Origin of the sequence: Actinomadura sp. WAC 06369 (assembly GCF_003947565.1) — a bacterium.
GTDB lineage: Bacteria > Actinomycetota > Actinomycetes > Streptosporangiales > Streptosporangiaceae > Spirillospora > Spirillospora rifamycini.
Genome location: NZ_QHJN01000018.1, coordinates 1 through 57,671, shown reverse-complemented (window position 1 = coordinate 57,671; position 57,671 = coordinate 1). Strand labels below are relative to the sequence as shown.

General features: G+C 70.7%; 46 protein-coding genes and 7 pseudogenes (1 of these 53 running past the window's edge). 35 read left to right on the top strand and 18 right to left on the bottom strand.

Features of this window, described 5'->3' with window-relative positions; all coding sequences use genetic code 11:
• The 11 genes and pseudogenes from DMH08_RS07875 to DMH08_RS07825 all read left to right on the top strand — a co-directional run.
• Window positions 1-757 carry the 3' portion of an ABC transporter substrate-binding protein gene (locus tag DMH08_RS07875; protein WP_125612675.1) on the top strand. 413 nt of this gene lie to the left of the window's left edge, so 757 of the gene's 1,170 nt are visible here — the last part of the coding sequence; its start codon lies off the left edge, out of view; it ends in the stop codon at window positions 755-757.
• Window positions 758-915: 158 nt separating this feature from the next.
• Window positions 916-2,598, top strand: coding sequence for an ABC transporter permease (locus DMH08_RS07870; protein WP_199747677.1), 1,683 nt, complete (start codon window positions 916-918; stop codon window positions 2,596-2,598).
• Window positions 2,591-3,715 carry an ABC transporter ATP-binding protein gene (locus DMH08_RS07865; protein ID WP_026405189.1) on the top strand — a complete coding sequence of 375 codons (1,125 nt, stop codon included), beginning with the start codon at window positions 2,591-2,593 and terminating at the stop codon, window positions 3,713-3,715. The genes DMH08_RS07870 and DMH08_RS07865 overlap by 8 nt, the downstream gene beginning before the upstream one ends.
• A gap of 49 nt (window positions 3,716-3,764) precedes the next feature.
• Complete coding sequence (locus tag DMH08_RS07860; protein WP_199747676.1) at window positions 3,765-4,856, top strand: isocitrate/isopropylmalate dehydrogenase family protein; 1,092 nt, start codon at window positions 3,765-3,767, stop codon at window positions 4,854-4,856.
• 59 nt (window positions 4,857-4,915) lie between these two features.
• Window positions 4,916-5,605, top strand: coding sequence for an aspartate/glutamate racemase family protein (locus tag DMH08_RS07855; RefSeq protein WP_125612673.1), 690 nt, complete (start codon window positions 4,916-4,918; stop codon window positions 5,603-5,605).
• Complete coding sequence (gene otnK / locus DMH08_RS07850; RefSeq protein WP_199747675.1) at window positions 5,602-6,888, top strand: 3-oxo-tetronate kinase; 1,287 nt, start codon at window positions 5,602-5,604, stop codon at window positions 6,886-6,888. The genes DMH08_RS07855 and otnK overlap by 4 nt, the downstream gene beginning before the upstream one ends.
• Window positions 6,885-7,538, top strand: coding sequence for a class II aldolase/adducin family protein (locus tag DMH08_RS07845; RefSeq protein WP_199747674.1), 654 nt, complete (start codon window positions 6,885-6,887; stop codon window positions 7,536-7,538). Before otnK ends, DMH08_RS07845 begins: the two co-directional genes overlap by 4 nt.
• A complete protein-coding gene (locus DMH08_RS07840) occupies window positions 7,535-8,632 on the top strand; it encodes an Ldh family oxidoreductase (protein ID WP_199747673.1) in 1,098 nt (365 codons plus the stop codon). The genes DMH08_RS07845 and DMH08_RS07840 overlap by 4 nt, the downstream gene beginning before the upstream one ends.
• Entirely contained in the window at window positions 8,620-8,949 is a 330-nt protein-coding gene (locus DMH08_RS07835) for a putative quinol monooxygenase (RefSeq protein ID WP_125612671.1), read from the top strand. The genes DMH08_RS07840 and DMH08_RS07835 overlap by 13 nt, the downstream gene beginning before the upstream one ends.
• A gap of 43 nt (window positions 8,950-8,992) precedes the next feature.
• On the top strand, window positions 8,993-11,677 hold the full coding sequence (acnA, locus tag DMH08_RS07830) for an aconitate hydratase AcnA (RefSeq protein WP_125612669.1): 2,685 nt from the start codon (window positions 8,993-8,995) through the stop codon (window positions 11,675-11,677).
• 317 nt (window positions 11,678-11,994) lie between these two features.
• Window positions 11,995-13,132 (top strand): annotated as a pseudogene (locus DMH08_RS07825) (IS256 family transposase); the annotation flags it as partial.
• A 312-nt stretch (window positions 13,133-13,444) separates the two neighbouring features.
• Here the strand turns inward: DMH08_RS07825 and DMH08_RS07820 are convergent.
• On the bottom strand, window positions 13,445-13,942 hold the full coding sequence (locus DMH08_RS07820; protein ID WP_125612668.1) for a carboxymuconolactone decarboxylase family protein: 498 nt from the start codon (window positions 13,940-13,942) through the stop codon (window positions 13,445-13,447).
• A 206-nt stretch (window positions 13,943-14,148) separates the two neighbouring features.
• Here DMH08_RS07820 and DMH08_RS07815 point away from each other — a divergent pair, with 206 nt between their 5' ends.
• Window positions 14,149-17,199 carry a hypothetical protein gene (locus DMH08_RS07815; RefSeq protein WP_125612666.1) on the top strand — a complete coding sequence of 1,017 codons (3,051 nt, stop codon included), beginning with the start codon at window positions 14,149-14,151 and terminating at the stop codon, window positions 17,197-17,199.
• Between the two features lie 326 nt (window positions 17,200-17,525).
• Window positions 17,526-18,418, top strand: a pseudogene (locus DMH08_RS07810) (IS630 family transposase).
• Here DMH08_RS07810 and DMH08_RS07805 read toward each other — a convergent pair.
• On the bottom strand, window positions 18,415-19,062 hold the full coding sequence (locus tag DMH08_RS07805; RefSeq protein WP_199747672.1) for a TetR/AcrR family transcriptional regulator: 648 nt from the start codon (window positions 19,060-19,062) through the stop codon (window positions 18,415-18,417). The pseudogene DMH08_RS07810 and the gene DMH08_RS07805 sit on opposite strands and share 4 nt — an antisense overlap.
• A 284-nt stretch (window positions 19,063-19,346) precedes the next feature.
• Between DMH08_RS07805 and DMH08_RS07800 the strand changes: the two genes are divergently transcribed.
• The 5 genes and pseudogenes from DMH08_RS07800 to DMH08_RS42610 all read left to right on the top strand — a co-directional run.
• Entirely contained in the window at window positions 19,347-20,747 is a 1,401-nt protein-coding gene (locus tag DMH08_RS07800) for a lipase family protein (protein ID WP_267898526.1), read from the top strand.
• A gap of 158 nt (window positions 20,748-20,905) precedes the next feature.
• The gene (locus DMH08_RS07795; protein ID WP_026405178.1) at window positions 20,906-22,513 is read left to right on the top strand and encodes a GMC oxidoreductase; all 1,608 of its coding nucleotides are present in this window, start codon (window positions 20,906-20,908) and stop codon (window positions 22,511-22,513) included.
• A gap of 256 nt (window positions 22,514-22,769) precedes the next feature.
• Window positions 22,770-23,033 carry a hypothetical protein gene (locus DMH08_RS07790; protein ID WP_125612664.1) on the top strand — a complete coding sequence of 88 codons (264 nt, stop codon included), beginning with the start codon at window positions 22,770-22,772 and terminating at the stop codon, window positions 23,031-23,033.
• Window positions 23,034-23,122: 89 nt separating this feature from the next.
• Window positions 23,123-23,353, top strand: a pseudogene (locus tag DMH08_RS42615) (glycoside hydrolase family 3 N-terminal domain-containing protein); the annotation flags it as partial.
• Between the two features lie 229 nt (window positions 23,354-23,582).
• Window positions 23,583-23,750 (top strand): annotated as a pseudogene (locus tag DMH08_RS42610) (glycoside hydrolase family 3 C-terminal domain-containing protein); the annotation flags it as partial.
• A 21-nt stretch (window positions 23,751-23,771) separates the two neighbouring features.
• On the opposite strand, the pseudogene DMH08_RS42320 reads toward DMH08_RS42610, so the two are convergent.
• Window positions 23,772-23,912, bottom strand: a pseudogene (locus DMH08_RS42320) (aldo/keto reductase); the annotation flags it as partial.
• 92 nt (window positions 23,913-24,004) lie between these two features.
• Window positions 24,005-24,964, bottom strand: coding sequence for a formylglycine-generating enzyme family protein (locus DMH08_RS07775; RefSeq protein WP_233617468.1), 960 nt, complete (start codon window positions 24,962-24,964; stop codon window positions 24,005-24,007).
• 112 nt (window positions 24,965-25,076) lie between these two features.
• Here DMH08_RS07775 and DMH08_RS07770 point away from each other — a divergent pair, with 112 nt between their 5' ends.
• The gene (locus tag DMH08_RS07770) at window positions 25,077-25,661 is read left to right on the top strand and encodes a PadR family transcriptional regulator (RefSeq protein ID WP_199747671.1); all 585 of its coding nucleotides are present in this window, start codon (window positions 25,077-25,079) and stop codon (window positions 25,659-25,661) included.
• Between the two features lie 167 nt (window positions 25,662-25,828).
• Here DMH08_RS07770 and DMH08_RS07760 read toward each other — a convergent pair whose 3' ends face one another.
• Window positions 25,829-26,455, bottom strand: coding sequence for a cutinase family protein (locus tag DMH08_RS07760; protein WP_125612658.1), 627 nt, complete (start codon window positions 26,453-26,455; stop codon window positions 25,829-25,831).
• 355 nt (window positions 26,456-26,810) lie between these two features.
• Between DMH08_RS07760 and DMH08_RS07755 the strand changes: the two genes are divergently transcribed.
• The 9 genes from DMH08_RS07755 to DMH08_RS07710 all read left to right on the top strand — a co-directional run bounded on the left by DMH08_RS07755 (window position 26,811) and on the right by DMH08_RS07710 (window position 33,547).
• Window positions 26,811-27,050, top strand: coding sequence for a hypothetical protein (locus tag DMH08_RS07755; protein ID WP_125612656.1), 240 nt, complete (start codon window positions 26,811-26,813; stop codon window positions 27,048-27,050).
• Between the two features lie 495 nt (window positions 27,051-27,545).
• Window positions 27,546-27,842 carry a transposase gene (locus tag DMH08_RS07750; protein WP_125612654.1) on the top strand — a complete coding sequence of 99 codons (297 nt, stop codon included), beginning with the start codon at window positions 27,546-27,548 and terminating at the stop codon, window positions 27,840-27,842.
• The gene (locus DMH08_RS07745) at window positions 27,839-28,339 is read left to right on the top strand and encodes an IS3 family transposase (protein ID WP_125612652.1); all 501 of its coding nucleotides are present in this window, start codon (window positions 27,839-27,841) and stop codon (window positions 28,337-28,339) included. The genes DMH08_RS07750 and DMH08_RS07745 overlap by 4 nt, the downstream gene beginning before the upstream one ends.
• Before the next feature lie 246 nt (window positions 28,340-28,585).
• Window positions 28,586-28,861 (top strand): hypothetical protein, encoded by a 276-nt coding sequence (locus tag DMH08_RS07740; RefSeq protein ID WP_125612650.1) that lies wholly within the window; start codon window positions 28,586-28,588, stop codon window positions 28,859-28,861.
• Between the two features lie 56 nt (window positions 28,862-28,917).
• Window positions 28,918-29,232, top strand: coding sequence for a transposase (locus tag DMH08_RS07735; protein ID WP_125612648.1), 315 nt, complete (start codon window positions 28,918-28,920; stop codon window positions 29,230-29,232).
• Window positions 29,232-29,900, top strand: a complete 669-nt coding sequence (locus tag DMH08_RS07730) for an IS3 family transposase (RefSeq protein WP_158642272.1) — start codon at window positions 29,232-29,234, stop codon at window positions 29,898-29,900. Before DMH08_RS07735 ends, DMH08_RS07730 begins: the two co-directional genes overlap by 1 nt.
• 384 nt (window positions 29,901-30,284) lie before the next feature.
• Entirely contained in the window at window positions 30,285-30,467 is a 183-nt protein-coding gene (locus tag DMH08_RS07720) for a hypothetical protein (protein WP_125612643.1), read from the top strand.
• 306 nt (window positions 30,468-30,773) lie between these two features.
• Complete coding sequence (locus DMH08_RS07715; RefSeq protein ID WP_125612641.1) at window positions 30,774-33,041, top strand: NACHT domain-containing protein; 2,268 nt, start codon at window positions 30,774-30,776, stop codon at window positions 33,039-33,041.
• A 257-nt stretch (window positions 33,042-33,298) separates the two neighbouring features.
• The gene (locus tag DMH08_RS07710) at window positions 33,299-33,547 is read left to right on the top strand and encodes a type I restriction endonuclease (RefSeq protein WP_199747670.1); all 249 of its coding nucleotides are present in this window, start codon (window positions 33,299-33,301) and stop codon (window positions 33,545-33,547) included.
• Here the strand turns inward: DMH08_RS07710 and DMH08_RS42780 are convergent.
• Together DMH08_RS42780 and DMH08_RS07705 are read right to left on the bottom strand one after the other, a co-directional pair.
• Window positions 33,505-33,693, bottom strand: a pseudogene (locus DMH08_RS42780) (DUF6791 domain-containing protein); the annotation flags it as partial. The gene DMH08_RS07710 and the pseudogene DMH08_RS42780 overlap by 43 nt on opposite strands.
• Window positions 33,668-33,997, bottom strand: coding sequence for a multiubiquitin domain-containing protein (locus tag DMH08_RS07705; protein ID WP_158642270.1), 330 nt, complete (start codon window positions 33,995-33,997; stop codon window positions 33,668-33,670). The gene DMH08_RS07705 and the pseudogene DMH08_RS42780, both read right to left, overlap by 26 nt.
• On the opposite strand from DMH08_RS07705, the gene DMH08_RS42775 reads away from it, so the two are divergent.
• The gene (locus tag DMH08_RS42775; protein WP_442778631.1) at window positions 33,888-34,322 is read left to right on the top strand and encodes an ImmA/IrrE family metallo-endopeptidase; all 435 of its coding nucleotides are present in this window, start codon (window positions 33,888-33,890) and stop codon (window positions 34,320-34,322) included. The genes DMH08_RS07705 and DMH08_RS42775 overlap by 110 nt on opposite strands.
• Before the next feature lie 275 nt (window positions 34,323-34,597).
• On the opposite strand, the pseudogene DMH08_RS07695 reads toward DMH08_RS42775, so the two are convergent.
• A pseudogene (locus tag DMH08_RS07695) lies at window positions 34,598-34,753 on the bottom strand (hypothetical protein); the annotation flags it as partial.
• Between DMH08_RS07695 and DMH08_RS07690 the strand changes: the two are divergent.
• Window positions 34,736-35,605, top strand: a complete 870-nt coding sequence (locus tag DMH08_RS07690) for a site-specific integrase (protein WP_125612637.1) — start codon at window positions 34,736-34,738, stop codon at window positions 35,603-35,605. The pseudogene DMH08_RS07695 and the gene DMH08_RS07690 overlap by 18 nt on opposite strands.
• 324 nt (window positions 35,606-35,929) lie before the next feature.
• Here the strand turns inward: DMH08_RS07690 and DMH08_RS07685 are convergent, their stop codons facing one another.
• A complete protein-coding gene (locus DMH08_RS07685) occupies window positions 35,930-36,109 on the bottom strand; it encodes a hypothetical protein (protein ID WP_125612635.1) in 180 nt (59 codons plus the stop codon).
• A gap of 409 nt (window positions 36,110-36,518) precedes the next feature.
• The gene (asnB, locus tag DMH08_RS07680) at window positions 36,519-38,369 is read right to left on the bottom strand and encodes an asparagine synthase (glutamine-hydrolyzing) (RefSeq protein ID WP_125612633.1); all 1,851 of its coding nucleotides are present in this window, start codon (window positions 38,367-38,369) and stop codon (window positions 36,519-36,521) included.
• 753 nt (window positions 38,370-39,122) lie between these two features.
• Here asnB and DMH08_RS07675 point away from each other — a divergent pair.
• Window positions 39,123-41,234 carry an MMPL family transporter gene (locus DMH08_RS07675; RefSeq protein ID WP_199747669.1) on the top strand — a complete coding sequence of 704 codons (2,112 nt, stop codon included), beginning with the start codon at window positions 39,123-39,125 and terminating at the stop codon, window positions 41,232-41,234.
• 149 nt (window positions 41,235-41,383) lie between these two features.
• Here DMH08_RS07675 and DMH08_RS07670 read toward each other — a convergent pair whose 3' ends face one another.
• Window positions 41,384-42,385 (bottom strand): ParB/RepB/Spo0J family partition protein, encoded by a 1,002-nt coding sequence (locus tag DMH08_RS07670; protein ID WP_199747668.1) that lies wholly within the window; start codon window positions 42,383-42,385, stop codon window positions 41,384-41,386.
• Between the two features lie 982 nt (window positions 42,386-43,367).
• On the opposite strand from DMH08_RS07670, the gene DMH08_RS07665 reads away from it, so the two are divergent.
• From DMH08_RS07665 to DMH08_RS07650, 4 genes are read left to right on the top strand one after another with little or no spacing between them, the layout of a single operon-like run.
• A complete protein-coding gene (locus DMH08_RS07665) occupies window positions 43,368-44,372 on the top strand; it encodes an ABC transporter ATP-binding protein (RefSeq protein ID WP_125612629.1) in 1,005 nt (334 codons plus the stop codon).
• A gap of 23 nt (window positions 44,373-44,395) precedes the next feature.
• Window positions 44,396-45,220 (top strand): ABC transporter permease, encoded by an 825-nt coding sequence (locus DMH08_RS07660; protein WP_125612627.1) that lies wholly within the window; start codon window positions 44,396-44,398, stop codon window positions 45,218-45,220.
• On the top strand, window positions 45,220-46,515 hold the full coding sequence (locus tag DMH08_RS07655) for a sensor histidine kinase (protein ID WP_233617465.1): 1,296 nt from the start codon (window positions 45,220-45,222) through the stop codon (window positions 46,513-46,515). The genes DMH08_RS07660 and DMH08_RS07655 overlap by 1 nt, the downstream gene beginning before the upstream one ends.
• A 1-nt stretch (window position 46,516) precedes the next feature.
• Window positions 46,517-47,218: a response regulator gene (locus tag DMH08_RS07650; RefSeq protein ID WP_233617464.1), complete on the top strand. Its 702-nt coding sequence runs from the start codon at window positions 46,517-46,519 to the stop codon at window positions 47,216-47,218.
• Window positions 47,219-47,245: 27 nt separating this feature from the next.
• Here DMH08_RS07650 and DMH08_RS07645 read toward each other — a convergent pair whose 3' ends face one another.
• Genes DMH08_RS07645 through DMH08_RS07615 form a run of 7 tightly spaced genes read right to left on the bottom strand, consistent with a single transcriptional unit; the run spans window position 47,246 to window position 57,588 of the window.
• On the bottom strand, window positions 47,246-48,052 hold the full coding sequence (locus tag DMH08_RS07645; protein WP_125612625.1) for a thioesterase II family protein: 807 nt from the start codon (window positions 48,050-48,052) through the stop codon (window positions 47,246-47,248).
• A gap of 14 nt (window positions 48,053-48,066) precedes the next feature.
• On the bottom strand, window positions 48,067-51,243 hold the full coding sequence (locus DMH08_RS07640; protein WP_199747667.1) for a type I polyketide synthase: 3,177 nt from the start codon (window positions 51,241-51,243) through the stop codon (window positions 48,067-48,069).
• Window positions 51,240-52,361 (bottom strand): HAD-IIIC family phosphatase, encoded by a 1,122-nt coding sequence (locus tag DMH08_RS07635; RefSeq protein ID WP_125612623.1) that lies wholly within the window; start codon window positions 52,359-52,361, stop codon window positions 51,240-51,242. Before DMH08_RS07635 ends, DMH08_RS07640 begins: the two co-directional genes overlap by 4 nt.
• Window positions 52,362-52,388: 27 nt before the next feature.
• On the bottom strand, window positions 52,389-53,561 hold the full coding sequence (locus DMH08_RS07630) for an acyl-CoA dehydrogenase family protein (protein WP_125612621.1): 1,173 nt from the start codon (window positions 53,559-53,561) through the stop codon (window positions 52,389-52,391).
• The gene (locus DMH08_RS07625) at window positions 53,558-53,830 is read right to left on the bottom strand and encodes an acyl carrier protein (RefSeq protein WP_125612619.1); all 273 of its coding nucleotides are present in this window, start codon (window positions 53,828-53,830) and stop codon (window positions 53,558-53,560) included. Before DMH08_RS07625 ends, DMH08_RS07630 begins: the two co-directional genes overlap by 4 nt.
• A gap of 52 nt (window positions 53,831-53,882) precedes the next feature.
• Complete coding sequence (locus DMH08_RS07620) at window positions 53,883-54,737, bottom strand: 3-hydroxyacyl-CoA dehydrogenase family protein (protein ID WP_125612617.1); 855 nt, start codon at window positions 54,735-54,737, stop codon at window positions 53,883-53,885.
• On the bottom strand, window positions 54,730-57,588 hold the full coding sequence (locus DMH08_RS07615) for an SDR family NAD(P)-dependent oxidoreductase (RefSeq protein ID WP_125612615.1): 2,859 nt from the start codon (window positions 57,586-57,588) through the stop codon (window positions 54,730-54,732). Before DMH08_RS07615 ends, DMH08_RS07620 begins: the two co-directional genes overlap by 8 nt.
• Window positions 57,589-57,671: the final 83 nt, after the last annotated feature.

The following is a 57,671-nucleotide window of genomic DNA, read 5'->3' as shown; positions in this document are numbered from 1 at the left end:
GGCGGACTTCGCCGGACGGGACGGCACCCTGCTGGAGTACGAGTCGCCCGAGGTCTCGAAGCTGCCGGAATTCGGCAGGCTGCTGCCGGGCGTCCACGCCATGTCGGTCGATCCGCTGGCGATCGTCTACAACGGCGCGCTGCTCGAGGAGGACCTCACCGGCCTCGGACGGCTGGCCGACCTGGCGGCCAAGGACCCCGACAAGTACCGCGACAGGATCACCGCGCGGGACGTCGAGGGCTCGTTCGGGTTCACCGTGTCGCACGCCTTCACCAAGGCGAGACCCGGCGCGTGGGCGCACCTCGGTGCGCTGCTGCCGATGGCCCGTCCGGAGACGTCGTCCGGCACCCAACTGGAGAAGATCACCTCCGGGGAGTACGTCGCGGGCTTCTTCATCAACGCGGCCCCCGCCTATCCGGTCGTGGAGCGGAGCGGCGGCCTGCTGAAGCTGGCCTTCCCGTCCGAGGGCACCGTCGTCCTCCCCCGCGGGATCGGCATCGCGGCCGGCGCGCCGCACAAGGCGACGGCCAAGCTGTTCGTCGACTTCCTGCTGTCCGACGAGGGCCAGCGGGCGGTCGCCGAAGGCGGGCTGACCGCCTACCGCGACGGCGTCCGGGCCGGCGGCGGACGCCACACGTACCAGGAACTCGTCGGCGAGGTCGGCGCCGGCAACGTGATCGTCACCGAGTACGCCGAGGTGGCCGAAGGAGAGGTCGACGCCTTCCTCGGCCGCTGGAACGGCCTGCTCGCCCGCTGAACCGGCCGTCAGGCCCCTACTCGCCCGCTGCTTCCCGCCCCGCAGCGAAGGGAAACCACCCCATGTCGCTTCTCACCGAGCCGCCCGTCGCGGCCGACCCGCCACCGCCACCGCCACCGCGACGCGGACGCGCCCCCCGGTACCGCCGGATCCTGGGCATGCCGCGGGAACTGTGCCTCCAGTACGCGGTGCTGCTGGCGCTGGCGGTGCTCGTCCTGGCACCGGTCGTGCCGACGCTGTACCAGTCGTTCCTGGACCGGCCGCTGTACGAGGCCGGCGGCGCGCTGAGCCTGGACAACTACGCCCGCCTGTTCACCGACGCCGGGTTCGGACGGGTCGTGCTGAACACGCTCCTCTTCGCCGGTCTCACGAGTGTCCTGGCACTGCTGATCGCCGTCCCCATGGCGATCGTCGTGACGCGGACGGCGCTGCCCGCCGGGCGCTTCTTCGCCGCGCTGATGCAGTGGCCGTTCTTCATCTCCTCGCTGATCCTCGGCTTCGGCTGGATCATCATGTACGGCCCCGCGGGCTTCGTCAGCGTCCAGGTCAGGGAGACGATCGGGACCGTCCCGTGGAACCTGTACTCCATCCCCGGGATGGCGCTGACCGAGGCCGTCGCGCTGGCCCCGATCGTCTACACGTTCTGCGCCGGCACGCTGCGGCAGAACGACGCGTCGCTGGAGGCCGCGGCCCGCGTGTGCGGGGCGGGGCCGCTGCGCATCCTGTGGTCGGTCGTCCTGCCGATGCTGCGGCCGCCGATCGTCTACAGCTCGATCCTCGTCGTCAGCATGTCCATCGAGACGCTCAGCATCCCGCTGCTGTACGGCGAGCCCGTCCACATCGAGGTCTTCTCCACGTTCCTGTACACCAACGGGCTCCAGTCGATCGACCCGGACTACGGCGTGCTCGGCGCGGCCTCCACCCTGATCCTGCTGGTGACCGTCGTGCTGGTCGCCGCCCAGGCCAAGCTGCTGCGCAACGCGCAGCGCTTCGTGTCGGTGCGGGGCAAGGCCACGCGCCCCCGGCCGCTGGACCTCGGCCGGCTGAAGTGGGTCGCCGTCGCCGCCATCACCGTCTACGTGGTGCTGGGCGCGCTCGTCCCCATCGCCGGGCTGGTGTTCCGCAGCTTCACCCACGTGTTCACCCCGCTCCAGTCGCCGCTGAAGACGGTCACCGCGGCCAACTACGAGCGGATCTTCGAGTACCCCGTGTACGTCCAGTCGATCCGCAACAGCCTCATCGTCGCGGCGGTCGGCGCGGTGCTGGTCAGCGCGCTGGCGATGCTGGCGGTCATGGTGGCGCGCAGGTCGTCCTTCCGGTTCGCCCGGGCGGTGGAGTACCTGGCGCTGGCGCCGCAGGCGATGCCGGGCATCATCGTCGGCATCGGGCTGTTCTGGGCGCTGGCCTTCGCCCCGTTCGGCGCCGGCGACCTGATCATGGGGACGCTCTGGGCGATCATCATCGGGTTCGGGATCCGGGCGCTGCCGAGCGGCTTCGGCTCGGTCGCGCCGTCCCTGATGCAGATCGGCCGGGAACTGGACGACGCCGCGCGCGTCTCCGGAGCCGACTGGGTGCGGGCGTTCTCCCGCGTCCTGGCGCGGTTGCTCCGCCCGGCCTTCGCGGGCGCCCTGATCCTCACCTTCGTGACCCTGCTCAAGGAGTACTCGCCGGCGGTGTTCCTGGGCTCCGCGGACGCCAACATCATCGGCACCACGATGCTCGAGCTCTGGGTGCAGGGGAACACGGGCTCGGTCGCCGCTCTCGCCACCCTCCAGATCGCCATCACCGCGGTCTTCGTCGGACTCGCCGGCCTGCTCATGAGAGGACGCAAAGATGCCTGAGGTCAGAGTCGCCGGACTGTCCAAGCGGTTCGCTGGCAACACCGTGCTGCACGACATCGACTTCACCATCGAGGACGGCGAGTTCTTCACCCTCCTCGGCCCCAGCGGCTGCGGAAAGTCGACCACGCTGTCGTGCATCGCGGGCCTGGAACGTCCCACCGAGGGCGGCATCACCGTCGGCGAGAAGGTCTTCGTCGACACCGCCGCCAAGACGTTCGTCCCGCCCGAGGGCCGCGACCTGGGGATGGTGTTCCAGACCTACGCGCTGTGGCCGCACATGACGGTCGCGCAGAACCTCGCGATGCCCCTGAAGATTCGCAAGGTCGACAAAAATGCGCAAGCCACCCTCATCGACGACGCCCTGGAGAAGGTCGGCCTGAAGGACCTGCGGGACCGCTACCCCCACCAGATGTCCGGCGGCCAGCAACAGCGCGTCGCGCTGGCCCGCGCGCTGGTCTACTCCCCCGACGTCCTCCTCCTGGACGAGCCGCTGTCCAACCTCGACGCCCAGCTCCGGGAGCAGGCGCGCGCCTGGCTCAAGCGCTTGCAGGAGGAACTGGGAATCACGACCGTCTACGTCACGCACGACCAGGAAGAGGCGCTGGCGCTCAGCGACCGCATCGCCGTCATGTCCGAAGGGCACCTGGTCCAGGTCGGCCCCCCGCACGAGATCTACCAGGAGCCCGCGACGGTCGGCGTCGCGTCCTTCGTCGGCCGCTGCAACTTCCTCCCCGGGCGGCTGAGCGCCGTCACGGGCGACGGCGCCGAAGTCGTCCTGGACTGCAACGGCCAGACGGTCCGCACCCGGTCCGCCGACCTGCCGGCCGGATCCGCCGTCACCGTCGCCGTCCGCCCCGAGCGCCTGAAGGTGCTGGCGGGCGGCCGCGCGGCCGACGCGGACGCCAACGTCCTGCGGGGCGAGGTCGTCACCGCCTCCTACGTCGGCTCGCGGCACGAGTACGAGGTGCGCATCGGCGACCGGCTCGTCCAGGTCTCCACCGGACGGCCCGGCCTGACCGGCGAGCTCGCGCTCGCCGCCGCCCCGGACGTCTGCCTGCTGTACCCGGCCGACGACGCCGTACCGGCCGACGTCGAGGCCCTGACCACCACTTCCTGACCCCGCCACCGACCACCGCACCCCGCACACACGGAAATCGAGGAACGCTGTGACCAGTAACGTGTCCCCCCGCCCGTACCGGCTGGGCGTCCTGCACGGCGACGGCATCGGCCCCGAGATCGTGCCCGCCGCCGTGCTGGCCGTCGACGCGGCGGTCGCCGCGGCGGGCTCCCCGCCCGTCGGCTGGGAGGAGCTCCCGCTGGGCCGCGCGGCGATCGACGCCCACGGCAGCGCCGTCCCGGACACCACCCTCAAGGCGCTCGACGGGCTGGACGCCTGGCTGCTCGGCCCGCACGACAGCGCCGCCTACCCCGAGCCCCACCGGTCGCGGCTGAACCCCAGCGGGACCATCCGCAAGCATTTCGACCTGTTCGCCAACATCCGCCCGGCCACCGCCTTCGAGGGCGCGGACGCCATCGTGCCCGGGACCGACCTGGTCATCGTGCGGGAGAACACCCAGGGGTTCTACGCCGACCGCAGCACCTACAAGGGGACGGGCGAGTTCATGCCCTCGCCCGACGTGGCGATCGCGATGGGGATCATCACCCGCCCGGCGGTCGAGCGCATCGCCCGGGAGGCGTTCGAGCTGGCGCAACGTCGGCGCCGCCGGGTCACCATCGTGCACAAGGCCAACGTGCTGAGGATGACGACCGGCATGTTCCGGGACGTGTGCCTGGAGGTCGCGGCGGACTACCCGGACGTGACCGTGGACGACTTCCACATCGACGCCATGACGGTGCACCTGGTGCGCCGGGCGGACGAGTTCGACGTCGTCGTCACCGAGAACATGTTCGGCGACATCCTCTCCGACCTCGCGGGGGAGATCGCCGGTTCGCTCGGCAGCGCCCCGTCGATCAACGCCTCCGCCGAGCGCGCCATGGCGCAGGCCGCGCACGGGTCCGCGCCCGACATCGCGGGCCGGGACGTCGCCAACCCCACGGCCATGATCCTGTCCGCCGCGATGCTGCTGGACTGGCTCGCCGCCCGCCGCGGCGACGACGCGCTGAACACGGCCGCGGACCTCATCCGGCGCGGGCTCGCGGACACGGTGCGGTCCGGGACCGCGACCCCCGACATGGGCGGGACGGCGGGCACGCGCCGGTTCGCCGAGGCGGTCGCCGCGGCCGTCGCGCGGCCGTGACCGGCACGAACGCCCCGCAGGGGCCTCGAACCGCCCGAGAGAACGGAGGACCGGCCGTGATGTCCGCGTCCCCGCTGGTCGCGATCATCAACGCCGCGGCGGCGTCCATGGCGCCCGCCGCGCAGGGGCTGCGCGAGGGCTTCCCCGAGGCCCGGCCCTGGCACCTGCTGGACGACCGGCTGGTGTCGGAGGCCGACTCCGCCGGCGGGACGACCCCGGCGCTGCGCCGCCGCATGCTCGCCCTCATCGACCACGCCGTCCGGGGCGGCGCCGACGCCGTGCTGCTGTCGTGCTCGATGTACGGCCCGGTCGCGGGCCTGGCGCGGCGGCTGCACACGCTGCCGGTGCTGGGGTCCGACCAGGCGATGTTCGACGAGATCGTCCACCGCGCCCCCGGCCGCGCCGTGGTCATCGGGTCGCTGCCCTCGGCGGTGGCGGACTCGGTCGCCCGGTTGGAGGCCGCCTTGGGCGCTTCGCCGACGCGGGTGACCGGGGTGCTTGCGGACGGCGCGGCCGCGGCGGCGTCGGCTGGCGACCGCGAGGCGCTCGCCGACGCGCTCGTCCGGGCGGCCCGGCCGCACGTCGGCGAGGGCACGCTGTTCCTGCTCGGCCAGTACTCCCTCACCCCCGCGCACGGCGCGCTGGCGGAGCGGCTGGGCCGCGACGTGCTCAGCCCGCCGCTGATGGCCGCGCGCCTGCTGCGGCGGCGGCTCCTCGACGCCGCCCCCGTCCCGGCGGGGACACGGTGAGCCGGGTACCCGAACGCGCCGAGGCGTCCGGACGTGTGGCGCTGGGCTGCGTCGCCGACGACTACACCGGCGGCACCGACGTGGCGGCCGCGCTGCGCCGGGCGGGTCTGCGGACGGTGCTGTCCTTCGGCCCGCCGGTACCGGGCACCGTGCCGCCGTCGTGCGAGGCGATCGTCGTCGCGTTGAAGACCCGGACCGCGCCCGTCGGCGAGGCGGTCGCCCGCACGCTGGACGCCCGCCGCCGGCTGGCGGAACTCGGCGCCGCGCGGCTCTACTTCAAGTACTGCTCCACGTTCGACTCGACCGACGAGGGCAACATCGGCCCGGTCGCCGACGCGATCCTGGACGACGCCGGCGTCCCGCTGACCGTGGTGTGCCCGGCCGCGCCCGAGCACGGGCGGACCGTCTACCAGGGGCATCTGTTCGTGCGGGACAGGCTCCTGTCCGAGTCGTCGATGAAGGACCATCCCCTCACCCCGATGACCGATCCGGACCTGGTGCGCGTCCTGGGCAGGCAGACGCCGCACCCCGTCGGCCTGCTCCCCCACGCGACCGTCCGCGACGGGGCGGCCGCCGTGCGGGACGCGCTGGACGCGCTGCGCCGGCAGGGCGTCCGTTACGCCGTGGCCGACGCCGTGAGCGACGGCGACCTCGCCGTCCTCGCCGCCGGCAGCGCCCACCTGCCCGTCGTCACCGGCGCCGCCGGGCTCGCGGGCGCGATCGCGGCGGTCTCCCGGGACAAAACGGACACGGACGGGACGGACGACACGGCAGCACTGCCCACCGGTCCGGGGATCGTCCTGGCGGGCAGTTGCTCCCAGACCACGTTGGCGCAGGTGGAGGCCGCGCGGGCGGCCATGCCGTCCTACCGGGTGGACCCGGCGCGGACACCGGACCGGGACGGGCTGATCGCCGGTGCCCGCGCGTGGCTGGACGCCCACGCCGGTGGCGGACCGGTCATGGTCTACTCCTCGGCCGACGCCGCCGAGCGCGCGGACTCCCCGCTGGGTCCGGCCGCGGGAGCGATCCTGGAGGACGTCTTGGCCCGCGCGGCCGAACACGCCGTCGGGCTCGGGTACCGCCGGATCGTCGTGGCGGGAGGCGAGACCTCCGGAGCCGTCCTCGACCGGCTGGGCGTGAGGTCCGTCGTGGTGGCCGAGGAGGAAGACCGGGGAGTTCCCTGGTGCCGGTCGACCGGCGGTCCCGAACTGGCGCTGCTCCTCAAGTCCGGCAACTTCGGGCGGGAAGACCTCCTGGTGCGGGCGATCGGAGGCCACCGGTGATCGGCGTCGCCGAGGCCGCCGCGCAGATCGTCGCGCTCGGCGCCTCCCTCCACGCGCGCCGCCTCACCCACGGCCGTACCGGGAACCTGAGCGTGCGCACGTCCGCCGGCGTCCTGATCACTCCGACGGGGGGATCGCTGGACGCCCTCGCCCCGGACGCGCTCGCCCTCGTCGATCCCGACGACCGGCGGCACGTGAGCGGGCCGCCGCCGTCCAAGGAGGCGTTCCTGCACCTGGCCGTCTACCGGGCGCGGCCGTCCTGCGGAGCCGTGGTGCACCTGCACAGCACGCACGCCGTCGCGCTCTCCTGCCACGCCGGGATCGACCCCGCGGACGCACTGCCGCCGCTGACCGCCTACTACGCGATGCGGGTCGGGCGGCTGCCCGTCCTGCCCTTCCACGCCCCCGGCGACGTCCGGCTGGAACCGGTCGTCGAAGAGGCCGCCCGGGACGTCCACGCGCTGCTGCTGGCCAACCACGGCTCCGTCGCCGCCGCCGCCGACCTGTCGGCCGCGGCCGACGTCGCCGAAGAGATCGAGGAGACCGCCCGCCTGTGGTTCCTTCTGCAGGGCCATCCGACCCGTCCCCTGTCCCCCGCGCAGGCGGCCGGTCTGACCGTCCCGGCGATCAGGACGGGAGGACCGGCGTGACCCCGGCCGACACCTCCCCCGCCCGGTACCCCGCCGAAGCCCTGACCGACGTCGCCGCACAGATCCTCATGGCGCAGGGCGTACCCCTGGACGACGCCCGCCTCGTCGCCGACAGCCTCGTCGTCGCCGACGCCTGGGGACATCCCTCGCACGGGCTCCTGCGCCTCGGCTGGTACGTCGAGCGGCTGAGAACGGGCGTGATGAGACCGGTCACCGAGATCGCGATGCCGGTCGACGCCGGGGCGGTGGCGGTGCTCGACGGCCGCGACGGCGTGGGGCAGGTCGTCACCGCGCGGGCCTGCGATGACGCCGTGCGGCGGGCAGCCGAGCACGGGGTGGGCGTGGTGGCCGTCCGCAACGGCAACCATTTCGGCACCGCCGCCTACTTCACCCGCAGGATGGCCGCGGCCGGCTGCGTCGCGATCCTGACCACCAACGGCAGCCCGGCGATGGCGCCGTGGGGCGGCCGGGAGAAGACGGTCGGCGCCAACCCGTGGTCGATCGCCGCGCCCCGGGCGGGTGCGGACCCGGTCGTCCTCGACATCGCCAACACCGTCGTCGCCCGAGGCAAGATCTACGCCGCGCTCGAACGCGGTGAGGACATCCCCGCCGACTGGGCGATCGACGCCGACGGGAACCCCACCACCGACCCGCGGGCCGCCATCGACGGGATCGTCCAGCCGATGGCCGGGCACAAGGGCTACGCCATCTCCTTCATGATGGACGTCCTGTCCGGGGTGCTGACGGGTTCCTCCTACGCCACCGCGATCGCGGGCCCCTACGTCCCCGACCGGCGCAGCGGATGCGGCCATCTGGTCATCGCGGTGCGCGTCGACGCCCTCCTGCCGGAACGGGAATTCGCCCGCCGCCTGGACGACCTCATCCACCTCACCAAGGCGGTGCCGACGGCCCCCGGCAGCGGAGAGATCCTCTACCCCGGCGAGATCGAGGACCGCAACGCACGCACCTCCGCGCGGACGGGGATTCCTCTCCCGTCCCGCACCCGCTCCGAACTGGTCCGGCTCGCCCGCGAATCCGGCGTCGCACTGCCGGAACCGATCAGCGAGGAGGCGGCGAGACGGTGTTCGTCGTGATCGTGAACATGCGGGTCGAGCCCGGCAAGCTCGACGACTTCCGCGGCGCCCTGACCGAGAACGCCGAGGCCACCCGGCGGGAGCCCGGCTGCCTGCGCTTCGACGTCCTGCAGACAACCGACGACCCGTGCGCGTTCGTCCTGCACGAGATCTACCGGGACGAGCACGCGTTCTTCCACGAGCACCGGTCGGCTTCGCACTACCCGTCCTGGAAGGCCGCGTCCGCCGCCTGCGTCGTGCCCGGCACCCACCAGAACACCTACTGCGTCCCGGCGGAGCTCCTCGCGCCCGGGAAACAGGATCACCAGGGCCGATGACCACGCTCCGCGTGGGCGCCTGCCCGAGAACAGGAGGAAACCGATGGCCCGGCACCTGAGCGGCTCGATCGCGTCCGGCCTGGACGCCTACGGGACGCGCGGCACGCTGCGCCTGGGATCCCGGGAGCTGTCGATCCACCGGATCGGCGAACTCGCCCCCCGCCGCCTACCGTTCAGCCTGCGGATCGTCCTGGAGAACCTGCTGCGGCACCAGGACGGCTCCCGGGCGTCGACCGCGGCGATCGAGGCGCTGGCGAACTGGCAGCCCTCTTCTCCCGCCGGCCCTGTGGTCGAACTGCGGCCGTCCCGGGTATTCCTGCACGACACCAACGGCGTGCCCGTCATCGCCGACCTGGCCGCGATGCGCGACGCGATGGAGCGGCTCGCCGGCGATCCGGCGGACGTCAACCCGCTCGTCCCGGCCGAGCTGGTCGTGGACCACTCGGTCGTCGCCGACGTGTTCGGACGGCCGGACGCGCGCGTCCGCAACGTCGAGCTGGAGTACCGCCGCAACCACGAGCGGTACCGCTTCCTCCGGTGGGGACAGGAGGCACTGCGGCAGTTCACGGTGGTTCCGCCCGGCATGGGGATCATGCACCAGGTGAACATCGAACGCCTCGCGCGGGTCGTGACCGAGCGGGACGGGTGGGCCCTCCCCGACCTCTGCCTGGGCACCGACTCGCACACCACGATGGTGAACGGCCTCGGCGTCCTCGGCTGGGGCGTCGGCGGCATCGAGGCCGAAGCCGCCATGCTCGGCCAGTCGATCGCCATGCTCCTGCCCGACGTCGTCGGCCTGCGCCTGCACGGCCGGCTCCCCGCCGGCGTCACCGCGACCGACCTCGTCCTCACCGTCACCGAGCTGTTGCGGGGCCACGGCGTAGTCGGCCAGTTCGTCGAGTTCCACGGCCCCGGCGTCGCCGACCTGCCGGTCGCCGACCGCGCCACCATCGCGAACATGTGCCCCGAGTTCGGCTCGACGGCCGCGTACTTCCCCATCGACGACGAGACCCTCGGCTACCTTCGCTTCACCGGCCGGGACCCCGAGCACGTCGCCCTCGTGGAGACCTACGCCAAAGCCCAGGGCCTGTGGGCCTCGCCCGACGAGCCACCGGCCTTCTCCGAAGAGCTCGAACTCGACCTGAGCACCGTCCGGCCCTCCCTGGCGGGGCCGCGCCGCCCGCAGGACCGCGTCCCGCTGCACCGGGCCAAAGCCGCCTTCAACGCGACCGTGCCGAAAGAGGCGCCAGTCCCCGTGACCCTCGACGGCGGCACCCACGAGCTGCGGCACGGCACCGTGGCGATCGCCGCGATCACCTCCTGCACCAACACGTCCAACCCGTCGGTCATGGTGACCGCGGCGCTGCTCGCCAAGAAGGCCGTCCAGCGAGGTCTCACCAGCCGCCCCTGGGTCAAGACCACGCTCTCCCCCGGTTCCCGCGTCGTCATGGAGTACTACGACGAGGCCGGCCTCACCCCCTACCTCGCGGACCTGGGCTTCCACCTCACCGGATTCGGCTGCATGACCTGCATCGGCGCCTCCGGCCCGCTCGTCCCCGAAGTCTCCCGGGCCGTCCGCGACGGCGGGCTCACCGCGGCCGCGGTGCTGTCGGGCAACCGCAATTTCGAAGGCCGCATCCAACCCGAGGTCAAGCTCAACTACCTGGCGTCCCCACCGCTCGTCGTCGCCTACGCCATCGCCGGGACGATGGACATCGACCTGACCACCGAACCGCTCGGCACCGACCGGGACGGCAAGCCCGTCCATCTGCGGGACGTCTGGCCGGACGCCGACGAGGTCCGCGCCATCGTCGACGGCGTCCTCGAACCCGGGATGTTCGCCCGCGGCTACGCCACCGTCTTCGACGGCGACGAACGCTGGCAATCCCTGGAAACGCCCTCGACCAAGACCTATCCGTGGCAGGAAGACTCCACCTACCTGCGTCGGCCGCCCTACCTGGACGGCCTGCCGGTCCGCCCCGACCCCGTCGGAGACATCAGCGACGCGCGCGTCCTGGTCAAGCTCGGCGACTCCATCACCACGGACCACATCTCGCCCGCCGGCGCGATCACCCCCGACAGCGTCGCCGGACGCCACCTCGCGAACCGCGGGGTGCCGCCCGAACAGCTCAACACCTACGCGTCCCGCCGGGGCGACCACACCATCATGATGCGAGGAGCGTTCGCCAACCCCAGACTGCGCAACCACCTCGTGCCCCACATCGAAGGCCCCCAGACCCTCGACTTCCTCAACGGCGGCGCCGTCACCCCGATCTTCGACGCCGCCGCCGGATACCGCGCCGCCTCCGTCCCGACCATCGTCGTCGCCGGTCACGGCTACGGCGCCGGTTCCTCACGCGACTGGGCCGCCAAAGGCCCGGCCCTCCTCGGGGTCCGAGCCGTCATCGCCGCCTCCTTCGAACGCATCCACCGCTCGAACCTCGTCGGCATGGGCGTCCTCCCGCTCCAGTTCCTCGAAGGGCAGGACGCGGAGACCCTCGGACTGCACGGCCGCGAGACCTACACGATCCGCGGGCTGGAGCCCTTGAACGACGGGATCGTCCCCCGCACCGTCACCGTCACCGCGGACGACCGAACCTTCGAGGCGACCGTGCGCCTCGACACCCCGCGCGAGGCCGACTACTACCGCCACGGCGGCATCATGCCCTTCGTCCTACGCGAACTGCTGGCCCACCGACCGGCCCCGGACGAGCAGACGGATGCCTGATCCTGCATTGCCGGGGCCCAGGGCCCCGGCAACCCCACCTCCGGCAGCGGGCGGCGCCGACAAGACCGCCGGTTCGTCGCCCTCCCCCAGCAACCACGACACCTCGGTCTTCGGCCCGTCCACCCTCGCTTCAGCGTTCGGCACTCTGGGCCTGCTCATCGCCACCTCCAGCATCCTCGGCATTCCCGGCCTGGCCCAGCAGGCCCAGAACCAGTGCCCGACCGCGATCTTCAGTTCGCCACCGTCCGCTCCCAACCACCACGACCGAGTGAGTGAAAATGGTTGCGTCCACGGAGGTGGTGTACGAGTTTGACCACATGAGCGCGGAGGCCGACGCCGTCTGCGGGGCCGGCTACGGACAGCGCTCGCACGAGCGGGTCAACCGCCGCAACGGATACCGGCCCCGGGACTGGGACACCCGCGCCGGCACCGTCGAGCTGGCGATTCCCAAGCTGCGCTCGGGCTCCTCCTTCCCCGAGTGGCTGCTGGAACGCCGCCGCCGGGCCGAGCAAACCCTGGTCAGCGTGGTGGCCACCTCCTATCTCCTCAGTGTGTCGACGCGGCGGGTGGACAAGCTGGTCGAGCAGGTGGGCATCAAGGGCATCTCCAGAAGCCAGGTGTCGGAGATGTCGAAGGTGCTGGACGCCCAAGTGCAGGCGTTCCGCAACCGGCCGCTGGAGACCGGGCCGTATGCGTTCGTGTGGGTGGACGCCCTGACCCGGAAGGTCCGCGAGGGCGGCCGCATCGTCAACGTGCACGTGCTGGTGGCCACGGCGTGAACGCCGACGGGCACCGCGAGATCCCCGGGATCGAGGTCACCTCGGCCGAAGACGGCGCCGGATGGCTGGCCTTCTTGCGCGGACTCGTCGCGCGGGGCCTGTCGGGCGTCCAACTGGTGATCTCCGATGCGCACCGCGGCTTGGTGGAGGCGATCGGGGCGACGCTGCCGGGCGCGTCCTGGCAGCGGTGCCGGACCCACTACCTGCGCGGCCTGCTGATGAAGGTGTCCCGGTCGGCGCAGCCGTGGGTGGCGACGCCGGTGCGCACCATCTTCGACCAGCCCGCCGCCGAAGAGGTCCACGCCCAGCACGCCCGGGTCGTCGATTCGCCGGCCGCCAAGCACCCCGACGCGGCCGAGCACCTGGAGGAGGCAAGGTCCGGCCTGCTGGCCTTCACCGGCTTCCCCCGCCAGATCTGGCGACAGATCTGGTCCAACAACCCGCAAGAGCGGCTGAACGAGGAGATCAGGCGGCGCACCGACGTGGTCGGGATCTTCCCCGACCACGTCGGGCCGCGATCGTCCGGCTCGTCGGGGCGGTGCTGATGGAACAGACCGACGAATGGGCCGAGGCCCGCCGCTAAATGGGTCTTGGGATTCTGGCCAAAGCCCGCCTGCGCGTCATCGACGACACCACACCCGACCCCAAGATCGACCCGCGAGAACTCACCGCTTAACCTGCAGAAACAGGATCACCCGGAGATCGACTCATACACCACTCCGCTGGACGTGACCGTGCCCGTGCCGGCGGGCGTCGCCTGGCTGCGCGAGCGGCTGTCGGCGGCGCAGGGGGCCGGACTGGCCGGAGCCGCGGCGGCGTCCTCCTGCTGACCCTCGCCTGACGCGGAGGCGTCGCTTGTCGCGGTCTGTGCCGCCGCACGGCTCGCCAATGCGTTCAGGGCCGCGAGCGAGGTGCTCCGGACCCTCACTGCTCCTCGTTGGGGTCGTCGTTCGGGGGAACTTCTTGGGTTCCTTCGGTCCGGGGAGGGCTACTCGGCCCCGCGCCACTGCTCGGCGGGCGACACGCCGGGGAGCGGCTTGCCGATCAGCGCGAGCGGCGTGAAGAACCCGACCTGCCCGATCGCCATCGCCAGCGTCGCGAGGGCCTTGTCGTCGTAGTGCTCGGACGCCTCCGCGTACAGCGCGTCGGGGACCCGCTCGCCGCCCGCGGCGGGCGTGAGGACGGCCTCGGTCAGCGCGAGCGCCGCCCGCTCGGCGCCGGTGAAGTACGGCGCGTCCCGCCAGGACGCCACCGCGGTGATCCGCTCCTCCGGCTCCCCGGCCTTGCGGAGGTTCCCGGAGTGCAGGACGGTCAGGTAGGTGTTGCCGGCGAGCTGGCCGGCGCGCAGTTGCACCAGCCCGACGGTCGTCTGCGGGATCGAGCCGTTCCCGACGGCCTTGAACAGGGCGCCGCCGACGGCTCCGAGCTCGGGGACGAGCTGCTGCGGGTTCGGCAGCCGGGAGGCGGTGGTCGCGGAAGCGCTCATGGTCGGTCTCCTTCACAGTGGCGTTTCGCTCTGACACCGCACTGACGAAGGGAACCGGACGGATGTGACCGGCCCGTCCGAACAACTTTTCCGAGGGCCGCCCCGTTGGCCCGTCCGGCCGCGTGACCGCGCGGTGACCGGGACGAGAGCGACCGGGGAAAGGCTGCTCCGTGTCGAGTCCACACCCTTTCCGAGGAGTGCAGAACATGCCCCCCAGCACGCCTGACTTCGGTCCGCAGATCGACCCCTACTCGCGGTTCGAGGGCCAGCGGGACTGCGACCCGCCGGCGAAGCCGGGAACGGCGGCGTTCCGCGCCCTGGTGCTCGACGCCTACCCGGGCACCCGGGACATGGGCATCAGCAGGGAATGCCGCAGGGGCGGCCCCAGCGAGCACAAGGAGGGGCGCGCCTGGGACTGGGGAGTGGACGTCCGCACCCAAGGGCACATCGCGTCCGAACTCATCGACTGGCTCCTCGCCACGGACCGGCACGGCAACCCCCACGCGCTCGCCCGCCGCTTCGGGATCATGTACGTGATCTGGAACCGCCGCATCTGGGAGGCGTACCGCCACGACGCCGGCTGGACGCCGTACACCGGGGACAACCCGCACACCGATCACGTGCACTTCAGCTTCAACTGGGCAGGCGCCCGCAAGGAGACCACGTGGTGGACCACGTCCCCGTGGACTCCGCGGGTGAGCGTGGGTGTGCCGTCGGTGGTGGACCACGGTTCGGGGATGGTGGTGTTCGGTGTCGATGGGTCGGGCGGGGTGATCCATCGGTGGCAGAACGCGCCGGGCGGTGCGTGGTCGGAGTGGACGTCGCTGGGTCGTCCGGCGGGTGCGGCGGTGGGGCGTCCGTGGGCGCTGGTGGGGCGTTACGGCAAGCTGGTGGTGTTCGTCCGTGGTGATGACGGCGCGTTGTGGCACACGTGGCAGTCAGAAGCCGGGGAGTGGGCTCCGAACTGGGTGTCGCTGGGTGGTCGTCTGGCGAGTGACCCGGCGGTGGTGCTGAGCCCGAACGGTGCCCTGTCGGTGTTCGCCCGGGACCCCGGTGGGCGCGTCACGCATACCTGGCAGCGGGGTCCTGAGCACGGTCACGCGTGGAACGACGCCTGGGTCGACATGGAGGGCGCGGTGGAAGGGCGGCCCACGGTTCTGGTTGGCCGGGACGGCGGCATGGTCCTGTTCGCTCGCGGCGCCGATGGCGGGTTGCATCATCGCTGGCAGACCGGCACGGGCGGCCCCTGGTCGGGCTGGACGCCGTTGCACGGGCGGCTGGCGAGCGACCCGGCGGTGGTGCTGAGCCCGAACGGTGCCCTGTCGGTGTTCGCCCGGGACCCCGGTGGGCGCGTCACGCATACCTGGCAGCGGGGTCCTGAGCACGGTCACGCATGGAGCGACGCCTGGGTCGACATGGAAGGTGCGATGGAAGGACGGCCCACAGTCCTTGTCGGGCGGGACGGCGGCATGGTCCTGTTCGCTCGCGGCGCGGACGGCGGCCTGCACCACCGCTGGCAGACCGGCACCGGCGGCCCCTGGTCGGGCTGGACGCCCCTGCACGGCCACCTGACCAGCGACCCCGCAGTCGTCCTCAACCCCAGCGGCGACCTGTCGGTCTTCGGACGCGCGCCAGACGGACACCTCACCCACACCTGGCAGCGCGGTCCCGAACACGGTCACGCATGGAACGACACCTGGGTCGACATGCAAGGGGACCTCGCCCCCGACCCGGCCGCAACCACAAGGGTCGCATCAGCACGGCCCTGCCATGTCCCGCCCGATCGCGACCTTGAGGTGACCAAGGCCGTCTACATCGTCGGCCGCGACCTCAAGGTCTCCGACAAGGTGATGCTCGCCGGGTTCGAAGCCGGATGGGTCGAGTCCCACATGAACAACCTGCCGTGCGGGGACCTGGACTCCCTCGGAGTCTTCCAGCAGCGCCCCAGCCAGGGCTGGGGGACGCCGCAGCAGATCATGCACGTGCCCTACGCGGCCGAGCAGTTCTTCGTCCGCGCCGTACGCGTCGAGCAGAAGTTCCCCCACCTCTCCGCTGGGCTGACGGCGCAGGAGGTCCAGCGCTCAGCCTTCCCTGCGCGCTACGACCAGGCCGAGCCGAAGGCACGGGAACTGCTCAGGGAGGCCCGCGCTGCGGTCGGCACACCCCCGCGATGGACTCCGCGGGTGAGCGTGGGCGTGCCGTCGGTGGTGGACCACGGTTCGGGGATGGTGGTGTTCGGTGTCGATGGGTCGGGCGGGGTGATCCATCGGTGGCAGAACGCGCCGGGCGGTGCGTGGTCGGAGTGGACGTCGCTGGGTCGTCCGGCGGGTGCGGCGGTGGGCCGTCCGTGGGCGCTGGTGGGGCGTTACGGCAAGCTGGTGGTGTTCGTCCGTGGTGATGACGGCGCGTTGTGGCACACGTGGCAGTCGGAAGCCGGGGAGTGGGCTCCGAACTGGGTTTCCCTGCACGGTCGTCTGGCAAGCGACCCGGGGGTCGTCCTGAGCCCGAACGGTGCCCTGTCGGTGTTCGCCCGCGATCCCGGTGGGCGCGTCACCCACACCTGGCAGCGCGGTCCCGACCACGGTCACGCATGGAACGACACCTGGGTCGACATGGAAGGTGCGGTGCAGGGACGGCCCACAGTCCTGGTCGGGCGGGACGGCGGCATGGTCCTGTTCGCTCGCGGCGCCGATGGCGGCCTGCACCACCGCTGGCAGACCGGCACCGGCGGCCCCTGGTCGGCCTGGTCACCCCTGCACGGGCGGCTGGCGAGCGACCCGGCGGTGGTGCTGAGCCCGAACGGTGCCCTGTCGGTGTTCGCCCGCGATCCCGGTGGGCGCGTCACCCACACCTGGCAGCGCGGTCCCGACCACGGTCACGCATGGAACAACGCCTGGGTCGACATGGAAGGTGCGGTGGAAGGGCGGCCCACAGTCCTGGTCGGGCGGGACGGCGGCATGGTCCTGTTCGCTCGCGGCGCGGACGGCGGGTTGCATCATCGCTGGCAGACCGGCACGGGCGGCCCCTGGTCGGGCTGGACGCCCCTGCACGGCCACCTGACCAGCGACCCCGCAGTCGTCCTCAACCCCAGCGGCGACCTGTCGGTCTTCGGACGCGCGCCAGACGGACACCTCACCCACACCTGGCAGCGCGGTCCGGAGCACGGTCACGCATGGAACGACACCTGGGTCGACATGCAAGGGGATCTCGCGCCCGACGCCGACGGTCGCTCGGCACCGGCCGGCGCGGTGCGGTGATCGGGCCGCCGGTGGCTCAGGCGCGATCGGTGACGCGTTCTCGGTGGGTGGCGTCCGGACGGGCGTGCGCGGACGCCGTTCGGTTCGGGCGAGAAGTCCAGCGGCGAGCACGATGGCGAGGCCGGCCGCGCCGAGCGCGCCGCCGCCCCAGGACGGCGAGGTGTAGCCGAGCCCCGCGTCGATGGCGAGCCCGCTGAGGAAGGGCCCCAGGGCGTTGCCCAGGTTAAACGCGCCGATGTTGGCGGCGGGGGCGGGGCGCCCTCGGCCGCCTCCAGCATGTGAGGTTCCCCCCGTTACACGGACACCTGAGGTGAGGTCACTCGGCGATGTCTGAGGGCAGGTCGGGCCCTTCGAACGTGACGGGGCTCGTGCCGCTGGAGTTGACCGCTGAGGAGCGAGTGGAACCGGAACGGTGGGTGCGTCGGCGGAAGGACGCCCAGAATCTGGCGGTGCGGGCTCAGGTGATCCTGGTCTGTGATGCGGTGGCCGACGACGGGTTTCCCGTCTCGGTCAGAGCGGTGGCCGAGCAGGCCGGTGTCTCGGTGGACACGGCCTCCAAGTGGCGCAGGCGATTTCTGGCCGACCGCCTGGAAGGCCGGGCGGACGAGCCCCGCCCGGGTGGTCCGCGCAGCGTCACCGACGAGCAGGTCGCTGACCTGATCACGCGGACGCTCGAAACCAGACCGGCCGACGCCACACACTGGTCGACCCGCTCCATGGCCGCCAAGACCGGACTGTCCCAGTCGACGGCCTCCCGCGGGTGGCGGGCGTTCGGGCTCCAGCCGCACCGATCCGAGACGTTCAAGCTCTCGACGGACCGTTTCTTCGCCCGGCAAGGTCCATGACGTGGTCGGCCTGTACCTCCACCCGCCCGAACGCGCGCTGGTGCTGTGCGTGGACGAAAAATCGCAGATCCAGGCGTTGAACCGGTCCCAGCCGGTGCCGCCCGGAGTCCCTGAGCGGGTCACCTGCGACTACGTGCGGGCGGGCACCACCGCCTTGTTCGCCGCCCTGGACGTCGCGCCGGCAGGGTGATCGGCTCGCTGCACCGGCGCCACCGCGCGGTGGAGTTCCGCAAGTTCCTGATCAAGCTGGACGAGAGGCCTGGATCACCGCATGGAACGAGGACCCCGAGCCCTTCGTCCGGACGAAGACGGCCGACGAGATCCTCAACGCCGTCGCCTCGTACTGCAGGCGAATTAATGACTCAGAACACTAGTAGGGGAGACCTTCGGATGCGGCGCGGAGCGCCGCGTGCAGGCGGACCGTGAGCTCTGCGGGCGGCGCGTCGGCCCGGTCGGCGAACTCGGCGGCGAAGTCCTCCGCGGCCGCCCGCAGGGCGCCGTTGAGCGTGGCGGCGTGCACCTTCACCCGGAGGTCATCGGGGTCCCTGCCGGTGCGCCGGGCGAGGAGATCGGCGAGGACGGGCAGCGCGTCGTCGTGAGCCTGCAGCCAGACGAGCCGCAGGCTGGGTTCGCTGCGGGTCAGGCGGAGCAGGTCGAGAACGACGGGCTCGGCGATCGGCAGGTCGCCGCGGTCGGCGGCGCTGCCGATGAAATCGAGGAGTGAAGTGCCCTCCGGCCAGTGCTGGAGTGCCTCGATGGCGGTGTCGAGCCCCGCCGCGAGCAAGGGGCGTACACAGCTTTCCTTGCTGGGGAAATAGCGCCAGAGCGTGCGGGCGGAAATGCCCACCGCCTCGGCGATGTGCTCGCCGGTGGTGTGGGCGACGCCGTTGGCGGTGAACAGCCGTACCGCCTCGCGGGCGATCTCAGATCGGAGGGCGGCCTTGCGCCGTTCGGCGTACGACGGTCTGGACCTAGGAGGTGGCCCCGCTGCCACTGTGCCTGGCGCCGGGTCGTGCACCGCTGTCCACCGTCCTCGCCTTCTCGAAAAGCTCAGGATAGCCAATCCGAAAATGACTCATGCAGACATCTTGTCATTCAGTGACATCCAGCCTACTCTGCCGTGAAGTGACTGATCAGTAACAAGGGCGGGCCTCGCGTCACGCGCGACTGCGGTCGTGTTGCGGCCACCGGTTGCGCAGCAGTTCTTCGACGTGTTCAACGTCGGTGTCGAACCTTAGGGCGCCGCACCACAGAGACCGTCTGCTCCACCCAGTCCGCCCTTTGAAGCAGGGAGTGTGCCTCGTGAAGCCGCACCACCCATCCCGGCCGCCGAACGGCCCGTCCGCCAGACCACGCCGGGGAAGGGACGGGCGGCGGTCCGGCGTCCCCCCGCGCTTCCGGCACGGTCTGCTCGCCGCCGCGCTACTGGCGGGCGGCGCCCTCACCGTGCCCACCACGACGGCCGCCGCCGACGGCGGACCCGCCGCGGCGCCGCCGAGCGAGCCCGGTACCGCCTTCTACGTTCCCCCCGCCGAACTTCCGGCCGCCAACGGGGCGCTCGTCCGTACCGAGGAACTGCGGCTCGGCCTCGCCCTTCCCGGCCTCAACGGTCCCCTGCCGGGAGAGGCCATCCGCATCATGTACAAGTCCACCGATTCCGATGGGAAGCCGGTGGCCGTGACCGGCGCCTACATCGAGCCGTCCGCGGAGTGGCCCGGCGCCGGCCCCCGCCCCTTGGTCGCGCTCGCCCCGGGGACCATGGGGCAGGGGGACCAGTGTGCCGCGTCCAAGGCGCTGGAGACGCCCCTGTCGGTCGGCGAAGGGTCGGTATCCGTCGGCTACGAGAACGTGGCGATCTACCGCTTCCTCGCCAAGGGGGCGGCCGTGGTCGTCACCGACTACGTCGGTCTCGGCACGACCGACCGGCTGCACACCTACGTCAACAGGCTGGACGGCGGGCACGCCGTGCTGGACGCCGTCCGCGCCGCGCGCGCTCTGCCCGAAGCCTCGGTGACCGGCGACTCCCCCGTCGGGCTGTACGGGTACAGCGAGGGCGGCGCGGCGACCGGTTCGGCCGCCGAACTCCAGCCCGTCTACGCACCGGACGTGGAGCTCGCCGGGGCATACGTCGGCGCTCCGCCCGCCGACCTGGCCGAGGTCCTGAAAGCCGTCGACGGCAGCACCCTGGCCGCCGCCCTCGGCTGGTCGATCAACGGCTTCCAGCAGTACGAGCCCCGGTTGAAGCCGATCCTGGACGCGTACACCAACGACACGGGCAAGCGGGCGCTGGCGGACCTGTCCACCGGGTGCGTCGGTGAGGGAATCTTCGGCTACGGCGGGGTCGCGAGCAGCACGTGGACGACCGACGGCGAGTCGGTGCCGGAGATCGTCGCGAACGAGCCCGTCGTGCAGAAGATGCTGGACGACCAGCGGCTCGGCGGGCACGCCCCCGCGGCTCCGGTTCGCGTGGCGACCGGCATCGAGGACGACCTGGTCCCCCACGCTCAGGCCCGCCGGCTGGCCGTGGACTGGTGCGCCGAGGGCGCCTCCGTCACCTACGCACCGGTCTCCGGCCCCGACGTCGGAGAGAAACTGATCAACCACTTCCTGCCCTTGATCATCGACCAGGAAAACGCGATCGACTGGGTCACCGCCAGGCTGGACGGCCGACCCGCCACATCCACCTGCCGGGCGATCGCCTGACGAACGGCGGTTCCGCGCCGGGGCGGTGACGCCCTCCTCGGCATCCGGACGGCCCGGCCGCGGGGCCGCGGCTGGGTCCAGGCCACTGGCGAAACCCCGGGGTCGCGCGGCGACAACCCGGCCGAAATCCCCTCCACCCCGATCCTGGAGATACCCCCATGCCCATCAGTAGACGCACTTTCCTCGCCGGCACCGCCGCCGGAGCCGCGGCTCTCGGAGCGGCGCCCGCCGCCGGCGCGGCAACGGTGACGGCGTCCCCCTCCCGTGTCCGGCTCACCAGGGAGGAACACCGGGCGGTCGTCATCGGCTCGGGGTTCGGCGGCGGCGTGGCCGCGCTCCGACTCGCGCAGGCGGGAGTGCCGGTGACCGTTCTCGAGCGCGGACGGCGGTGGCCCACCGGGCCGAACGCCCGCACCTTCCCGACGCTGGCGAACCTGGATCGGCGCGCGATCTGGCACGGCACCATTCCGGAGGCGCTCCGGTCCCTGGCGCGGCTCGCCGGCCGGCCCCTCGGCCTCGATCCTTACGTGGGGTTGCTGGAGCCCGTCGCCGGGCAGAACATTCTCGCGGTCTGCGCGGCCGGTGTCGGCGGCGGCTCCCTCGTCTACCAGGGCATGACCCTGCAACCCTCCGAAGAGTTGTTCCACGCCTGCCTGCCCGAGGAGCTGGACTACCGCCGGATGAACGCGGTCCACTATCCGAGGGTCGCGCGCATGTTGCGCGCGGCGACCGCACCCGAGGAGCTGATCGCGTCGCCGAACTACGCCGCGGCGCGCGTCTTCGCCCGGCGCGTCCGTGAGGCGGGCTACGAGCTGAGCAAGATCCCGATGCCCATCGACTGGAACTACGCGCTGGCCGAACTCCGCGGGGAGATGACGCCTTCGTACACGAACGGAGACTGCGCTCTGGGCGTCAACAACGGCGGTAAGCACTCCGTCGATGTCACGTACATCCGCCAGGCCGAACGGACCGGCAGAGTCACCGTCCACACCCATCACCACGTGACCGGGGTGGCCCGAGCCAAGGACGGACGCTGGCAGGTCCACGTCGACCGCACCGACGATTCGGGCGAGGTACTGGAGCAGAAGCTGCTCACCACCCGCGCCCTGATCATGGCGGCCGGCAGTCTCAACACCAGCAAACTCCTCGTGCGGGCCGCCGCGACGGGCGCCGTTCCGGATATGCCGGACCGCCTCGGCGAGGACTGGGGCACCAACGGCGACCGCATCTACGCCTGGACCAATCTCCAGGAGGACTTCGGCGAGGAACAGGGCGGCCCGGTCATCTACGGCAGCAAGGACTGGGGCTCGTCCGCCACGGCCAACACCGTCATCCAGGCGTCGATGCCCCCACTGGGCGTCAACGCCAGAACGACCATGCTGGTCGGCTTCGGTGTCAGTCCCGACCGCGGCCGCTTCCGGTACGACGGGCGGACAGACGCCGTCTCCCTCGTCTGGCCTCGCCGGGGCGACGACGCGGTGCGTCGAGCGATTCACCGGCGGATCACCCGGCTGGCCCACGGACCGGGGGCGGTCACCGACACCAACGCCATCGTCAACAGCACCTGGCACCCGCTCGGCGGCGCCTCGATGGGCACCGTCTGCGACCTCGACGGCAGGGTGCTGGGCCAACGCGGACTCTACGTCCTCGACGGCGCCTTGATCCCCGGCACCACGGCGGCGTGCAACCCCTCCATGACGATCGCGGCCGTCGCCGAACGCGCCATGGAATCCCTCGCCGCCAAAGATGTCGGCACCATCATCTGAACCCGACCGCACCCGTCGAGCGTCCAGCGCTCAATGGTCGATCTTCCGCATCGCTGGCCGTGGCCGTCGCCGCCGAACCAGGCTCCCATCCACCCGAGACGCCCGGCTGGGAATCCGCAGCCGGGCGTCTCGCCGAACCTCCGTCCACAGCCGGTTCCCCACCGGTGTCTCGAGGAGCCCGCTGAGCCGCCCGGTTCGCAGGGAGTGTCCAACCCCGCGTAGGTCTCCAGCGGCGCCTCAGCGAGCGGCCCGGGTGTTGGGCTACAAGGAGGATGCTCGGCTTTCCCCGAGTCGGCGGCAATCCGATGCGGCTCGCGCCGCCGATGAACCCGGCAGCCTGGAGCGAATAAGTGAAGGCTTCGGCCGCATTGGCAGCAAGGTCGGGCATGCCCGGCTTCTGGGCAATCTCCATGGCCACGCCGAGCGACTCTTCGGCCTGCTCCGCAAGTGCCGAGTCCAGGTGTTGCAGGCTCTCGACCCCTGCTTCGGCGGTGAAGTTCGCTCGAAACATCAGCGCTGAGATCCTACCGAGGATCGTCACGCCGAGGTTGCTGCCGACGTCGTAGGCGTTCTGTTTCGGGGTGTGTCGCCCCGCCGACTTGAACTCCGCTGAACCCTGCACGCGCCGCTGGTCGGCCGTGTTCGCTACGCACCCTGCGCGAAATCTACCTGCCGGCGTTCGAGCGGGTCGTCACCCAAGCACGGCCCGCGGTGGTGATGTCCTCCTACAACAAGATCAACGGTGTGTACGCCTCGGAAAACCGGTGCCTGCTGAGCGAAGTGCTGCGCAAGCAATGGGGTTTCGAGGGCGCGGTCGTCTCTGACTGGGGCGGGGTCGACGACCGGGTCGCCGCACTGGCCGCGGGCCTGGACCTGCAGATGCCCGGCAACGAGGAGTCGACGACGCCGAGGTCGTGCGGGCGGTCCGCGATGGAGAGCTGGACGAGGCCGTCGTCGATCAGAGCGTCCGCAGGGTGGGGTCGCTCGCCGAGCGCGCCGTCCCGGCGACGGTGGATTCGGCACCGAGGCCCACCACGCCCTGGCCAGGAAACTGGCCACCGCCTGTGCTGTGCTTCTGAAGAACGACCACGCCACCCTGCCCATCGCCGAGCGAGCACAGCGCATCGCCGTCATCGGCGAGTTCGCAGTCGTGCCGCGCTACCAGGGCGGCGGCAGCTCGCATATCAACCCCACCCGCGTCGATGCCGCGTTGCCGGCGATCCAAGCGCGTCTCGGACCGGCCGAACTCGCCACCGTAGGTGTCCGCGGTGTCGATCAGGTTCACCCCCGCGTCGAGCGCACGGTTCACCAGGCGGCCGGCCAGCTCCTCGTCGATCCAGGTGTCGCGGGTGAATCCCGAACCGAAGCTCATGGCGCCGAGGGAGATCGTGGAAGGCACCGGCCCCACCTCGATTCTTCTCGAGAGGGGGCGGGTCGACGTGCCGATCCGCCGGCTCCCGCCGCTGCCGCGTCCGACCCCCCTCACAACTCTCAATCGCGGCGCGTCACGGTGCGGAAGCCCGCGTTGCCCATGCTCGAGTCGGGCGTGTTCGACGACCTGACCGCGTTCCGGTACCGGTTGCAGTAGGACTCGTGGCAGAGATACGAGCCGCCGCGCAGCACTCGCAGGCCGGAAGCCACCCGGGGACGCGGGTCGTGCACCGGGCCTCCGGCGCGGGCGCGCTTGGCGTACGCCCGCGGATCGAACGCGTCCTCGCACCACTCCCACACGTTGCCGACCGTCTGCCATAGGCCGAAGCCGTTCGGCGCGAAGGCGCGCACGGGCGCTGTCGCGAGCCAGCCGTCCTCACCGGTGTTCCGATCGGGGAACGTCCCCTGCCAGATGTTGGCCCGCCACTCGCCCCGGATCCCGAGCAGTTCGTCGCCCCAGGGATAGCGGGCGCCCTCAACTCCGCCGCGCGACGCGTACTCCCATTCGGCCTCGCGCGGCAGGCGCCGCCCGGCCCAGGCGCAGTAGCTCTGGGCGTCGTTCCAGGTCACGTGGACCACAGGATGCTCTTCCCGCCCCCGCAGGTCGGATCCCGGGCCCTCAGGGCTTCTCCAGTTCGCTCCCTTCACGGCGAGCCACCATGGAGCGCGAGGAGCCGTGCCCAGCACCTCCGCACCCGGGTGCGCCAGCGTGCGGAAGACCGCTGAGAAACCGGCGGCCTCCGCTTCGGTTCGGTAACCCGTGTCATCCACGAAGCGCGCGAAGTCGTCGTTGGTGACGGTCGTGGCGTCGATCTCGAAGGCGTCGAGCGTGACCTCATGGACGGGCGACTCACCGTCCCCGGCGAGTCCGTCGCCGAAGGCGTCTCCCATCAGGAAGGCGCCGGCCTCGATGCGGCACTGCTCGATCAGATGCGCGCCGGGCCCGGAGGGAGCGGCCCGCCGCATGCCCGACGTATCGGAGGTGAGGCGGGGCGTGCAGCACGGGGAGGGGTCGTCCACGGAACCGACCTATCGACGTGAGTATGGCACTTGTGCCATGGTAGGTCATTCCACTTGTGGCATGGTCAGCTTTCCGGCAACGACGGGCACACCCACGATGAAGCTAGAGTTCTTGCTCCTCTCGGCCCTGCTCCTGCGCCCCAGTACGGGCTACGAGCTGAAGAAGTTCTTCGACACGTACGGCCGGTTCCTGCGGTCCAACACGACCATGAGCCAGGCGTACCGGACGCTGGCGGCGATGGAGAAGCGCGGCTGGGTGGAGCACACGATCGAAGAACGGCCCGGGGCGACGAACGCCAAGCGCTACCGCGTGACCGAAGAGGGGCACACGGTGGTCCTGGACTGGCTGGCGAGCCCGTACAACCCGCCCTCGCGGTTCCAGGACCCCGATCTCTGGGTGCGGCTGGGCAGTGCGGCGTTCATGGCGGTGGAGGAGGTCATCGCCATCCTGGACGTCGAGATCGACACGCGACGGGACGAGGTCGCGAAGTACCGCCATCGGGAGCGCCCCCTGTTCGCCGAGGCCCCGCCCGGCCACGACATCGAACTCGGCACCCAGATGGCCGAATGGATCCACCGGCGCTCGGCCGAGGAGATGGACCGCCACATCGCCTCGCTCGTCGAGCTCCGCCGGCGGCTCCTCGACGGAACCCCCATCAATCCCGCGCCAGCGCACGGCCCGGAGGAGACGCGGTGAGAGCCGTCATCGTCATGTTCGACAGCCTGAACCGGCACATGCTCGCGCCCTACGCCGACACCTTCGTCGACGCGCCGAACTTCGCCCGCCTCGCGTCCAAGGCCGTGACGTTCGACAACTTCTACGCGGGTTCGCTGCCGTGCATGCCGGCCCGCCGCGGCAGTTCCTTACCGGGGGTAGAACTGGCCGTTGTACCACGTGCCATTGCCGTCGTTGGAGTAGTGGTCGACGTTAAAGCTGTAGGCCCCGTGGTTTCCTCCCCACAGGTAGCCGGGCAGTCCCGAGGACGCGTTGATATCGCAGATGAGGTCGTTGGTGCAGATGGACACGGTGGGGATGTCGCCGTAGAAATCGTCGGCGTAGGCGAGCGGGAACCCGACGAAGGGGGCGACGAGCGGGTGGGCCGCAACTCCCGCGTTACCCGGGCCCGCCGGGCGCTTGGGGTCGGCGACCAGGACCGCGTTCACGTTGTCGATGGTCGGCCAGTTCTCAGTGACCCAGGTGTGGACCACCGCGGCGCCCAGTGAGTATCCGAGCGCCTTGATGTGCTGGCCCGGGCACGCGTTGCGCTGGTTGCGGATGAGCCGGTTCAGCTCGTTGGTGCCCTCCCGGACGTTGTAGCCGACCCGCTGGGTGACGTTGCCCGTCCAGATTCTGGAGTCGTTGTCCCAGGTGCCGCCGACCGCGATTGTGTATGTGCCCTCGCACGAGGCCGCCTGCGCGACGGGCGCCATCGGCACGGTGAGTCCGGTCAGCGCCAGCAGACTGGCCGATAGAGCAGAGAGTCTTCTCATTCGATCCCCTCTTCTTGGTGCGTTTGAGGTGTCGACCGAGCAGCGGCGCCAGGTTCTCCCTTCCCTGGCGGGTACCGACTGTGGTCCTCATGCGGACCGCGCGGTTGCTCCGATGAATGGACTGATACTCGCTAGAGCATCACCGAAACCGAGACCTCAATCAAGCAAACATTCGTATTTTTTTGAGAAAGGTCCCATGCCTGCCAGCTCAGCACGACGGGGATTCACAGGTTGCCCTCCGTGACAGGTGCCGCTGGCAGGTGACAGTTATCGCTGGCGGTCACAACGTCCACGATGGTGCGGGCCTGCAGGCCATCTACCTTTTTATCGAACGCATGTTCTAGAGTGATGCCCTATGTTGCTCGATGAGACTGTGACGGCGGAGACCGCACCATCAGGACGGCCGATCGAGATCAGCGGCTCGCGCGGCCACTGGCGGGTCCGGCGAGTGCTGGGCGAATGGCAGGCGCCGGGCGAGACGCGGCTGTACCGGCTGCAGATGTCCACCCTGGACGGGCCCGCGGTCGCCGAGGTCGCCTCCCCCGCCGCCAGCGCCGAGCCGCACGGCTGGCGGTTGCGGCAGATCTGGCGCTGAGCCGGCCCGTGTTCCCGCCCACGTGGTGCCCGTACGGACACGCTCCCGGCCCGGGCCGGGTGCTGGTCGGCTGGGCGCCCTGCATCTGCGCCGAGGCCCTCGGCCACATCGCGGCCACCGCACCCATCAGTGCCTGGCCTGCCGCCGTTACCGGATCACCAGCGTGCACTACTCCCCGCCACACCTGGGCGGCGGACACCCCGACAGGTAGGGCCGGTGAGCCGTCGGCCTGTGGCGCGGCCTGCAGATAATCGTGCTCCCGAGCTTGCCGGGCTAGTGCGCTGTCCAGAAAAGTTCACCGGGTTCGTGACACGCCGGGACGGGACCGGGACGGCCGGGACGGGGAGCACCACGCTCGACGGCAACGAGTTTGCCGTCGAGCGGGAGGAGCACCGATGGCCGAGCCGGTCAGAGCACGCAGATTGACCGTGAGGTGCCCCGGTCTTCCGGACAGGGCCCAACTAGAGTTGGGGAGAGAACCGGAAAGGAAGGCCGTTGGCACGACAGAGGCGGCATTTCACCCAGGAGCACAAGGACGGGATCGTCCGCATGGTCCTGGACGGCCCGCGCCCCATCGTCCATGTGGCCCGCGAAGTCGGCATCCACGACACCACCCTGGGCAACTGGGTCAAGGACTACCGCAGACGCCACGGCGACGACGCGTCCACCACATCGGCCGGCGACCCGAAGAGCACCCGGGAACGCGAACTCGAGCGCGAGAACCGCAAGCTCCGCGAAGAGAACGACTTCCTGAAAAAAGCCGCGGCCTTCTTCGCGAAGGATCACCGGTGAGCACCAAGTACGAGCTCATCGACGCGGAGAAGGCCCACCACGCCGTCGTCGACATGTGCGCCTGGCTGCGCGTGTCCCGGTCCGGCTTCTACGAACGGCGGAGCCGCCCGTTGTCGGCGACCGCCGAACGCCGGGAGCGCCTCAAGCCGATGACCGAGGCGGTATTCGCCGCCAACCACGACACCTACGGATACCGGCGCGTCCACGCGGTGCTCGCCCGCTCCGCCGAGGATGCCTCACCCGAGCTGGTGCGGCAGCTGATGCGCGAACTCGGGCTCGAGCCGGTGCAGCCGCGCCATCCACAGACCGCCCCGATCACCTTCACCGTTTCCCGACCTCAACGACCGACCGCGCACCGCCTACATCGAACTGTCTCCCTACGGCCCGGACGAGCGTATACACGACACCGCCGAGCTGGTGCAGAACGCCGGCTAGGATATCCACCTCGCCGACCGCCTCAACAGCGGCGAAGGGATCCTGGATCGGGCCGAGGCTGATTGGACGGCCCTCGCCGGCTCCCATATCGCCATTGTCGACGTGCGCGGTCCCGAGACGCCCCCCGGCGCGGCCGTGGTCATCGGCGCTTGCGTGGCAGCCGGACGCCCCGTCTACGCGCCGGACCCCCGATGCTGGTGGACCTTCGCCGACGGACGCGAACCCAATTACCGCAACCTCGTGATCCAATACGAGCTCACCGCAACCTTCGACCGCCCCGAAGGACTTCCCGTTCTGGTGGCCGCCCGATGAACGTGGATCTGGCACGATGGGCCGCCCGCCACGAGGTCATCGTGCTGGAAGGATGCGACGGCGTCGGCACGACCACCCTCGCCACCAAGCTCGCCCAACACCACGGATTCCAACTCGTCCACGCCACTCGCACACCGGACGGCGTCGACCTCGCAGAGCGCTACCGCACCATCCTCGCCATACCCGGCCGGATCATCCTGGACCGCTGCTTCATCAGCGAACTGGTGTACGGCCCGCTCCTTCACGGCCGATCCCGCCTCACCTTCGCCTGAGGTTCCCCCCGGAGCACGGACTGCTGACCTGAGGTCACCGGTGATCATCAGGAAGGATGTTCGCCATGCCGTCACCACACCCACCCGAGTTCCGCCGCCGCGCGGTCGAGCTGGCCCGCCAGGGCGACAAGTCCATGGTCCAACTGGCCGAGGATCTGGGCATCAGCCGGTCCTGCCTGCAGAACTGGGTGAACCAGGCCGATGCCGACGACAAAAGCTCCGGAGGGAAGGACGGTAGTAACCGCCTGACCACCGCGGAGAAGAAGGAACTGGCTGAGCTGCGGCGGCGCAACCGGCAACTGGAGACAGAGAACGAGATCCTCAAACGGGCGGCCGCGTACTTCGCCCGTGAAAACGTTCTCCCAAAGTAATTTACTCGCTGGTCCGCGAACTCGCCGCCGACTCCATCCCGGTCGCGGTGGCCTGCCGAGTATTAAACGTCTCCACGTCGGGATATTACGACTGGCTCGGCCGGCCCGAGCCGCCCCGCACGTTGCGGAACAAGGAACTGATGAAGATGATCCGTGAAATACACGCCGATTCCCGAGGCAGTTACGGCTCGCCCCGTGTGCATGCGGAACTGACGCTGGGGCTGGGCGAACGGGTCAACCGCAAACGGGTCGAACGGCTGATGCGCCACGCCGGGCTGCAGGGCGTCTACCGGCGCAGGGGCCGCAGCAACCCGGTGCATCAGGCGACCGAGGAGGACTTGGTACAGCGACGCTTCGTCGTCGCCGGCCCGGACCGGCTCCGGTTGACCGATATCACCGAGCATCCGACCGAAGAAGGAAAGCTGTACTGCGCAGCGGTCATGGACGCCTATTCGCGGCGGATCATCGGCTGGTCGATCGACTCCCACCAGGACACCGATCTCGTCGTCAATGCCCTAACGATGGCCGCAACCCGCCGGCCGGTTCGACCATTCTGCATTCCGATCACGGCACGCAATACACGTCCTGGGCTTTCGGGAAGTGCCTGCGGGATGCCGGGCTGCTCGGCTCGATGGGCACGGTCGGTGACTGCTACGACAATTCGATGATGGAATCGTTCTGGGGGACGATGCAACTGGAGTTGCTCGACGCCCGCACCTGGAAGACCCGTGAAGAACTCGCCGGTGCTGCATTCAAATGGGTTGAGTGCTGACATAATCCGTAAAGGCGGCATTCCAGTATCGGAATGCACAGCCCCGTCACGTTCGAAGGGCTCGACCTGCCCTCAAGCATCGCCGAGTGACCTCACCTCAGGTGTCCGTGCAACGGGGGGAACCTCACGACGTGTTCGCCGCGAAGGAGACGAGTCAGGTGTATGGCCGAAGCTGAGTCGTAGCGAAATGCTTTTCGTCTAGCGTCGCCATGACACCGTGGTGGTCGGAGTTGTCGACGAGTTCACATCCGGTCAGCCCGGCTGCTACCGCCGGTGTCAGATGGATCTGGTCGACTCGGACGCCACCAGCTTTGCCGGTCGGGGCGAGCAGCGCGAGGTCGCCGCGTTCTCGGCGGCTGCGGCGGTCATGCCGCCGTCGGCCAAGATCTGGCCCACAGCGGTGTTGCCGCGCCACGGCTCGTCGGGCGAGGAACTGGGCATGCACCGGGAGGCTCGGTTGTAGGGGACCCTACCTATCCTGCGCCGTTCCATCGACCTTCTCGCGGCCGCAATTACGTCGGTTCCTAGTCGCGCCTCCGCCCCCTAGTGGAAGTGGACGTTGCCGTCGAACGCCCTGACCAGCCATCAGCAGGATCCTCCCGCCCATCGGCACCGCCGCGAGGTTTTCGGGCTGCCCGCCGAGTGGGTTCCGGTGAACCGGGATGGGGGTATGTGGGTCTTTACCAGCGCGGCGCGGGGCATCGGCGTCAGGATGGCAATCATGGGTAGGGGCAGAGGCTGGCGGCGGCCGTGGCTGACAATCCTGGTGGTGGTCGTTGGAGTGCTGGTGCTGGCCTGGTGGACCTTCGACCCGCTGTTCGACCAAGGCGAGGCGGGGCTGGGGGATGCGGCAAACCGCGCGCAGCTGACCGCGCTCGTACTCGCCGCCGCAGTGGCCCTGGTCAGCACGGTTCGGTGGGCACGACACCGCTCCCGCCGGATCGGCGCCGCCGCACCTTCTTTGGACACCCTGGCGCAGGCCAAGGAACTTCTGGCCGAGCTGGTGGACCAGCAGTGGAAGCAAGAGGCGCGGCTGCGGTCGCTGGATGACCCCGACCCGATCCCGGTGCGGTGGCGGACCCCGGACGCGGCCGAGCTGATGGACCACGCCGTCAACATCGACCGCTCAGCCGCACCGCCCGGTGGGCCTGAGGACAGGCTGACGCGGTTGTGGTGGATGGCCTCCAGCGCTGACATCGGCGCGCTGGCGAACCGGTTCCGTCGTACCCGGCGACGTCGGCTAGTAATCCTGGGCGGACCGGGCACCGGCAAGACCACCCTGGCGCTGCAGTTGCTGCTGCATCTGCTGGCTACCCGCACCGCCGATGAGCCGGTCCCGGTGCTGCTGCCGGTGGCCGACTGGGACACCCGGCGCCATCCCCACTTGCAGGAGTGGATTGCCGACCGGCTCACCGGAGACTATCCGGCACTGCGCGCACCCGAGCTCGGCACCGAGGCGGCAGCGGCCCTGGCCGTGCGCGGACATATCCTGCCTGTCCTCGATGGGCTAGACGAGCTGCCCCGACCCGCCCAGCAAGCAGCGGTCACCGCGCTGAACCGGTCTCTGGGCGGGGACGACCAACTCATCCTCACCAGCCGCACCACCGAGTTCACCACCGCAATCAACGCCGCAGGGGAGGTGATCACCTCCGCCGCCGTGCTGGAACCTCGCCCGCTGACACCCGAGGCCGCCGCCGACTACCTCACCCGCTGCCTGCCGCTCTCCCCCGGACCGGCTTGGCAGCAGACCCTGACCGCGCTACGCGCCACACCCCCCGCAGACCAGACCCCGCCCGGCCCGGGCCGCCGTCCGGCGGCGGCGCTGGCCGACCTGGCTGCCACCCCGCTGGGGCTGTGGCTGGTCCGCACCGTCTACACCGAACCCGGCACCGACCCCACCTCTCTGACCGACCCGGACCGATTCCCCACCCCCGCCGCGCTTCAGGCCCACCTGCTCGACCAGATCATCCCCGCCCTGATCACTACCCGACCGCCCAGCGACAACTCTGCCGAACCGTTTCGCCCCCGCCGCCGCTACGACCCCGCCCAAGTCCACCACTGGCTGGGATACCTGGCCCACCACCTCACCACCCAACCCGCCACCGGCGGTCAAGGCACCCGCGACCTCGCCTGGTGGCGATTGGCCGCCACCACCAACACCTTCACCGCGGCCACCCGGCTCTTCGTTGCCCTCACCACCGGCCTCACCACCGGACTCGCAACCGGACTGGTGTTCGGAATCACGGGAGGGCTCACGGATAGACTCATATCAGGGCTCGTTTTCGGGCTCACGGCTACCATCGCGTTCGGGCCCGCGGCCAGCCTCGCCGTCGGCCTTACAGCACGATCATGGACGCACGACCCACCCGGATACGCGGACCTGCGCCTTCGCCGACGCTCGGCCACCCTCGCCCGCAACCTCGCAACCCGGCTCCCACACGGACTTGCGGCCGGGCTCGCGGTCGGGCTCGTACTGGACTTCACGAGCACAGTCGGGGAGTACTACCTCGCCGTGGACGGCCACACCTACTACAAAACCCCCAGCAACGGCTTCTTCGCCCCGAACGGCTACGTTCCTACGGATTACGAGGAGGCGGGCAACCTGGCTGACTTCCTCACGGCAGATCTCGTGGAACAGCTCGCAAGTGGGATTCTGACCGGGCTCGTCCTCGGGCTCCCGCTCGCGATTGGGCTGGGGATCATGGCTTGGGCAGCGACACCAGCGCGAACTCATCACGCCACAACACCGATGAGCAGCTGGCGCACCGACCGGAGACTGAACCTGCTCCGCTTCTTCACCGCAACGCTCGCCATCGTCCTCACGACCGCACTCGTGTTCGGGATCGCAGCCACGCTCCTGTCCGAGAGCACGGGTGAGCTGGTGGTCGTACTAGTGTTCGGCCCCTTGTACGGGCTCGCGGTCGGGCTTCCGACCGGGCTTATATCCGGGCTTGCGTTCGGAAAACACCGAGCGTGGTGGGCCTACCAGATCGCCACCTGGAATCTGGCACGGGCGGGCACCTGCCGCACCGGCTGATGGTCTTTCTGGACGACTGCCACCGCCTCGGCCTACTGCGCACGGTAGGCCCCTACTACCAGTTCCGCCACGCCGAACTCCACGACCACCTCGCCGCCACCCACCCACTCCCGCACGCCGGAAGACCCCACCGCCACTCAACCTGACCGGCAACACCACCACGTCCACGCGCAAGTCCACGGGACAACACAGCCGGAACGGGTTACGCGTGCGGAAGTCCTCCCGCCTTCCGCTACGGTGCGGTCGGGTCTGAGAGAGTGCACTTTTCGACCGCCGACCAGCGCAGCATCGACCTGGTGTTCTTCGTCAACGGGCTTCCGGTCGCGACGGTGGAGCTGAAGACCGATTTCACCCAGTCGCTGAACGAGGCGATCCAGCAGTACCGGCAGGAGCGCAACCCGCTGACGCACGGGCGGCCGCGCTCGTCACACGGCTCCCCTCCCCCAAACCAGATCCGGTGGTCGGTGTCGGACACCACCCGATCCCCGCTGACGGTCACCGGATAGGCCAGGAATCCGTACTGGACAGCCCTCGCCCCGGCGACGTACGGGATGTGCCGGACGATCAAATGCCCCGCCTGCACGACGACGTCGTACCCGTCATCGAGCAGGCGGGACAGGTCGGGATCACGACTGAGAGGTGCGGATGACATCGAAGACCATTCCCTTCTTCACCCTCACGCTGTGACCCGCCGTTAGGCTGCCTGCCCCGTGTCCGCCGTGCCCCCGGCTGTACCGAACCGTGTAGGTGTTCTGGTCGGTCGGCGGCTGCCCCGGGTACGCGAGCTCGACGACCTGCTCGAAGGTGATGACCTTTGAGTCCCAGCCGTACGAGCGGGTGTTGACGATGATCGTGACGAGCCGCAGCCGCGATCCGACCTGTTCAAGGGTGCCGGACACACTTCCCCCTAGGACTTTGACCCCGAACGCGATACAGCACCTCAGCGTGCAGGACACATCGGCATTCTCGGCAGTTACCGTCTTCCGTGGCACCAAACGAACGATCGTTCACAACGACATGCATAGCCATCAGCGACAAGCCAATGACATCTGCCACGAAGCAGTCCATGGGCTCCTGATGCATCCAGCAACGCCAGCAATCGACGCACGCGGATGCCGCATCTGGAATGAAGACCTCGAAAACGAAGCAAAATGGCTGGCTGGAGTCCTGCTCGTCCCCGAGCAAGCTGCTGTCCGCATAGTCCGACTTGGGTCCCACTGGAAGACGCTGCGGAACAGTACGGAGTCAGCGTCCAACTCATGCGCTGGCGCATCAACATGACTGGGGCTCGCAGGAGGCGTGGGCGAGCAGCCTAAAGGGCCCAGCAGGTCTGACGTTCCCCGTTGCACAGATACCCAGAGAGCGGGAGCAGCACATCATTGTTCATATCAAGCGTGATGACAATCCCGGCAGCCGAGGACCGCCTCGGCACGACGGAGTCAGGCGGTGCCATCGCGATTGAGGTGGTCTCGTTGCCGCTTTCCGTCCGAGACTGCGTCTACACCATCTGCGAACGGCTGCCCGCCTCCTGGACGCGCTACAAGACGCCATACGCCTTCCCCGAACCACGGCTCGTAGCCCTCGAAGACGTGGTGCGCCATGCCGGTGCCGCGCGTCTCGGTCATGAACTCGGTGCGGAACCCGATCAGGCCGCGCGCGGGGATCAGGAACTTCACCCGCACCCAGCCGGTGCCGTGGTTGGTCATGTGCTCAAGGACCTGCGCGCCGACGACGTCGACGAGTGGCTCGACGGACTCACCGGAAAGCTGTCCACCCGGAGCCTGCAGGCTGTGCACTCGATCCTCAAGCGGTCCATCCGCCAAGCCCAGGCGCGCGACCGGGTCGTGCGGAACGTGGCCGAGCTGATCACCACTCCCAAGGGACGGGCCGGACGGCCGAGCAAGGCCCTCACCCTCGAGCAGGCCACGGCCATGCTGGAGACCGCCAAGTCATCGAGACTGCACGCCTACGTCGTGCTCAGCCTCATGACCGGCATCCGCACCGAAGAGGCACGGGCCCTGCAGTGGCAGCACGTCGTCGCCTGGGTGAAGGACGAGGACGTGTGGCGGCCGGTGGGCACGGCCGGGTTCGACCATGAACGGTACGCGGTCTACGTGTGGCGTTCGGTACGGGCGCACGGCGACACCAAGACCAGGACCTCGCGCCGCACGCTGGAGCTCCCCGACGACGCGGTTGACGCACTGCGCCGGCTGCACGTCCGGCAGGCGTCCGAGCGCCTCAAGGCCGGGCTCGTGTGGAAGGACGACGATCTGGTCTTCTGCACCGGGACCGGGCGGGCGCTGAGTCCCGCGAACGTGCGGCGGGAGTTCCGGCGGATCACCCGGGTGGCCGGGATCGGGGTGAACTGGACGCCGCGGGAGCTGCGGCACTCGTTCGTGTCGATCATGAGCGACAGCGGCGTGCGGATCGAGACGATCGCCGATCTTGTGGGGCACGCGGGGACGGCGGTCACCGAGCAGGTGTACCGGCACCAGCTGCGGCCGGTCATCCACGAGGGAGCCGCCACGATGAACACCGTGTTCGGTCGGGGCCGATCCGCGTAGGTCGGCAGGTGTTGGCTCCCCGTTCGGCTCCCGACGGCCTTCCAAGATCGAAAAAGGCCCCGGAGTGATCTCCGAGACCTTCTCTGACCTGCTGAAACGTGGTGGGTGATACTGGGTTCGAGCCAGTGACCTCTTCGGTGTGAACACGACCGACCATTCCCACCACAAAGTCGGTTCCGAAGTGTGCCCGGCTCAGAGCTGCTCCTCCACTCCACCACAGCACCCTTCAGGGAAGATCGGGCAGCTTCTGATCTCCCACGATTGACACCCGCTACTGTCCCGTCTGTTCACCCTCAGTGGCCAGGGTCCACTCCCTTCAGCCGGTCACCCAGAGCCGCGGTTGTACACGATCGCCGCGGAGACCCACAGAGTGCCGATAGCCACACCGCCGGTGGCGGCGAACAGGTCCAGGAAGTCGACCTTCATCGTGGACAGGGCCAGGACGGCCATGAGGTAGAGGCCGGTGATGATCGCCAAAATGAGGTGGCAGGTGTTCTTGTGCATACATTCAATGATCAGAGGGAAGCTTTGGAAGCGCCATCCACCGATCAGATGACCCCCGTGGGTCATCTGGACGGTGCGCCAAGTGGTGTTTGAGGCGTGTTCACGGGCCCGTCTTACTAGATTTTGACGGTGGGCGGCCGCAGCAGCTTGACCACAGCGTCATTCGCCGCTGAGCTCGGTCGGCGCTCCGGGGGCCTTCTCGAGCTCCTTGGCCACCGCCCGGCGTCCTTGCGCGCGACCGGACGCAGCGCTTCCCGTACCCGGGCGGCCGTCCTCGGTGAGTGGCGGGCGCGTGGCCCCTAACGTGTGAACGTCGCCGGCCAGGCGCGGCCCCGGGCCACGCCTGGCCGGTGATCACGGCGATCATCGGCTGTGGCATCCGCCCGCGCCCGGACGGATCAGCGGTGCGTCACGCCACCTTGATGTTCGGAGAGTAGATGTCCAGCCAGACGGCCATGTCCAAGGCGCGCTCCATGCCGCGCCGGGAGCCCTCGGTGATCTGGGGCGAGTCCGCCGTGGCGGAGGCGCACAGCACGTCCTTGTCGATCAGTTCGAAGACCGGATGCGACGGGTCGGCCAGCAGGTCCTTGCACTGCACCTGGAGCGCCTGCGCGTAGCTCGGGTCCTGGGTGGACGGATAGGGCGACTTGACGCGCTCGGCGACCGAGGCGGGCAGCAGGTCCAGGGATGCACCGCGCAGCAGCGACTTCTCTTTGCCGTCGTAGGTCTTCTGCTCCCACGGCGCGTTGTACACGTACTCCACCAGGCGGTGGTCGCAGAACGGAACCCGGACCTCCAGGCCGACCGCCATGGACATCCGGTCCTTGCGGTCGAGGAGGAGCTGCAGGTACTGGGTCAGATGCAGGTAGGAGATCTTGCGCATCGTGTACTCGAAGTCGCTTTCGCCGTCCAGCCGGTCCACCTCGGCGATCGCGGTGTTGTAGCGGTCGGTGATGTAGGTCGACAGGTCCATGGCGTCGAGTACGGGCTGCCGCAGAATCGGCTTGGTGTCTCCGGCGGTCATGATGTACTGCACCAGCCACGGGAACGTGGGCAGCTCGTGGACCAGCGGGTCGAAGAACCACTTGTAGCCGCCGAAGACCTCGTCGGCGGACTCGCCGGACAACGCGACCGTGGAGTGCTCGCGGATCGACTTGAACAGCAGGTAGAGCGAGGTGTCGACGTCGCCGTAGCCGGCGGGCATGTCGCGGGCGCGGACCACTGCGGCGCGCAGGTCCGGGTCGGCGAGGTCGGCGGACGACACGATGATGTCGCGGTGCTCGGTCTTCGATTTCTCCGCCACGTCGTGGACGAACGGGGCGTCCGGCGTCTCCCGGATCTCGTCGGGCACGAAGTTCTGGGTGCGGCCGACGAAGTCGACCGCGAAGCTGCGCACCGTCTCGCCCGCCTGTTCGAGCTGCCGGGCGGCGATCGCGGTCATCGCGGAGGAGTCCAGGCCGCCGGACAGCAGCGTGCAGCGCGGCACGTCGGCCACAAGCTGGCGGCGCACAATGTCGTCGAGCAGCTCGCGGACGTGCGCGACGGTGTCCTCTCGGGAGTCGTGGTGCTCCTGGGTCCGCAGGCTCCAATAGACGGTCTCGCGCACGCCGCCGGCGTCCACCGTGACGACCGTGCCCGGCCGCACCTCGCGCATGCCTTCCCAGAAGGCGCTGCCCGGGGGCTTGATGAACGCGAACAGCTCGCGCAGCCCCTCCAGGGTGACCGTCCGCTCCGCGAGCGGGTTGGCGAGGATCGCCTTCGGCTCCGAACCGAACAGGACGCCGTCCTCGGTCGGGTAGTAGTAGAACGGCTTGATGCCCATCCGGTCCCGGATCATCACCAGTTTGCGTTCGCGGGAGTCCCAGATGGCGAACGCGTACATGCCGTTGAGGCGCTCGGCGACGGCCGCGCCCCACTCCAGGTACCCGCGCAGCACGACCTCGGTGTCGGAGTCGGTCTCGAACCGGTGCCCGCGCCCGCGCAGTTCCTCGCGCAGCTCGACGAAGTTGTACGCCTCGCCCGAGTAGACCATGGCGACGGCGTCGTCCGTGCCGCCGCCCGGATCGGCGCTCATCGGCTGCCGGCCGCCTTCGACGTCGATGACGGCGAGCCGGTGGTGGCCGAGCGCGGCGTGCTCGTCGATCCAGGTGCCCCGGTCGTCCGGGCCCCGGCAGGCCATGGTCGCGGTCATGGCGTCCACGGCGGCCTGCTCGCCACGCAGGTCACGCCGATAGGCCACCCATCCGGTGATTCCGCACATGTACTGCCCCTTCTCGTTCGGAATCGGCGAGCTTTCTATTTGCACCACCGCCGCTGTCGGCATGCTACTTTTTCTCGGCGCTGTTCAACTGCGGCGAACCGGCCCGGTTGTTCGCCTCCAAGTCGCCCGGGCTAAAAGCGACCCTCAATGTCGGCCGCCCGGGGCGGCGCTTCGTTGAGGCGCAGGGGGCATCGGAAATCGCCCAGGTAGGAGCCTTTGGTAGCCCGGTCCGGCTTCGGGAGCTCCGGATACCGGTCACCGATCAAGGGCGGCGCGACCGCGACACCGGGTTACCGCCATCCGAGAGGCGCTGGGGCGGACGAAAGGTTCACCGGCTGCGGAGCCTGGGCGTACATGGCTTTCCGAGAGCGCTCGCACCGCCCGATCGCGCGGCCGGATCCTCCGATCAGTTGATGGCTCTTCGAGCCCGATGGGCGATGTGGCGGCCCCGGCTTCTCGCCATGCTTGCCGCATGAACGCGGAAATGCGGGTGCGACGGCCCCCGGCACCGCCGACGAGGCCGACGAGGCCGACGAGGCCGACGATTGAGGCCCACCCTTACGAGAATCGTCGGCCGTCTCGCATCCTCGCCGCCCTTTGCGCATCTCTCCAATCGGCGAGATAAGACCCGGCAGCCGGGACAGCAGTATCGGAACCAGCGCCCCGAGTGACAACATCACCCATTTAGGAGGACAGCTCTTCATGTTCCGGCGCATTGGGAATATCGTCGTTCGACATCCCATATGGACGATCGTGGCATGGCTGATCGCAACGGTGGCGATCGTCGCCACCGCACCCGCTCTCCCCTCGACGAGCGATGAGAGCGATTTCATTCCCAGCAGTTACGAATCCATCCAGGCAGCGATTCTCCAGGAGGACGAGTTCCCCAACGCCTTCACCCCGTCGGCGACGGTACTGTTCCAGCGCGCCGACGGCGGGAAGCTGACCACCGCCGACCAGCGCGACGCCGCCCGGATCACCACCCGGCTGGCCGCGGAGAAAATCGACCAGGTGCAGAACATCGTGCCCGGTGAGCCGTCCGAAGACGGCAAATACACGATGTCCCTGGTGCAGATGAACCAGGAGACGGCCGGGACCCTCGACCAGGACGCCGCGGCCGAGGCGCTGCGCGAGAACGGCCGGGAACTCGCCGCGGGAACCGACCTGGACGTCAAGGTCGGCGGCCCCGCCGCGGAGACCCTGGACCAACGGGAGTCGGCCGACCGCGGCGAAACGCTGATCGGCCTCGGCACCTTCGGGATCATCCTGGTGACGATGCTGCTCATCTTCCGGGCACCGATCCTGGCGGTGCTGCCCCTCGTCATGATCGGCCTGGTCGCGGGCGTCGCCAACGGCGTGATCGCGAACGTGACGAAGATGTTCGACCTGCAGGCCAACACGTCGCTGTCGTCGATCCTCATCGTCGTGCTGTTCGGCGTCGGCACCGACTACTTCCTCTTCCTCATATTCCGGTACCGGGAACATCTGCGCGCCGGGGACGAACCCAAGGAGGCCATGGTCAACGCGGTCGCCCGCGTCGGCGAGGCCATCGCCTCCGCCGCCGGCGCGGTCATCATCGCCTTCCTCGCACTCCTGCTGTCCACCGTGGGCTTTCTTCGGCAGATGGGGCCGGCGCTCGCCATCGCGGTCATCGTCACCCTGATCGCTGGCCTGACGCTGATGCCCGCCGTGGTCTCCCTGATCGGCCCGAAGGTCTTCTGGCCATCGAAGTCCTGGCAGCGGGAGCCGTCCGGCGCCCGTTTCACCGCCTTCGGCCGCGGTGTGCAGCGCCGTCCGGTCGTGGTCGCGGCCGTGTCCGGCTTCGTGCTCGTCGCGCTCTCGGTGGGCTCGCTGAACTACAGCGCCACGTTCGACCTCGCCGCGGGCGCCACGCCCGAAAGCAAGGAGTCCATGGTCGTCCAGAAGCAGGTGACGGAGGCGTACTCGATCGGGGCCTCATCCCCCACCGAGGTTTACGTGTCCAGCTCCGACGGTCGGCTGCTGGACAAGTCCGGCTTCGAGGGCTACGCCGCGGACCTGCAAGGCGTGGACGGCGTCGCGAGCGCCGAACTGACCCAGATGAACGACGAAGGCACCACCGCGAAGTTCACGATCACCCTCAGGTACGAGGCTTCGTCGACGGAGGCGATCGATGTCGTCGGCGACGTGCGCGACGTATCGCACGCGAGCGCGCCGGAAGGCACCGAGGTCCTCGTCGGCGGCCTCTCCGCGATCTACAAGGACATCGACCACGCGGTCGGCCGCGACTACCGGACGGTCTTTCCCGTCGCCGCCGCCCTGATCATGGTGATCCTGGGGCTGATGCTGCGCAGCATCGTCGCCCCCTGGTATCTGATGGCCTCGGTCGGGCTCGGCTTCGGCGCGACCCTCGGCACCACCGTCTGGGTCTTCCAGGGGGCGCAGGGACGCCCGGGGCTGATGTTCATGCTTCCGGTGATCATGTATCTGTTCGTGGTCGCCATCGGCACCGACTACAACATCCTCATGATCGCCCGGCTGCGCGAGGAGTCCCGGGCCGGTCGCGACCCGCGGGCGGCGGCCGGCCTGGCGCTCCGGCACGCCGGGCCCGCCGTGGCCACGGCGGGCTTCATCCTGGCGGCGACCTTCTCCACGATGATGCTGGCGGGCAACACGCTGCTCACCCAGATGGGCTTCGCGCTCTCCTTCGGCATCGCGATCACGGCGTTCGTCATGGCGCTGTTCTTCACCCCCGCCATCACCGCGCTGATCGGCCGCACCGCGTGGTGGCCGGGGCACGGCGACCGGGGAAAGCCGGCAGCGGAGCCCGGGTTCGAGTCGGACCGGCCCCGGCTCGCGCCCGCCCCGTCGAGCAGGCCCAGGTAGCGGGAGCCCCGACGAGCCGGAAAGAGCGGTGCGGCGGCGCCGAGAACCACCCGGCGACCGCCGCACCGCCCCTTCCGGCCGGCTCGGACCACGTCTACACAGAACAGACGGCCCGATACGGAAGGGATCCGATCAACAGGGAAACGCGATCAATCGATTTTCACGGCCCACGACCTCTGTTTCAGATCCTGAGCGAAGTCGTCCCAGACCTGCGAGTTGTGGCGGGAAAGTTCCACCATCATGTGTATGCAGTGCGTAGGCGCCCAAGCAGCGATGTCCGACAGCTCCTTCGCGACCATCTCGTGTTCCTTGAGCAGCCGCAGCAGGCGCCGCCCCAGCTCGTTCTGCCGCAGTGACGGGTCGCGCATGAGCTTGTCCAGTGCGGCCTTCGACGGCGCCCCGGCCGGCGCCGGCCGCTCGGTCGCGGGAGCGTCCTTCGCGTTCTTCTTCCCGCAGTCGCCGGCGCCGCCCGAGGTCGGGACCGGATCCTCGCCGCGCGCCAGCCGCCGCCGCACGTCCAGCGCCGTCGCGGGCGAGACCCCCGCCGCCCGCGCCACCTGCCGGAGGGAGGCGTCCGGGTTCTGCCGGATGAACTCCGCCACGCGGAGCCGCCCCTGCGCACCGCTCAGCGGACGGACCTTTCCGTCCCGCCCGATGCGGGAACCCGATTCGGACACCGAACCGGACGAACGCCGCAGCGTGGCGACGGCGCGGGTCCCGATGCCCGTGGACTTCGCGACGGCCCGGTCGGACATCTCGGGGTGCGACTTCAGGATTCGCAACGCCGCCGCGATGCGATCGGCCCGCGTCAGCGGGAGGCCCTGCTCGATGTTCGCCTCGACCGCCCTGAGGAACGCGTCCTCCCTGCTGCCGTCGAAGAACTGGACGTCGATCGTCCGGCGCCCGTTGAGCAACGCCGCCCTCAGTCGGTGGGCACCGTCGACGACTCGCATCGTCTTCTGGTCGACCAAGATCGGCGGAAGCGGGCCTTCGGCGGCCGCCAGCCGGAACACGTGCTGTTCGTCCTCGCCGCCCAGCCGCGGCGATTCACCTGGCAACACCCGGTCAATGGGGATGGAAGTAATTGTCGACTCGACGACTTGACGGCCTTCCACTCCCGTGGAAGTGACGTTGGAGTACTTACGATCCATACTGGACCCCCGTGAGGATCAGATAGATTTACCCTCAGCCGATCCGCTTCAAGAAAAGCCGATACTGCTGCCCCCCGGCTTGCGGTGAATACTAGCAACCTCCCCTATCTAGATCAAGACGGAACGATACAAACCACCCATTGTGACGCTTGTGTGCCAGCGCATACGTCTTCCAGAGACGCGTCACACTTAGTAACAATTCGTGCACGTTCATATTCGCGGTTTACACATCCGACACGAGCCACTTCCCGCCTATCGACGACACCACAGGAAGGCGACCGGACGGATATACACACCCCATTCCGACCATCCGGCGGTCACCCGGCTTTGGCCACCGACCGACGGGCCGGCCGACCGGAGCGCATTCGCCTTCGCCCACGAATTGTGACCGATCCTGCGCGCTTCCCGCTCATAATGTGAGAGGCATCACAGCGCGCGTGATGCGCGACACGTTCCGTCTGTCGCGACCAGGTGCGCCCCCGCAGTCAGAGGACCGATCTATGCGGTGCATGGAAGATGTGAGAACAGGAGTTCAATCTCGGCTCCGTATCACTTGAGCGGCCACCGAACAAGATCGAAGTGCATTCACCGATCAGGGGTCGTCCTCTCCCGATCCGGCCATAGGAAGCGGCGAATCACCGGCTTCTGGGCGGCTCCGCCGGCCGCCTCGACCATGGTCACGGACGAGGGTCGCACACCGGCCGGAATCGTCACATCACCCGTCCGGATCCAAGCGGCATCCGCCGATCGGTGGATGGGCGGCGCGGTGACCTCGCGGTCTCCGGCGATGACCGCACAATGGTCCAGCGGGCGTGCACGGCGGGGAGAAAAGCCCCGACCATATCCGTGGCACCGTCTGCCGCACCGTAGCGGCGGCCGTACGTCCCGAGTCCTGCCGGATTTCGGCATCCCCCGATCAGGTGATGCACTTCGAGCCGCATGGGCGATGCGCCGTTCCCGGCTCATTCACCATCCTCACCGTATGGACACCGAGAAGACGAGCCCGGCCGGCGGCGGGACCATCGTGGAGGTCGCGGATCTCCGCAAGTCCCGCAACGGCCGTACCGTCGTCGACGGCGTCTCCTTCACCGTCGAGGACGGTGAGATCTTCGGCATTCTCGGCCCGAAGGGCGCGGGCAAGACCACCATCGTCGAGTGCGTCGAGGGCCTTCGCGCGCCGGACGGGGGAAGGGTCCGGGTCGCGGGCCTGGACCCTGTCGCCGACCACGTCGCGGTGACCCGGATCCTCGGGGCTCAGCTCCAGCAGGGCGAGCTGCAACCCAAGATGACCGTGCGCGAGACGCTCGAACTGCACTCCGCCCTGTACCCGAGCCCGCTCGACTGGCGCCCGCTCGCCGAACGCCTCGACCTGACCGCCGGGCTCCCCACCCGGTTCGGCAAGCTCACCGGCCCCCAGAAGCAGCGCCTGTTCATCGCGCTCGCCCTCATCGGCACGCCGCGCATCGTCGTCCTCGACGAGCTGACCGCCGGCCTCGACCAGCGGGCCCGCCGCGAGATCTGGGAGCTCATCGAGGACATCCGGGCGAACGGTGTGACCGTCCTCCTCGTCACGCACTCCATGGAGGAGGTGCAGCGGCTGTGCGACCGGGCCGCCGTACTCGACGGCGGCCGCGTCACCGCGCTGGACACGCCCGGCGGGCTGATGGACTGGGTCGAGGCGACCACCGTCATCTCGTTCACCCCGTCGGCCCCGCTCGACAGGAAGGAGCTGGGCGCGCTGCCCGCGCTCGCGTCGATCGAGTACCGGGACGGCCGCATCATGCTCGGCGGCACCGACGAGACCCTCAACGCGGTCATCTCGCTCCTCGCCAGGCACCACATCACCGCCCGCCAGCTCCGGGTCACCGACATGACGGTGGACGACGTCCTCGTCGACTTGGCGACGCCCGACGGCGACGCGCCGGTCATCGGACGGGGCGCCGTCCGGGGCGACGTTCGACGTGACGCTCGATGGCCCGACCACTGAACGGCCGCACAGGAGCCACTTCCATGACCACCCCGCCCCTGGTTCCGCCCGCCGAGCCGGCCGCCGGCCCGCTCGGCATCGCTCCGGCCGCCGGCGCGCGCCGCTCGTCCCCGCACTTCGCCGTACTGCGGGCCGAGGCCCGGCTCTTCCTGCGCGAACCGGGCAATCTTCTGTGGGTCGTGGGGTTCCCGCCCGTGCTGCTGGTGCTCCTCGGCTCCGTGCCCCTGTTCCGCGCCGCCCGGCACGACCTCGACGGACTCCGGCTCATCGACGTGTACACGCCCGTGACCGTACTGATGGGCCTCATCATGGCCAGCGTGCAGGCGATGCCGCCCCTCCTCGCCGGCTACCGTGAACGCGGCATCCTGCGCCACATGGCGATGACCCCGGTGCGTCCGTCCGCCTTGATCTTCGCGCAGATGGGGCTGTTCGGCGGCGCGGCCCTGGTCTCGGGGCTGCTCTCCCTGGCGGTTGGGCGGCTCGCGTTCGAGGTGCCGCTGCCGCGGGAGGCCTTCGGGTACGCCCTGGTGCTGCTGCTCACGGCGGCGGCCGCACTCGCCATGGGGGCCCTGGTGGCGGCGACGGCCGCCACGGCGAAGAACGCGAACGCCAGCGGTTTCACGGTGTCCCTGCCGATGCTGTTCTCCGCGGGCGTCTGGTTGCCCGTCCAGGCGATGCCGGACGTCCTTGCCCACGCCATCGCGTTCACTCCCTTCGGCGCGGCGGCGGGCGCCCTCGGCCAGGCGGCGGCCGGCGACTGGCCCGCGTGGTCCCGCCTCACCGCGCTCGCCCTGTGGGTGATCGTCCTGTCCTACGCGGCCCGCCGCTGGTTCCGGTGGGAATTCTGATGCCGCGCATGCAGAATGCAATGGTGACGACCGCGGGAGAGATACCGGCCACCGATACCGACATCGAGCAGCGGCTAGAAACCTTCCGCAGGTGGCAGCCGTACGGGCTGCTCGGCATAGCCACCCTTCTAGCCGCGACCACGGCGGAACTGATGCCCACCACGACCGAATGGGGCGTTACCGCCGCACTGGTCGTCGGAGCCTTCGCGCTGCAGTTGTGGTGGGGACGGGCCGCCCGCAATCATCCGGGCCCGAACAGATTCGCGGTGGCGTACTATGCCGTGCGCTGGTTGTTCGGTCTCGTGCTCACCCTCATCAACGGTTTCTTCGCCTTCTATGCGGCCGCCGGTTATTTCGACGCCGAGAAACTGATCCCCGGGCGGCGCATGGTGCGGCTCGGTCTCTTCGCCTGTTCCATCCCCGTGGCGAGCGCACAGGCGGGCGGGCTGACACTCCACGACTCGACGAAATGGGCCGTTTTCGCCGGGCTCCTGCTGGCCAACAACGCTCTGCTGACGATCGTCGGCTACTTCTCCGAGAAGGGCGAGGAGCAGTCCCGGGCACGGGCGACCACCATCGCCGAACTCGAGCGCACCAACGCGGCCCTGCAGCAGGCCCTCGACGAGAACGCCGCACTGCACGCCCAGCTCCTCGTCCAAGCGCGGGAGGCGGGCGTCGCCGACGAGCGCAGGCGGCTGGCCGCCGAGATCCACGACACGATCGCGCAGGGCCTGACGGGCATCATCGCCCAGTTGCAGATCATCGCGCACACGCCGGACCCGGCCAACGCCCGCCGGCACGTCGACAACGCGACCGAGCTGGCCCGCCACAGCCTGAGCGAGGCCCGCCGCTCGGTCCGCAACCTCGCGCCCGCGGGGCTGCACGACGGACTCCCCCGCGCACTCCGCAAGACGGCCGCCCAGTGGTCCGAGCGGACCGGCGTCCGCGCCGACTTCACGCTCACGGGCACCGCGCAGCACCTGAACGGCGAGGTGTCGGCGACGTTCCTCCGGATCGCCCAGGAGGCCATGTCGAACACGGCGAAGCACGCGTCGGCGTCACGCGTCGGCATCACGCTCAGCTTCATGGACGACGAGGTCGTCCTGGACGTCTGGGACGACGGTCAGGGCTTCGATCCGCTGGCATTGCCGGCGCACACCGACACCGGCGGGTTCGGACTGGAGGGGATGCGGGGCCGCGCCGAACGCATCGCGGGCGCCTTCACCGTCGAGTCCGAGCGAGGACGCGGCACGGCCGTATCGGTTCGCGTACCGTTGGTGAACCAGGGTCAATGAGGTGACAGAAAAGGACGGCATCGACGTGACCGAGACCGGCGTCGGCACCCCCATCTCCCTCCTCATCGTCGATGACCACCCGATCGTCCGGGACGGCCTGCGCGGCCTGCTCGATCCCGCACCCGGATTCACCGTGCTCGGTGAGGCGTGCGACGGGGCGGAGGCCGTCGAGAAGGCGGTCGCGCTCGACCCGGACGTGATCCTGATGGACCTGCGGATGCCCAGACTCGGCGGAGTCGACGCGATCACCGAGCTGGCGCGCCGCGGAGTCCGCGCGAAGATCCTGGTCCTCACCACGTGGGACACCGACTCCGACGTCCTGCTCGCGATCGAGGCGGGCGCGACGGGCTACCTGCTCAAGGACGCCCCGCGCGACGACCTGTTCGCGGGGGTCCGCAACGTGGCGGAGGGCCGCAGCGTCTTCTCCCCCGCCATTGCCTCCCACCTGGCCTCCGCCCTGCGCGCGCCCCGCGAGACGCCCGCCAAGGCCGTGCTGTCGACCCGCGAACTCGAGGTTCTCGTCCTCGTCGCCCGGGGCACCTCCAACCGCGAGATCGCGGGCGAACTCTTCATCAGCGAGGCCACGGTGAAGACCCACCTGAAGCACCTGTACGCCAAACTGGGCGTGAACGACCGCGCGGCGGCGGTGGCGCGGGCGTACGAGGAGGGTCTGCTCGGCAACGCCGTCCCCGGCAGGAGCTGATCCGGCCCCGAGGGGCCGGATCAGCCTTCAGCGAAGCTGCGCGGAGCGGAGCGGCGCCCCTGCGGCCGCGGCGAGGCACCGGTCGAGGATGTCGATGACGCCCGGCATCTCCTCGACGAGGTAGAAGTGGCCGCCGGGGAAGACGTGCAGGTCGAACTCGCCGGTGGTATGGGCGCGCCAGTCCTCCGCCTCCCCGACCGACGTCTTGGGGTCGCGGTCGCCCGTCAGGGCGGTGATGGGGCACGCGACGGCGGCGCCCGGGGCGGCGCGGTAGGTCTCGATCGCGCGGTAGTCGGCGCGGAGCGAGGGCAGCGCGGCCGCCACCAGGTCGGGGTCGTCGAGGACCGCCGAGTCGGAGCCGTTCAGGTTGCGGATCTCGGCGATGATCGCGGCGTCGTCCGTGGCGTGCATGTTGGTCGCGGCGTCCTGCTCGACGGCGGGCCCGCGCCGTCCGGAGACGATCAGCCGGGCGGCGGGGTGCCCGGCCGCCTCGCAGCGGCGGGCGACCTCGAAGGCGACGACGGCGCCCATGCTGTGGCCGAACAGGACGAGCGGAAGCGCGGGCCGGCGGGCGAGCACCTCGTGGACGCTATCGGCCAGTTCGTGCATGTCGGCGATCGGCTCTTCGCGGCGGCGGTCCTGCCGGCCGGGATATTGGACGGCGAGGACCTCGGTGCGGTCCGCGGCGTCCAGCGCGAACGGCACGGGACGGTAGAACGGGGCGGTCCCGCCGGCGTGCGGGAAGCACACCAGGCGGACGGCGGGTGCTTCGACCTTGCGGTAGCAGCGCAGCCAGAGGTCGTCGTCGGCGGTGGGTTCGGGTGCGGAGGGCATGGTGCTCCGTTCGTTCAGTGTTCCCGGTCGAGGCCGAGTTCGTTGTCGATGAGGCCGAACAGTTCTTCGTCGCCGACGCCGGCCAGGTCGCCGGTATCGACAGGGAGGACGGCGCCGCGCCCGGTCGTGTCCCGCGTCCCGAGCAGCAGCGGCCCCAGGCGGGCGAGGGCCCGATCCCTGGCCGACGCGTCCGCGGCGGAGGCGAGCGCCGATTCGAGGGCGTCGACGGCCGCGTCCAGCGGGTCCGGATGGAGTTCCGCGTAGAGGCGGGACGCCAGCTCCGCGGGCGACGGGTGGTCGTACACGAGCCCCTGCGGCAGGTCGAGCGCGGTGGCCGCGGCGAGGCGGTTGCGCAGGTCGACGGCCATGACGGACCCGAAGCCCTGCTCCTTGAACGTCCGGTCGGGGCGCACGCCGCCGGCGGCGTGGCCGAGGACCGCGGCGGCGTGCCCGAGTACGAGATCGAGAACCCCCCGCTCGGTGTCCGGCACTGCGGGAGCCTCCCGGCGCGACGGCGGGACGGCCGCCGTGGCGGCCTCGGCGGCGGCCAGGCGCGCCGGAGCCGGGTGGTCGTCGGCCAGCCAGTACCGGGTCCGCTCGAAGGGGTAGGTGGGGAGGTCGACCGTACGGTCGGCGGGCGGGAGGACCGCGGTCCAGTCGACGCGCGTGCCGTGGACGTGCGCTTCGGCGAACGAGGTCAGGAGCCGCTCGGCGCCGCCGTCCTCGCGCCGCAGAGTGCCCACGCCGACGGCGGCGTCGATCCCGCCGACGAGCAGGGGATGCGGGGATGCCTCGATGAAGACGCCGTGTCCCGTATCGGCCAGGACGCGCACGGCGCGGTCGAACTCGACGGTCTCGCGCAGGCTGGCGTACCAGTACTCCGGCGTCAGCTCCGGGCCGTTCAGCCACTCGCCGCTCATCGCCGACACCATCGGGACCCGCGCTTCTCGAGGCTCGATCCCCGCCAAGACCGAGACGATCTCGTCCCGCAACTCATCGACATGAGCACTGTGGGAGGCGTAATCCACCGGGATCATCCGGGTCCTTACCTGCTCGCCGCACGACTCCGCCAGCTCCCGCAGAGCATCGGCGTCCCCTGACACCACCGTCGCCGACGGACCGTTCACCGCCGCCACCGACAGCCGCTTCCCAAAGGGCGCGATGCGCGCTCGGACGTCGTCGGCGGGCTCGGCAATCGACAGCATCCCGCCACGCCCCGCCAAAGCCCGCAGCGTCCGGCTCCGCAGCGCCACGACCTTCGCCGCGTCCTCCAGCGAAAGGATCCCGGCGACGGCAGCCGCAGCGATCTCCCCCTGCGAGTGGCCTACGACCGCGTCCGGAACGACGCCCGCGGCCTCCCACACCGCCGCCAGCGACACCATCACCGCCCACAACGCCGGCTGCACCACATCCGCAGCCTCGAACCCATGACGACCCGCAAGGACGTCATCCAGCTCCCACTCGACGAACGGAGCCAGAGCCCCCGCGCACTCCGCCAGCCGGGCCGCGAACACCGGCGACACGTCCGCCAGCTCACGCCCCATCCCGACCCACTGGCTCCCCTGCCCCGGGAACACGAACGCCGGCCGGCCGATGCCTTCGGGAGGGGCCTCGCCCGCGACGACGACGGCGGAGGGGCGTGCCGCCGCGAGGTCCGCCAAGGCGTCCGCCGGATCCGGGCCGAGCAGGACGGCGCGGTGTTCGAGCGCCGACCGGGTGGTGGCGAGCGACCAGGCGACCTGCGTCCCGGTCATGCCGGGACGAGCCGAAAGGTGCTCGTTCAGCCGTCCGGCCTGCGCGGCCAGGGCGGCGGGCGACCGTGCGGAGAGCAACCAGGGGGCGGCGGGGACGGTCAGGGCACGGAGCACGGGCCGGTCCGTTTCCGGGACGGCCGGGCCCGGTTCCGGTTCCGGGGGTGCGGCCTCCAGGATGACGTGGGCGTTCGTGCCCCCGATACCGAAGCCGGACACGCCCGCACGGAGCGGACGGTCCGCTGTGGTGGGCCAGAGTGCCGGCTCGGTCACCAGCCGGATGGCGTCGCCCGCCCGCTCGAGAGCCGCCGTCGGGGAGGTGATGTGCAGGGACGCGGGGAGCGTGCCGTGCCGGAACGCCAGCACCATCTTGATGACGCCCGCGGCGCCCGCGGCGGCCAGGGTGTGGCCGAGGTTGGATTTCACGGACCCGACCAGCAGCGGGCGTCCCGCCGCCCGCCCGCCGTAGGCGGCGTGCAGCGCCTCCGCCTCGATCCGGTCGCCGACGCGGGTTCCGGTGCCGTGCGCCTCGACGGCGTCGATGTCGGCGGCGTCGAGGCCGGCGTCGGCGAGCGCGGCGTGGATGACTCGTTGCTGGGCGTCCCCGTTCGGGGCCGTCAGGCTGCGGGCGGTGCCGTCGGAGTTCACCGCCGAGCCGCGGATCACCGCCAGCACCCGGTGCCCCAGGCGGCGCGCCCGCTCCAGCCGCTCCAGCACGAGGACGCCCGCTCCCTCGGACCATGCGACGCCGTCCGCGTCGGCCGAGAACGGTTTGCAGCGGCCGTCGGGCGCCAGGGCGCGCAGCGCGCTGAACGCCACGTAGTAGTAGGGCGTCGTCATCACCGACACTCCGCCCGCCAGGGCGAGTTCGCATTCGCCGCGGCGGAGCGCCTCGGCGGCCAGGTGCAGCGCCACGAGCGAACTGGAGGCGGAGGTGTCGACCGTCAGGACGGGGCCGTGCAGGCCGAGGACGTGCGCGACCCGCCCGCTGATCACGCTCGGTGCGGTGCCGGTGAACAGCAGCCCGGCGAGGTCGGCGGACGCCTCGTGCAGCCGGGGCCCGTACGGTCGGGCCTCGGCGCCGATGAACACCCCGGTCGGGGAGCCGCGCAGCGCGTCCGGGGCGATGCGGGCGCGTTCCAGCGCCTCCCAGCCAACCTCCAGGACGAGTCGCTGCTGCGGGTCCATGGCGTCGGCCTCGCGTGGGGAGATGCCGAAGAACGCGGCGTCGAACCCGGCGGCGCCGTCGAGGAAGCCGCCGCGGTCGGTGGCGCAGCGGCCGTCGCGGCGCAGCGCGCCGAGGTCCCACCCGCGGTCGTCGGGGAACGGGCCGGCGACGGTGCGGCGCTCGGCGAGGACCCGCCACAGGGCTTCCGGCGTGTCGACGCCGCCGGGGTAACGGCAGGCCATCCCGACGATGGCCAGCGGCTCGGCGGTCACCCGCGCGTTCCCCCCGCCGCGACCGCCGCGCTCCGCGCGGCCAGTGCGGGCGCCTTCACGCGCACCGTGGTGGAGGCGGGCCGGCGGTCGGGAGTGAGGTGCCGGAACTCGACGCCCGCGCGGGCGGGGTCGTCGTCGGGGACGGGCAGGCCGGTGAGGCAGTCGCACCGGTCGTCGGTGAACCCGGCGAACCGGTAGGCGATCTCCATCATCCGATTGCGATCGGTGCGGCGGAAGTCCGCGGCGAGGTGGACGTCCGCGGCGGCGGCCTCGTCGATCAGCCAATTGAGCAGGACGGCGCCCGCGCCGAAGGACACCACGCGGCAGGACGTGGCCAGCAGCTTCAGATGCCAGACCCGCTCGTGGCGGCCGAGCAGTAGCACGCCGACGGCGCCGTGCGGGCCGAAGCGGTCGGTGAGGGTGACGGTGAGGACCTCGTGCCCCGGGTCGGTGCGGAGCGCGCGCAGTTCCGCGTCGGTGTAGGGCACGCCGGTGGCGTTCATCTGGCTGGTGCGGAGGGTGAGCTCTTCGACGCGGGACAGGTCCGTCTCGTCGGCGCGCTTGATCTCCATGACCAGTTCGAGGGAGCGCAGGAAGTCCTCGTCGGGGCCGGTGAAGTCCTCGCGTTCGCGCGTGCGCCGGAAGCTCGCCTGGTACATGCTGCGGCGGTGGGCGGCGTCGACGGTGACGACGGAGGGGCTGAACTCGGGCAGCCCTGCGAGTTCGGCGGCCTGCACGGCGTCGTAGCAGCGGACGTCCGGGTGGTGGTAGGCGACCTCGGCGCGTTCGGCGGGCTGGTCGTCGATGAACGCGATCGTCGTCAGCGCGAAGTTCAGGCCGTCGGCTATGTCCTTGACCGACCGGGACTTCGGGTGCCAGCCGATCTGCGGCAGCACGAAGTACTCGGCGACGCCGAGTTCCTCCAGCCGCCGCCAGGCATGGTCGTGGTCGTTCTTGCTGGCCACGGCCTGCAGGATGCCGCGGGCGTCGAGTTCCACGATGGTGCGTCGGATCTCGTCGGGCAGCGCGACCTCGGGGTCCTCCAGGAGGGTGCCCCGCCACAGGGTGTTGTCCAGGTCCCAGACCAGGCACTTGACGAGTGCGGGCGCGTCGGGCACGGCTTGCTCCTTCGGGTTCGTTCGGTGCTACGCGGTGGCGGCGGAGGAGGTCGGGGAGGGGGCGCCGAGGGCGTGCCGGGCCAGGATCAGCTGCGAGATCTCGGTGCTCCCCTCGATCAGCTCCATGGCCTTGGCGTCCCGGTAGGCGCGGGCGACCACGTGGCCGTCGGTGAAGCCCCGGGAGGCGAGCACCTGGACGGCCGTCGCGGCTCCGCGCGCGGCGTGCGTCGCGGCCACCTGCTTGGCCAGCACGGCCGCGACGGCCGCGTCCGCGGTGCCGCGGTCGCACTGCTCGGCGGCGTGCCGGCAGACGTGGACGGCGATCTGCTCCGCGGTGTACAGCTCGGCGATGTGGCGGGCGACGAGCTGGTGCTCGGCGATCGGGGACCCGCCCTGCTCGCGGGTGCGGGCGTCGGCGGTGGCGGCGGCCAGGCAGGCGCGCAGGATGCCCGCGCAGCCCCAGGCGACCGACATCCGCCCGTAGGTCAGGGCGACGGTGAACAGCAGTGGCAGCGGCTGGCCGCCGCCGCCGAGGACGGCGCTCGCGGGCAGCCGCACGTCGTCGAGGACGACACGGCAGTGGGTAGCGGCGCGGCAGCCGAGCGGGGCAGCGACGGGCTCGACGGTGACGCCGGGCGCGTCGGCCGGCACCATGACGGCGGCGCCTCCCGGGCCGTCCCCGTACCGCCCGACGACCATGATGAGGTCGGCGTACGCGGCCCCGGTCGTCCACGACTTCTCGCCGGAGACGATGACGTCGCCGGTGTCGTCGCCCGCGGGGCGGACCCGCGTCGTCATGGCGGCGAGGTCGGAGCCGGCGCCGGGCTCGCTGAACGCCGTGCAGGCGAGCCGTCCGCCGGTCAGCTCCCCGAGGAAGCGGCGGCGCTGCTCGCGGTCGCCGAAGCGGTGCACGGTCGCGGCGGCGATCCCCTGGACCGTCATGACGCTGCGCAGCGACCCGCACAGCGCGCCGACGTGCGCGGTCAGCTCGCCGCCGGCGAGGGCGGTCGCGCCGAGCCCGCCGAAGCGGACCGGTACCTCGGCGCACAGCACCCCCATCGCGCCGAGTTTGCGCAGCAGTTCGGCGGGCAGGCGGCCGGTCACGTCCCAGGCGGCCGGTCCGTCGCCGACCAGCGCGTCGATCTCGGCGGTGTCGATGACGGGGGCGTCGATGACGGCGGTGTCGTCCGCTCCGGTCATTCGCCGCCGCCTCCGCCTTCGCGCAGGCGCAGCACGAGGGCGGCCATCGCGCGGATGCTGGCGAAGTTGTCCCTGGACAGGTCGGGACCGACGATCTCCACGTCGTAGGTGTCCTCCAGGAAGACCACCAACTCCATGGCGAACATCGAGGAGATCGTCCCGGTCGCGAAGAGGTCCTGGTCGAGGTCGGGCTCGGCGCCGGTCCGCTCGATGAGGAAAGCGGTCAGCTCCTTCTCGACGACGGCGGCGCTCACGTTCACAGCGGTCATCGTGCGTCCTTCCATGGCTTCGTAACGTTCGGTCGGGTGAGTGCGCGGGGGCCTAGCTGTACACGAAGAAGCCGCGGCCGGTCTTGCGGCCGTGGTGCCCGTCGCGGACCTTCGCGAGCATCAGCTCGCACGGGTCGCATTCCGGGTCGCCGGTGCGGTCGTGCAGAACCCGCAGGGAGTCGACGAGGTTGTCGATGCCGATCAGGTCGGCGGTGCGCAGCGGCCCGGTGGTGTGTCCGAGGCACCCCTCCAGGAGGCCGTCCACGGTCTCGGCGGACGCGACGCCCTCCTGCACGAGCATCGCGGCCCGGTTGATCAGCGGGTGCAGCAGCCGGTTGATGACGAAGCCGGGCGCGTCCGCCACCACCAGCGCCTCGCGGCCGAGGACCGCCAGCAGCGAGGTGACCGCGGCCATCGTGGCGTCGCCGGTGGCGCCGCCGCGGATCACCTCGACCATCCTGATCAGGTAGGCGGGGTTCATGAAGTGCACGCCGACGAGGTCCTCGCCCCGTGCCACCCACTCGGCCATCTCGTCGATGGGGACGCACGAGGTGTTGGAGATCAGCAGCGTGCCGGGGTCGACCAGCCTGGAGACCTCCGCCAGCACCTTCTGCTTGACCTCGGCGATCTCCACGACCGCCTCGATGACGACGTCGGCGGCGGCCGCGTCGGCCAGTGCGAGGCTCGTGCCCAGCGTGCCGCGCGGGCGGTCCGCGGGGAGGGCGTCGAGCAGCTGGGCGTGCTTGAGTTTCCGGCGGACCTCCGTCCGGGCCTTGGCGAGAATGTCCTCATCGACGTCGACGAGGGTGACGTCGACGCCGTGGCCGAGCGCAAGCGCGGCAATGTTGGTCCCCATGACCCCGGCCCCGACGACGGCGAGGCGGGTTGGTGCCCTGTGGTCAGTCATCGTTCCCGTCCTGAGTAGCGGTGAAGTGGGTGTCGAGCCACGCCTCGGCGGTCTGCGCGGTGGTACCGGCGTGCGAGCCGATCATGGTGAAGTGGTCGCCCGGCACCATGACCGTGGTGATCTCGCCGGAGAAGCCCCAGGGGGCGTCGACGGCCCCGTCCTGACCGACCGGTGTGCCGGGCTCTCCGGCGTGGCGGATCATCAGCGTCGGCAGGCCGTCGATGTACGGGAGGTGGCTCCTCCAGTCGTAGTCGTAGTAGTGGGCGAGCGCCGTCAGCCAGTCATCGCCGCCGATGCCGCCCGCGTCGATCCCGTCGCTGTTGTTGATGAGGACGGCGGCGGGCAGCCCGCCGATGATCTCGTCCGGGACGCCCGCCATCTGCGGGGCGAAGCTGTCGAGCAGCACCATCCCCGCGGGCCCCCGCCCCCGGGCGGCGAGCCGCTCGGCGAGCACCTGGGCGATCAGCCCGCCGGAGGAGTACCCCACCAGGACGAACGGGCCGGTGCCCGCCGCGATGTCCGGAGTGGCGAGGAGGCTCTCGAGGCACAGGTCGACGAGCGCGTCCGGGCCGTCGGCCAGCGGCTCGCCCGGCGTGTACCCCGGGATCACCGCGGCGAGGACCTGCCGGGGGCGCCGGAAGCCCTGGACGAGGCGCGCGAACTCCTGCGCGTGGGCGCTGGCACCGAACGACGGCAGGCAGACGAGCGTGGGGCCGCCCTCCCCCGCGGGCCGGCGGGTGAGCGGTACCAGCGGCGGGACCTCCGCCAGGTCGGCCGCTCCGCCGAAGGTGGCGCGGAACCCGGCGAGGCTCGCGATCATCCGCATGGCCTCCGCACCGCGCCCTTGGCCGTGCGCCCGCAGGTACATGGACGTCAGCGACTCCGAGCCCGCCCCGGCGTCGTCGCCCGATGGGACGGACGGGGAATCCGGGGAGGCGCCGGACTCGTCGGGCGCGGGCGGCCGGAGGGTGTAGCGGGGCGCGACGCTTGCGCGTCCGGTCTGCCGCACCGGGCCGTCGTCCAGCCGTTCCCGCAGGTGGGCGGCCATCTCTAGCGGGGTGGGGTGGTCGAAGATGAGCGGTCCGGTCAGGCGCAGGCCGGTGACCTGCGCGAGGCGTTCCCGCAGGTCCACGGCCGACAGGGAGTTGAAGCCCTGCTCCAGGAAGGTGGCGTCCGGCTGGACCTCCGCCTCGTCCGAGTAGCCGAGCACGGCGGCGGCGTGCTCGCGCACCAGCCCGAGCAGGATCGCCTCCTGTGCGGCGGCGGACCCGGCCTCGCCGAGCCGGGCGGCGAGCCGCGCCGCCGCGGACGAGGGCCGCGCCGCGTCGCCGTCCGCGGCGTCGTCCGCGCCGTCGCCGCCGTCCAGGACGCGGACGGCGTCGGGGAGCGAGGCCAGCAGCGGGCTGGGCCGGTGCAGGGTGTACAGGGGCACGAACCGGTCCCAGTCGACGTCCGCGACGACGAGCCGCGTCTCCCCGTCGTCCAGTGCCTGCGCGAGTCCTTCGAGGCCGGTCTCGGGGGCCATCAGCGGCAGCCCGATATCGCTCACCAGCGCTTCGCCTTCGCCGACGGCCATGCCGCCGCCGCCCATCAGCCCCCACGCCACGGACGTGGCCGCCAGCCCGGCGGCGCGGCGCCGCTCGGCCAGCGCGTCCAGCGCCGCGTTGGCGGTGGCGTAGCCGCCGAGGAATCCGCTGCCCCACACGGCGGCGCCGGAGGAGAACATCACGAAAGCGTCGAGGTCCAGGCCGCGCTCGATGGACAGTTCGTGCAGATGCATCGCACCGCCGACCTTCACGGCGGCCGCCTCCTCCAGGTCGTCCGCGGTGAGGTCGGCGACCCGGCCGCCGTGGCCGACGCCCGCGGAGTGCACCACGGTCGAGACGGCGGGCCCGGTCGCGGCGATCCGGTCCAGGAGCGCGCCGACCGCGCGCCGCTCGCCGACGTCGCACGAGACGACGTCGACGTCGCTGCCCTGCGCGGCCAGCCCGGCGGCGAGGGCGGCGGCGTCCGCGGCGGACGGTCCGGACCGGCTGGCCAGCACCACGCGCCCGGCGCCCCGGTCCGCCAGCAGCCGCGCGGTGCAGCCCCCGATCCACCCGGTGCCGCCGGTGACCAGCGCCGTGCCGGCGGGCCGGTACGAGGCGGTCGCGGCGGGCTCCGGGCGGGGGGCGCGGACGAGGCGCCGCGCGTGGACGCCCGAGTCGCGCAGCGCGACCTGGTCCTCGCCGCCCGGACCGCCGGCCAGCACCGCGGCCAGCCGGGCACCGGTCGCGGCGTCGACCTCGTCGGGCAGGTCGATCAGGCCGCCCCACTGCTCAGCGTGTTCGAGGCCGGCCGTCTGGCCCAGCGCCCACACCCGCGCCTGCGCCATGCTCGGCACCTCGCCGGGCAGTGCCGCGACCGCGCCGCGGGTGAGCACCCACACCGGTGCGGGCGAACCGGTGTCGACCGCCGCCTGGACGACGGCGGCGGTGGCCGCGAGCCCGCGCGGCACCCGTCCGGTACCGTCCAGGGGCGTCTCGTCCAGGGCCAGCAGGGACACCACGCCGGTCACGTCGCCGGCGTCCCGGAGGGCACCGGCGAGGGTCGCGCGGTCCGCGCCGGCGTCGACTTCCAGGACGCGGACGTCGGCGCCGTGGGCGCCGAGCGCGCCGGCCACCGCGTCGGCGGGCGCCGTCCCGGACCGGTCGCCGACCACCAGCCACGTGCCCGAGGGCGTGGCGGCCGGAGGGTCTACCTGTTCCCAGGAGATGCGGTAACGCCACTCGGCGACCTTCTCGGAAGCCGCCGTGTCCGCGTACTTCGGCCAGTAGCGCCGGTGTTGGAACGCATACGTCGGCAACTCCACCCGCCGTGCCGCCTCCCGCACACCACCCGACCCCGGCAACACCCGACCCCAGTCGACATCCAGACCACCCACGAACGCCTGAC

Excerpts from the sequence above, each read along its gene's own strand:
- DMH08_RS07670 (WP_199747668.1), bottom strand. The coding sequence starts at position 42,385 with ATGGATCGTAAGTACTCCAACGTCACTTCCACGGGAGTGGAAGGCCGT.
- DMH08_RS42775 (WP_442778631.1), top strand. The coding sequence starts at position 33,888 with ATGATCGTGACGAGCCGCAGCCGCGATCCGACCTGTTCAAGGGTGCCG.
- DMH08_RS07655 (WP_233617465.1), top strand. The coding sequence starts at position 45,220 with ATGCCGCGCATGCAGAATGCAATGGTGACGACCGCGGGAGAGATACCG.
- DMH08_RS07645 (WP_125612625.1), bottom strand. The coding sequence starts at position 48,052 with ATGCCCTCCGCACCCGAACCCACCGCCGACGACGACCTCTGGCTGCGC.
- DMH08_RS07865 (WP_026405189.1), top strand. The coding sequence starts at position 2,591 with ATGCCTGAGGTCAGAGTCGCCGGACTGTCCAAGCGGTTCGCTGGCAAC.
- DMH08_RS07660 (WP_125612627.1), top strand. The coding sequence starts at position 44,396 with ATGACCACCCCGCCCCTGGTTCCGCCCGCCGAGCCGGCCGCCGGCCCG.
- DMH08_RS07740 (WP_125612650.1), top strand. The coding sequence starts at position 28,586 with ATGAACGTGGATCTGGCACGATGGGCCGCCCGCCACGAGGTCATCGTG.
- DMH08_RS07820 (WP_125612668.1), bottom strand. The coding sequence starts at position 13,942 with ATGAGCGCTTCCGCGACCACCGCCTCCCGGCTGCCGAACCCGCAGCAG.
- DMH08_RS07625 (WP_125612619.1), bottom strand. The coding sequence starts at position 53,830 with ATGACCGCTGTGAACGTGAGCGCCGCCGTCGTCGAGAAGGAGCTGACC.
- DMH08_RS07795 (WP_026405178.1), top strand. The coding sequence starts at position 20,906 with ATGCCCATCAGTAGACGCACTTTCCTCGCCGGCACCGCCGCCGGAGCC.
- DMH08_RS07760 (WP_125612658.1), bottom strand. The coding sequence starts at position 26,455 with ATGAGAAGACTCTCTGCTCTATCGGCCAGTCTGCTGGCGCTGACCGGA.
- DMH08_RS07685 (WP_125612635.1), bottom strand. The coding sequence starts at position 36,109 with ATGCACAAGAACACCTGCCACCTCATTTTGGCGATCATCACCGGCCTC.
- DMH08_RS07620 (WP_125612617.1), bottom strand. The coding sequence starts at position 54,737 with ATGACTGACCACAGGGCACCAACCCGCCTCGCCGTCGTCGGGGCCGGG.
- DMH08_RS07815 (WP_125612666.1), top strand. The coding sequence starts at position 14,149 with ATGCCCCCCAGCACGCCTGACTTCGGTCCGCAGATCGACCCCTACTCG.
- acnA (WP_125612669.1), top strand. The coding sequence starts at position 8,993 with ATGGCCCGGCACCTGAGCGGCTCGATCGCGTCCGGCCTGGACGCCTAC.
- DMH08_RS07630 (WP_125612621.1), bottom strand. The coding sequence starts at position 53,561 with ATGACCGGAGCGGACGACACCGCCGTCATCGACGCCCCCGTCATCGAC.
- DMH08_RS07755 (WP_125612656.1), top strand. The coding sequence starts at position 26,811 with ATGTTGCTCGATGAGACTGTGACGGCGGAGACCGCACCATCAGGACGG.
- DMH08_RS07665 (WP_125612629.1), top strand. The coding sequence starts at position 43,368 with ATGGACACCGAGAAGACGAGCCCGGCCGGCGGCGGGACCATCGTGGAG.
- asnB (WP_125612633.1), bottom strand. The coding sequence starts at position 38,369 with ATGTGCGGAATCACCGGATGGGTGGCCTATCGGCGTGACCTGCGTGGC.
- DMH08_RS07720 (WP_125612643.1), top strand. The coding sequence starts at position 30,285 with ATGGATCTGGTCGACTCGGACGCCACCAGCTTTGCCGGTCGGGGCGAG.
- DMH08_RS07735 (WP_125612648.1), top strand. The coding sequence starts at position 28,918 with ATGTTCGCCATGCCGTCACCACACCCACCCGAGTTCCGCCGCCGCGCG.
- DMH08_RS07855 (WP_125612673.1), top strand. The coding sequence starts at position 4,916 with ATGTCCGCGTCCCCGCTGGTCGCGATCATCAACGCCGCGGCGGCGTCC.
- DMH08_RS07870 (WP_199747677.1), top strand. The coding sequence starts at position 916 with ATGCCGCGGGAACTGTGCCTCCAGTACGCGGTGCTGCTGGCGCTGGCG.